This is a genomic window from Methylopila sp. 73B (assembly GCF_000526315.1).
In the GTDB taxonomy this organism is placed as follows: Bacteria; Pseudomonadota; Alphaproteobacteria; order Rhizobiales; family Methylopilaceae; genus Methylopila.
The window spans coordinates 3,102,501-3,158,338 of record NZ_JAFV01000001.1 but is presented as its reverse complement, the minus strand read 5'-3'; the positions used below and the strand labels follow the sequence as shown (position 1 = coordinate 3,158,338).

Annotated in this window: 57 protein-coding genes, 1 tRNA gene and 1 other RNA gene (2 of these 59 cut by a window edge); 44 read left to right on the top strand and 15 right to left on the bottom strand. The window is 69.0% G+C overall.

Annotated elements, in window-relative coordinates; all coding sequences use genetic code 11:
• The 3 genes from phoU to K244_RS0115160 all read left to right on the top strand — a co-directional run.
• On the top strand, positions 1-88 hold the 3' portion of the coding sequence (gene phoU, locus K244_RS0115170) for a phosphate signaling complex protein PhoU (RefSeq protein ID WP_020187129.1). 620 nt of this gene lie to the left of the window's left edge; only the last 88 of its 708 coding nucleotides appear in the window; its start codon lies beyond the left edge, outside the window; it ends in the stop codon at positions 86-88.
• Between the two features lie 16 nt (positions 89-104).
• Positions 105-806, top strand: coding sequence for a phosphate regulon transcriptional regulator PhoB (phoB, locus tag K244_RS0115165; protein WP_020187128.1), 702 nt, complete (start codon positions 105-107; stop codon positions 804-806).
• A 120-nt stretch (positions 807-926) separates the two neighbouring features.
• Positions 927-2,066 (top strand): GNAT family N-acetyltransferase, encoded by a 1,140-nt coding sequence (locus K244_RS0115160; protein ID WP_155931776.1) that lies wholly within the window; start codon positions 927-929, stop codon positions 2,064-2,066.
• On the opposite strand, the gene K244_RS0115155 is transcribed toward K244_RS0115160, so the two are convergent.
• The 3 genes from K244_RS0115155 to nudC all read right to left on the bottom strand — a co-directional run bounded on the left by K244_RS0115155 (position 2,012) and on the right by nudC (position 5,770).
• On the bottom strand, positions 2,012-3,256 hold the full coding sequence (locus tag K244_RS0115155; RefSeq protein ID WP_020187126.1) for a hypothetical protein: 1,245 nt from the start codon (positions 3,254-3,256) through the stop codon (positions 2,012-2,014). The genes K244_RS0115160 and K244_RS0115155 overlap by 55 nt on opposite strands.
• The gene (locus tag K244_RS22080) at positions 3,253-4,680 is read right to left on the bottom strand and encodes a GumC family protein (protein WP_197027181.1); all 1,428 of its coding nucleotides are present in this window, start codon (positions 4,678-4,680) and stop codon (positions 3,253-3,255) included. Before K244_RS22080 ends, K244_RS0115155 begins: the two co-directional genes overlap by 4 nt.
• Positions 4,681-4,819: 139 nt before the next feature.
• Entirely contained in the window at positions 4,820-5,770 is a 951-nt protein-coding gene (gene nudC, locus K244_RS0115145) for an NAD(+) diphosphatase (protein WP_020187124.1), read from the bottom strand.
• 73 nt (positions 5,771-5,843) lie between these two features.
• On the opposite strand from nudC, the gene ffs reads away from it, so the two are divergent.
• From ffs to recR, 4 genes are all read left to right on the top strand, one after another.
• Positions 5,844-5,939, top strand: an RNA gene (gene ffs, locus K244_RS23205) — signal recognition particle sRNA small type.
• An 82-nt stretch (positions 5,940-6,021) separates the two neighbouring features.
• Complete coding sequence (locus tag K244_RS0115140; RefSeq protein ID WP_020187123.1) at positions 6,022-7,818, top strand: DNA polymerase III subunit gamma/tau; 1,797 nt, start codon at positions 6,022-6,024, stop codon at positions 7,816-7,818.
• 15 nt (positions 7,819-7,833) lie between these two features.
• Positions 7,834-8,154, top strand: a complete 321-nt coding sequence (locus K244_RS0115135) for a YbaB/EbfC family nucleoid-associated protein (RefSeq protein ID WP_020187122.1) — start codon at positions 7,834-7,836, stop codon at positions 8,152-8,154.
• Positions 8,155-8,305: 151 nt separating this feature from the next.
• Complete coding sequence (recR, locus tag K244_RS0115130; RefSeq protein ID WP_020187121.1) at positions 8,306-8,911, top strand: recombination mediator RecR; 606 nt, start codon at positions 8,306-8,308, stop codon at positions 8,909-8,911.
• 63 nt (positions 8,912-8,974) lie between these two features.
• Here recR and rimM read toward each other — a convergent pair whose 3' ends face one another.
• The 3 genes from rimM to ffh all read right to left on the bottom strand — a co-directional run bounded on the left by rimM (position 8,975) and on the right by ffh (position 11,694).
• Positions 8,975-9,514 (bottom strand): ribosome maturation factor RimM, encoded by a 540-nt coding sequence (gene rimM / locus K244_RS0115125; protein ID WP_020187120.1) that lies wholly within the window; start codon positions 9,512-9,514, stop codon positions 8,975-8,977.
• A gap of 134 nt (positions 9,515-9,648) precedes the next feature.
• Positions 9,649-9,999, bottom strand: coding sequence for a 30S ribosomal protein S16 (gene rpsP, locus K244_RS0115120; RefSeq protein ID WP_020187119.1), 351 nt, complete (start codon positions 9,997-9,999; stop codon positions 9,649-9,651).
• A gap of 141 nt (positions 10,000-10,140) precedes the next feature.
• Positions 10,141-11,694, bottom strand: a complete 1,554-nt coding sequence (gene ffh / locus K244_RS0115115) for a signal recognition particle protein (protein ID WP_020187118.1) — start codon at positions 11,692-11,694, stop codon at positions 10,141-10,143.
• 446 nt (positions 11,695-12,140) lie between these two features.
• Here ffh and K244_RS23670 point away from each other — a divergent pair, with 446 nt between their 5' ends.
• Both K244_RS23670 and dapF read left to right on the top strand, forming a co-directional pair.
• Positions 12,141-12,308: a hypothetical protein gene (locus K244_RS23670; RefSeq protein ID WP_155931774.1), complete on the top strand. Its 168-nt coding sequence runs from the start codon at positions 12,141-12,143 to the stop codon at positions 12,306-12,308.
• Positions 12,309-12,392: 84 nt separating this feature from the next.
• A complete protein-coding gene (gene dapF, locus K244_RS0115110; protein ID WP_051460141.1) occupies positions 12,393-13,280 on the top strand; it encodes a diaminopimelate epimerase in 888 nt (295 codons plus the stop codon).
• Positions 13,281-13,283: 3 nt separating this feature from the next.
• Here the strand turns inward: dapF and panE are convergent, their stop codons facing one another.
• On the bottom strand, positions 13,284-14,207 hold the full coding sequence (gene panE / locus K244_RS0115105; RefSeq protein ID WP_024816530.1) for a 2-dehydropantoate 2-reductase: 924 nt from the start codon (positions 14,205-14,207) through the stop codon (positions 13,284-13,286).
• Between the two features lie 288 nt (positions 14,208-14,495).
• Here panE and K244_RS0115100 point away from each other — a divergent pair, with 288 nt between their 5' ends.
• The 19 genes from K244_RS0115100 to K244_RS0115010 all read left to right on the top strand — a co-directional run bounded on the left by K244_RS0115100 (position 14,496) and on the right by K244_RS0115010 (position 31,068).
• Positions 14,496-14,966 (top strand): (2Fe-2S)-binding protein, encoded by a 471-nt coding sequence (locus K244_RS0115100; RefSeq protein WP_020187115.1) that lies wholly within the window; start codon positions 14,496-14,498, stop codon positions 14,964-14,966.
• A 4-nt stretch (positions 14,967-14,970) separates the two neighbouring features.
• Positions 14,971-17,193, top strand: coding sequence for a xanthine dehydrogenase family protein molybdopterin-binding subunit (locus K244_RS0115095; protein ID WP_020187114.1), 2,223 nt, complete (start codon positions 14,971-14,973; stop codon positions 17,191-17,193).
• 151 nt (positions 17,194-17,344) lie between these two features.
• Positions 17,345-17,419, top strand: a tRNA-Thr gene (locus K244_RS0115090).
• A gap of 91 nt (positions 17,420-17,510) precedes the next feature.
• Positions 17,511-19,142 (top strand): tyrosine-type recombinase/integrase, encoded by a 1,632-nt coding sequence (locus tag K244_RS22785; RefSeq protein ID WP_020187113.1) that lies wholly within the window; start codon positions 17,511-17,513, stop codon positions 19,140-19,142.
• 116 nt (positions 19,143-19,258) lie between these two features.
• Positions 19,259-20,488 (top strand): phage portal protein, encoded by a 1,230-nt coding sequence (locus tag K244_RS0115080; RefSeq protein WP_020187112.1) that lies wholly within the window; start codon positions 19,259-19,261, stop codon positions 20,486-20,488.
• Positions 20,485-20,814 carry a gene transfer agent family protein gene (locus tag K244_RS0115075; protein ID WP_020187111.1) on the top strand — a complete coding sequence of 110 codons (330 nt, stop codon included), beginning with the start codon at positions 20,485-20,487 and terminating at the stop codon, positions 20,812-20,814. The genes K244_RS0115080 and K244_RS0115075 overlap by 4 nt, the downstream gene beginning before the upstream one ends.
• On the top strand, positions 20,801-21,052 hold the full coding sequence (locus K244_RS0115070) for a hypothetical protein (RefSeq protein WP_020187110.1): 252 nt from the start codon (positions 20,801-20,803) through the stop codon (positions 21,050-21,052). The genes K244_RS0115075 and K244_RS0115070 overlap by 14 nt, the downstream gene beginning before the upstream one ends.
• The gene (locus K244_RS0115065; RefSeq protein ID WP_020187109.1) at positions 21,052-21,552 is read left to right on the top strand and encodes an HK97 family phage prohead protease; all 501 of its coding nucleotides are present in this window, start codon (positions 21,052-21,054) and stop codon (positions 21,550-21,552) included. Before K244_RS0115070 ends, K244_RS0115065 begins: the two co-directional genes overlap by 1 nt.
• A gap of 15 nt (positions 21,553-21,567) precedes the next feature.
• Positions 21,568-22,719, top strand: a complete 1,152-nt coding sequence (locus tag K244_RS0115060; protein ID WP_020187108.1) for a phage major capsid protein — start codon at positions 21,568-21,570, stop codon at positions 22,717-22,719.
• Between the two features lie 2 nt (positions 22,720-22,721).
• A complete protein-coding gene (locus K244_RS0115055) occupies positions 22,722-23,258 on the top strand; it encodes a hypothetical protein (RefSeq protein ID WP_020187107.1) in 537 nt (178 codons plus the stop codon).
• A gap of 513 nt (positions 23,259-23,771) precedes the next feature.
• Positions 23,772-24,161, top strand: coding sequence for a hypothetical protein (locus tag K244_RS0115050; protein ID WP_020187106.1), 390 nt, complete (start codon positions 23,772-23,774; stop codon positions 24,159-24,161).
• A 229-nt stretch (positions 24,162-24,390) separates the two neighbouring features.
• Positions 24,391-24,777 carry a head-tail connector protein gene (locus tag K244_RS0115045; protein WP_245259778.1) on the top strand — a complete coding sequence of 129 codons (387 nt, stop codon included), beginning with the start codon at positions 24,391-24,393 and terminating at the stop codon, positions 24,775-24,777.
• Position 24,778: 1 nt separating this feature from the next.
• Positions 24,779-25,192, top strand: a complete 414-nt coding sequence (locus K244_RS0115040; RefSeq protein WP_020187104.1) for an HK97-gp10 family putative phage morphogenesis protein — start codon at positions 24,779-24,781, stop codon at positions 25,190-25,192.
• Entirely contained in the window at positions 25,189-25,590 is a 402-nt protein-coding gene (locus K244_RS0115035; protein WP_197027180.1) for a DUF3168 domain-containing protein, read from the top strand. Before K244_RS0115040 ends, K244_RS0115035 begins: the two co-directional genes overlap by 4 nt.
• On the top strand, positions 25,587-25,910 hold the full coding sequence (locus tag K244_RS0115030; RefSeq protein WP_020187102.1) for a head-tail adaptor protein: 324 nt from the start codon (positions 25,587-25,589) through the stop codon (positions 25,908-25,910). The genes K244_RS0115035 and K244_RS0115030 overlap by 4 nt, the downstream gene beginning before the upstream one ends.
• Positions 25,907-26,308, top strand: a complete 402-nt coding sequence (locus tag K244_RS0115025; RefSeq protein WP_020187101.1) for a phage terminase small subunit P27 family — start codon at positions 25,907-25,909, stop codon at positions 26,306-26,308. Before K244_RS0115030 ends, K244_RS0115025 begins: the two co-directional genes overlap by 4 nt.
• Positions 26,286-27,887: a terminase TerL endonuclease subunit gene (locus K244_RS0115020; protein WP_020187100.1), complete on the top strand. Its 1,602-nt coding sequence runs from the start codon at positions 26,286-26,288 to the stop codon at positions 27,885-27,887. The genes K244_RS0115025 and K244_RS0115020 overlap by 23 nt, the downstream gene beginning before the upstream one ends.
• A gap of 12 nt (positions 27,888-27,899) precedes the next feature.
• On the top strand, positions 27,900-30,410 hold the full coding sequence (locus K244_RS22780; protein ID WP_020187099.1) for a TIGR02594 family protein: 2,511 nt from the start codon (positions 27,900-27,902) through the stop codon (positions 30,408-30,410).
• A 178-nt stretch (positions 30,411-30,588) separates the two neighbouring features.
• Positions 30,589-31,068 (top strand): hypothetical protein, encoded by a 480-nt coding sequence (locus tag K244_RS0115010; RefSeq protein ID WP_020187098.1) that lies wholly within the window; start codon positions 30,589-30,591, stop codon positions 31,066-31,068.
• A gap of 473 nt (positions 31,069-31,541) precedes the next feature.
• Here K244_RS0115010 and K244_RS0115005 read toward each other — a convergent pair whose 3' ends face one another.
• A complete protein-coding gene (locus K244_RS0115005; protein WP_020187097.1) occupies positions 31,542-31,760 on the bottom strand; it encodes a hypothetical protein in 219 nt (72 codons plus the stop codon).
• A gap of 461 nt (positions 31,761-32,221) precedes the next feature.
• On the opposite strand from K244_RS0115005, the gene K244_RS0115000 reads away from it, so the two are divergent.
• From K244_RS0115000 to poxB, 8 genes are all read left to right on the top strand, one after another.
• Positions 32,222-32,527, top strand: a complete 306-nt coding sequence (locus K244_RS0115000) for a hypothetical protein (RefSeq protein WP_020187096.1) — start codon at positions 32,222-32,224, stop codon at positions 32,525-32,527.
• A 241-nt stretch (positions 32,528-32,768) separates the two neighbouring features.
• Entirely contained in the window at positions 32,769-33,197 is a 429-nt protein-coding gene (locus K244_RS0114995; protein WP_020187095.1) for a hypothetical protein, read from the top strand.
• Between the two features lie 111 nt (positions 33,198-33,308).
• Positions 33,309-33,515 (top strand): hypothetical protein, encoded by a 207-nt coding sequence (locus K244_RS0114990; protein ID WP_020187094.1) that lies wholly within the window; start codon positions 33,309-33,311, stop codon positions 33,513-33,515.
• Positions 33,512-33,838, top strand: coding sequence for a hypothetical protein (locus K244_RS0114985; RefSeq protein ID WP_020187093.1), 327 nt, complete (start codon positions 33,512-33,514; stop codon positions 33,836-33,838). Before K244_RS0114990 ends, K244_RS0114985 begins: the two co-directional genes overlap by 4 nt.
• Positions 33,839-33,912: 74 nt before the next feature.
• Entirely contained in the window at positions 33,913-34,803 is an 891-nt protein-coding gene (locus K244_RS23195; protein ID WP_081761492.1) for an HNH endonuclease, read from the top strand.
• Positions 34,804-35,180: 377 nt separating this feature from the next.
• A complete protein-coding gene (locus K244_RS0114980; protein ID WP_024816529.1) occupies positions 35,181-35,429 on the top strand; it encodes a hypothetical protein in 249 nt (82 codons plus the stop codon).
• Entirely contained in the window at positions 35,426-35,659 is a 234-nt protein-coding gene (locus K244_RS0114975) for a hypothetical protein (protein WP_020187091.1), read from the top strand. Before K244_RS0114980 ends, K244_RS0114975 begins: the two co-directional genes overlap by 4 nt.
• Before the next feature lie 191 nt (positions 35,660-35,850).
• Complete coding sequence (gene poxB / locus K244_RS0114970; protein WP_020187090.1) at positions 35,851-37,575, top strand: ubiquinone-dependent pyruvate dehydrogenase; 1,725 nt, start codon at positions 35,851-35,853, stop codon at positions 37,573-37,575.
• A gap of 8 nt (positions 37,576-37,583) precedes the next feature.
• Here the strand turns inward: poxB and K244_RS0114965 are convergent, their stop codons facing one another.
• The 4 genes from K244_RS0114965 to K244_RS0114950 all read right to left on the bottom strand — a co-directional run bounded on the left by K244_RS0114965 (position 37,584) and on the right by K244_RS0114950 (position 39,718).
• On the bottom strand, positions 37,584-37,808 hold the full coding sequence (locus K244_RS0114965) for a hypothetical protein (protein WP_020187089.1): 225 nt from the start codon (positions 37,806-37,808) through the stop codon (positions 37,584-37,586).
• A 120-nt stretch (positions 37,809-37,928) separates the two neighbouring features.
• A complete protein-coding gene (locus K244_RS0114960) occupies positions 37,929-38,138 on the bottom strand; it encodes a cold-shock protein (protein ID WP_020187088.1) in 210 nt (69 codons plus the stop codon).
• 277 nt (positions 38,139-38,415) lie between these two features.
• Positions 38,416-39,213, bottom strand: a complete 798-nt coding sequence (locus K244_RS0114955) for a cell wall hydrolase (RefSeq protein ID WP_020187087.1) — start codon at positions 39,211-39,213, stop codon at positions 38,416-38,418.
• Positions 39,214-39,319: 106 nt separating this feature from the next.
• On the bottom strand, positions 39,320-39,718 hold the full coding sequence (locus K244_RS0114950; RefSeq protein WP_020187086.1) for a DUF930 domain-containing protein: 399 nt from the start codon (positions 39,716-39,718) through the stop codon (positions 39,320-39,322).
• A 194-nt stretch (positions 39,719-39,912) separates the two neighbouring features.
• Here K244_RS0114950 and K244_RS0114945 point away from each other — a divergent pair, with 194 nt between their 5' ends.
• Positions 39,913-41,160 carry a GGDEF domain-containing protein gene (locus K244_RS0114945; protein ID WP_020187085.1) on the top strand — a complete coding sequence of 416 codons (1,248 nt, stop codon included), beginning with the start codon at positions 39,913-39,915 and terminating at the stop codon, positions 41,158-41,160.
• A 15-nt stretch (positions 41,161-41,175) separates the two neighbouring features.
• Here K244_RS0114945 and ubiG read toward each other — a convergent pair whose 3' ends face one another.
• The gene (gene ubiG, locus K244_RS0114940; RefSeq protein ID WP_020187084.1) at positions 41,176-41,919 is read right to left on the bottom strand and encodes a bifunctional 2-polyprenyl-6-hydroxyphenol methylase/3-demethylubiquinol 3-O-methyltransferase UbiG; all 744 of its coding nucleotides are present in this window, start codon (positions 41,917-41,919) and stop codon (positions 41,176-41,178) included.
• Between the two features lie 117 nt (positions 41,920-42,036).
• On the opposite strand from ubiG, the gene K244_RS0114935 reads away from it, so the two are divergent.
• The 6 genes from K244_RS0114935 (at position 42,037) to K244_RS0114910 (ending at position 50,457) form a co-directional block, all read left to right on the top strand.
• Positions 42,037-43,290: an aspartate kinase gene (locus K244_RS0114935; protein ID WP_024816528.1), complete on the top strand. Its 1,254-nt coding sequence runs from the start codon at positions 42,037-42,039 to the stop codon at positions 43,288-43,290.
• 92 nt (positions 43,291-43,382) lie between these two features.
• The gene (gene ptsP, locus K244_RS0114930) at positions 43,383-45,653 is read left to right on the top strand and encodes a phosphoenolpyruvate--protein phosphotransferase (protein WP_020187082.1); all 2,271 of its coding nucleotides are present in this window, start codon (positions 43,383-43,385) and stop codon (positions 45,651-45,653) included.
• Entirely contained in the window at positions 45,650-46,738 is a 1,089-nt protein-coding gene (gene prfA, locus K244_RS0114925) for a peptide chain release factor 1 (RefSeq protein WP_020187081.1), read from the top strand. The genes ptsP and prfA overlap by 4 nt, the downstream gene beginning before the upstream one ends.
• Complete coding sequence (gene prmC, locus K244_RS0114920) at positions 46,735-47,586, top strand: peptide chain release factor N(5)-glutamine methyltransferase (RefSeq protein WP_020187080.1); 852 nt, start codon at positions 46,735-46,737, stop codon at positions 47,584-47,586. Before prfA ends, prmC begins: the two co-directional genes overlap by 4 nt.
• Positions 47,587-47,957: 371 nt before the next feature.
• Positions 47,958-49,001, top strand: a complete 1,044-nt coding sequence (locus K244_RS24345) for a DUF4167 domain-containing protein (RefSeq protein WP_024816527.1) — start codon at positions 47,958-47,960, stop codon at positions 48,999-49,001.
• Positions 49,002-49,167: 166 nt separating this feature from the next.
• Positions 49,168-50,457, top strand: a complete 1,290-nt coding sequence (locus K244_RS0114910; protein ID WP_020187078.1) for an MFS transporter — start codon at positions 49,168-49,170, stop codon at positions 50,455-50,457.
• A 16-nt stretch (positions 50,458-50,473) separates the two neighbouring features.
• Here the strand turns inward: K244_RS0114910 and K244_RS0114905 are convergent, their stop codons facing one another.
• Positions 50,474-51,250, bottom strand: coding sequence for an MOSC N-terminal beta barrel domain-containing protein (locus K244_RS0114905; RefSeq protein WP_020187077.1), 777 nt, complete (start codon positions 51,248-51,250; stop codon positions 50,474-50,476).
• Between the two features lie 236 nt (positions 51,251-51,486).
• Between K244_RS0114905 and clpB the strand changes: the two genes are divergently transcribed.
• Entirely contained in the window at positions 51,487-54,087 is a 2,601-nt protein-coding gene (clpB, locus tag K244_RS0114900) for an ATP-dependent chaperone ClpB (RefSeq protein WP_020187076.1), read from the top strand.
• A gap of 100 nt (positions 54,088-54,187) precedes the next feature.
• On the opposite strand, the gene K244_RS0114895 is transcribed toward clpB, so the two are convergent.
• Positions 54,188-55,838, bottom strand: partial view of a M23 family metallopeptidase gene (locus K244_RS0114895; protein WP_020187075.1) — the 3' portion only. 320 nt of this gene lie beyond the right edge of the window; the window shows 1,651 of its 1,971 coding nt (coding positions 321-1,971); the start codon falls outside the window, past its right edge; the stop codon is at positions 54,188-54,190.

Below are 55,838 nucleotides of genomic sequence, written 5' to 3'. Positions count from 1 at the left end.
AACGGTCTACTATCTCGTGCACGGCGAAGCCGTGACCGACGAACGACCGAAGGGCGACCTGGCCAGCGCCGCGATCAGCTTCGACTGAGGAAGGCGTGCATCGGATGACCCCCCGCGTGATGATCGTCGAGGACGAGGAGCCGCTGACGCTGCTCCTCACCTACAACCTCGAAGCCGAGGGCTATGCGGTCGAGGCGGTCGCCCGCGGCGACGAGGCCGAGACGCGGCTGCGCGAGCAGGCGCCGGACCTCGTGCTGCTCGACTGGATGCTGCCGGGCCTGTCGGGCATCGAGCTCTGCCGGCGGCTGCGTTCGCGGCCGGAGACCGAGCGGCTGCCGATCATCATGCTCACCGCCCGCGGCGAGGAGGCGGAGCGCATCCGCGGCCTCGCGACTGGGGCGGACGACTACGTCACCAAGCCGTTCTCGGTGCCGGAGCTCGTCGCGCGGGTGCGGGCGCTGCTGCGGCGTGCAAAGCCCGAGCACGTCGCCGACGTGCTGAAGGCGGGCGACATCGAGCTCGACCGCGGCTCGCACCGCGTCCGCCGCCAGACCCGCGAGATCCACCTCGGGCCGACGGAGTTCCGGTTGCTCGAGTTCCTGATGCAGTCGGCGGGCCGCGTCTTCACGCGCGAGCAGCTGCTCGACGGCGTCTGGGGCCGTGACGTCTACATCGACGAGCGCACCGTCGACGTCCATGTCGGCCGGCTGCGCAAGGCCATCAACCGCGGCCGCCAGCAGGACCCGATCCGCACGGTGCGGGGAGCCGGCTATGCGTTCGACGAAAACTTCGCGCGCACGGCGTGAACCGCGTCGCGTTAGGGATAATGATTCGTTGATCTCGCGCGCGGCGCGGCGACGTGTCATTGTTCCAGAAGACGCGTTTAACGGGCAAACGCTGTGCAGACGAACGAGGTCGGCGACCGCATGGCGATGTCTTCAAGGCGGCGGTGGCAGGTTCGCGTCGAGCGCGACTTCGACTTTCATTCCAAGGAATACCGGCGGCTGTTCGAGCGGTCCGCTGCCTCGGGCTTCCAGTCGCCGGCCTGGCTCGACGCGACCTACGCCGCCATCCGGCGCGCGCCGCTGGCCGATCCCTTCATCCTGACCGTGCGCGACGCCGAGACCGCCGCTCTTGTCGCTCTGGCGCCGTTGGTTCTGCGCTATCGGTTCGGGCTTAGGGTCGTCGCCTATGCCGACATCGGCTCGCTCGATTACTGCTGCGTCGTCCAGGCGCCCGAGTTCGAGGCGGGTCTCGACCCCATGCTGCGCTGCGACGTCGACGACGCGCTGAAGGCCGCCGACGCGCTGTTCATCCCGAAGGTGCCCGACGCCGCGCTGCGGAGCTTCGACCGGCTTCTGGCCGCGCGGCGGGTGAAGATGGCCTATTCCGCCCATCCCGTGCCGCTTTTCGGACCGTTCTCGGAGTGGCGCAACGCGACCATGAACGGGACGACCCGGCGGTCGCTCGACAAGAAGCGCCGCAAGCTCGGCCGGATCGGCCGGCTGGAGACCCTCGCCGAGAGCGAGCCCGGCTTCGTCGCCGCCACGATCGAGCAGATCCGCCTCCTGCGCGAACCGCGGTTCGCGGAGACCGGCGTGGCCGATCCGCTCAAGAGCGAGGCGTTCCGAGCCTTCTACGGCTCGCTCAAGGACAGCGGCACCGTCCGCGCCTACCAGATGCGGCTCGACGGCGCGACCATCGCCTGCGGCTTCGCGATGGTGCACGGCGACGCCTGCCACCTGCTGCTGACGGGCTTCGACGTGGGCAACTGGCGGAACTACTCCGTGGGGCTGCTGATGATCGAGGACGCGATCGCGGACTGCGTCGCGCGCGGCGAGCGGGTGTTCGACTTCACCATCGGCGACCACCCCTACAAGGCGGATTTCGGCGCGCAGTCGGCGCCGATTTGGCGGCTCACCCGCGGCCTCTCGTTCAAGGGGCGGCTGATGCTCGCCGCGATGCAGCTGAAGGGCGGCGAGCGCCTCGCCAGGCGTCTCGCGCCGCGGGGCTACCGCGCGCCGAGCCCGCCCGACATGGTGCGCGGCGCGGGCGTCGCGCCGTAGGCCGAACAGCCGAGCAGGAACCACAGCAGGCCGCCGGTCTTGATGGTCACGGCGGAGGTGCTGATCGCCATCAGCAGCGTCAGGTACAGGCAGACGAAGGCCTTGTAGCGCCAGGCGTCCATGCGCTCCGCGGGCGCGCCGAAGACGAGCGCGGCCCAAAGCGCCGCCGCGCCGATCACGCCGACCCGCGACAGGATGTAGGCGTAGCCGCTGTCGTCGAAGTTCTCGGTCGCCGGGCCCATGCCGAAGGCGCCCGCGAGGTCGAGCCGGGACATCAACTGCCCGCTCAACAGAAAGCGGCCGCTGGTGGTGTTGTCCCACGGCACGCCGACCTTGATCGCCGCGTAGCTGAAGATCGCGATGATCGCGAGGAAGGGCGCGACGAACAGCGCTCCGGGCCGCACCACCGGCGCGATGAGGTAGATCGCGAGCACCAGGCCGCAGAGGTAAACGCCGAAGCGGGCGTCGCCGAGCACCAGCGACACGAAGATCAGCGTGGTCTTCCAGATCAGCGCCCACGGCCGCCGGGCGTCCCGTAGCAGCACCCAGCCGAAGACGATCGCGCCGAAGTTGCCGACGGAGACCGGCTCCAGGAACACTGACGAGACGCGGTGCTCGCCGAGGAACGGCAGCAGGGTGCGGCCCTCGAACCGCATGCCCGAGATGAACAGGCCATGCTCCACGCCCTGGGCGGCGGCGGGATCGACGGTGCCCTTGGCCACGAAATAGCCGAGCACGTCGAAGTAGCGGATGTAGACGTCGAGGAACGCCCACTCGAACACCGCGCCGGCCGCCACAGCGACGATCGCCGCCGTGGCGACCTTGTCGCCGGACTCGAGCGAGCCGCGCGTCGAGCCCAGGAAGTAGAAGACCAGCGGGATCATCAGGTCGCGCACGACCTTGGGGTCGTAGTTCGCCCGCAGGGTCATCAGGAAGATCAGGTAGCCGAGTAGCGCGGCCATGATGGCGTAGAACGCCTGCGTCCGGTCCCGGATCAGCGCGAGGGCGACGCCGATCAGCACGAGCTCGGCGCCGATCACCGCGCCGGCGCCGGTGCGCGCGAGGTTCGCGTTGACGAAGGCGAGCCCGAAGTTGAACAGCAGCGTGCCGAGCACGACCGCGCGGGCGATGCGGGCGCCCGCCTCCTCGGCGGGAACGGCGGCCGGCGTCGCGGCGGCCGCGAGGCTCACCGCACGCGCGCCGGAAGCTCCGGCGCCGCGGCGGAGCGAGCGCGGAGCTGATCCCGCAGCCAGGCGAGCGTGCAGCCGACGCCGAGGCCGAGCAGCAGGCCGGCGATGATCATCAGCGGGGCCGGCGGACCGCTCGGCTCCATGGGCCGCGCGGCGCGGCTGATGACGCGGGTGTTCGAGGCGTTCAGGCGGCGCTGCTCGTCGAGTTCGCGCGAGCGGGCGAGGGCGGCCTCGTAGATGCCGCGGTTCGCCTCGACGTCGCGCATCAGGTCGCGCAGCTCGAGCGAGGCGTCGTTGGTCTCGGAGACCTCGGCCTTCAGCGCGGTCATCCGCTGCGTTAGGCTGGTCCGGAAGCCCTTGGCGCGGTCCAGCTCGCCCGTGGTTGCGCGGATGATCGTCGCGATTTCCTCCTCGAACAGGCGGCGGGCCTCGGCGACGCGGGCGGTGGCGGCGCGGCGGTCGGGATGACGCGCGCCGAGCTGCTGGCCGAGATCTGCGTCGGCCTGGCGCTGCGCGGCGTAACGCGTGCGCAGGGTTTCGATCGTGCCGGAGCGCATGGATTCCGGGATCGAGTCGATGTCGGCCTGGCCGCGCTGGACGCGGCGCATCTGCTCGAGCGCGGCCGTGAGTTCGTTGACCCGCGAGTCGGTCGTGGAGAGCTGCGTGGAGAGCTCCGTCAGGCGCTGCTCCACGAGCGGCTTGCCGTCGTTGGTGACGAGGCCCTTCTCGCGACGGAGCGTCTCGTAACGCTGCTCGGCGTCGCGGACGCGGGCCCGCAGCTCGCCGAGGCGGCCTTCGAGTTCGCCGCCCGCGCGGCGGGCGACCGCGACGCGGGCGTTGACGTCCTCCTCGACGTAGACGTCCATCACCGACTGCGCGATGCGCTCCGACAGCGCGGGATCCTTGGTGGTGGCGGTCACCGTGATGATGAAGGAGCCTGGCGCGCGCGCGCCGGTGACCGAGCGCTCCAGTTCGCGCAGGGCGAGTTCACGCGGATCCGACGCGCGCTTGACGCCGGCGAGGCCGAGCAGCGTCTGGCCGAGGCCCGCCGGGCGTTTGCCGAACAGAGGGTTCTCGTCGAGCTTCTCGCGGGCGATGACCTTGTCGAGCACGTCGCGCGAGGTCAGCACGTAGGTCTGGCTTTCGGCTTCGATCGCGCTCGTGTCGGCGGCGCCCGATTGCGCGTTGTCCGCGCCGAGGATCTGGCGGCCGGTGGGATCGACGAGAATGCGGCCGACGGCGGTGTAGCGAGGGGAGGACAGCAGCACGAAGGCGAGCGCAAGCGCGACGCCGACCACGGCGCAGATCGCGATCAGGCCGACGCCGCGTTTCAGCGACGCGAACAGCGCTGCGGGCGCGGCGGCGGGGCGGTCCCCATCCGTCGGTCGCGGCGTCGTCAGTCTCCAGTCCTGGATCGCTGCCACGGCGTCCTCGTGCGGCGTCGGAAACCGGGTCGCGGCTCCGTACATCCCACTGATGGCGCATCGAGGTTAAGAAAATGGGACCCGGCCCCAATTCCAAGCCGCACGCCTTCGGACGAGGTTCGAATTCTTCGTTCGGGCGTCAATTCTGCGCGAAAAGCCGCAGCAAATGATGGGCGATCGCCGCTGGCGGCGGCGCGAACCAGCCGGCGGGATGCCCGCCGGCCAGCATCTGCCGGACATCCTCGCGTGAGAACCAGCGCGCGTCCTCCAACTCCTCGAGGTCCGGCGTGATCTCCTCGGTGAGCGCCTCGGCCACGAGCCCCAGCATCAGCTGGGACGGGAACGGCCAGGGCTGCGACAGCGCGTAGGCGACGCGGCCGACCGTGACGCCAGCCTCCTCCCGCGTCTCGCGGCGCACCGCCGCCTCGATGGTCTCGCCCGGCTCCACGAAGCCCGCGAGGCAGGACCACATGCCAGGCGCGAAGCGGGGCTGTCGGCCGAGCAGGCAGCGGTCGCCGCGCGTCACTAGCATGATGACGACCGGATCGGTGCGGGGGAAGTGCAGCGCGCCGCAGGCCGGGCATTCGCGCTTCCAGCCGCCGCCGCGCATCGCGGTCTTCGCGCCGCAGCTGGCGCAGAAGCCGTGCCGCTCGTGCCAGAGCAGCATGCTCTTGGCGTAGCCGGCGAGCGCCAGCGCGGCTCCCGCCAGACGTCCGTCGGTCGCGACGGCGCGCAGGTCTTCGAGCGCGAGGTCGTCGGCGCGCCCGACGGCGGTCTCCACGCCGTCGTCGAGATGGGCGGCGAACACCGGCCCCGAAGCGTCGCGGCCAAGGAACACCGTGCGTTCCACGGGGCCGAGCGCCTCGGCCAGGGCGCGGTCGAACAGCGGGTCGAGCGTCCCGCCGCCCGCCGCCCGCAGCACCGCGCGGGAGCCGATGAACAGCGCCATGCGCGCGGCGGGGTCCGCTTCCGCCGCCGCCAGAAAGCCCATGTCCTCGCGGGCCTCGCCGCAGCGGTCGAGCGCCAGGCCGGCGTAGCCGAGGTCGGCGGGGGCGTCCGGGGCCTGTCGATGAGAGGGGAGGTCGTTCATGGCGGGCTCTCGGCTTCGGTTCGGGCGCGCGGCGCCCTTGCAAGGCGCGGCCCCGGCGGGCATATAGCGCATGGGAGGTTGGTGATGGACGTGTTCCTCGCCAACCGGGTCAGGTCCGAAAGGAAGCAGCCCCAACGAGACCGATACGGGTCGTCGTCCGACCTCCCACCCTCATCCTTCGAGAAGAGACGAGGCGCTTCGATGACGGCAGGCCGCGACTGTTCCGCCGCCCGCCGCGCCGAGGGCGGCGCATGAGCGCGACCCCCTACCGCGTCCTCGCCCGCAAATACCGTCCCCAGCGCTTCGAGGACCTGATCGGCCAGGAGCCGATGGTCCGAACCCTCACCAACGCCTTCGCCTCCGGCCGCATCGCGCAGGCCTGGATCCTCACGGGCGTGCGCGGCGTCGGCAAGACGACGACCGCTCGCATCCTCGCGCGCGCGCTGAACTACGAGACCGCGGAGGGCGGCGGCGGGCCGACGGTCGACCTGTCCGTCCCCGGCGTGCACTGCGAAGCCATCATGGAGTCGCGCCACGTCGACGTGGTCGAGATGGACGCCGCGAGCCACACCGGCGTCGCCGACGTGCGGCAGATCCTGGAGACCGTGCACTACGCGCCCGTCATGGCGCGCTACAAGGTCTTCATCATCGACGAAGTGCACATGCTCTCGACGAGCGCCTTCAACGCTTTTCTGAAGACCCTCGAGGAGCCGCCGCCGCACGTGAAGTTCGTGTTCGCGACGACGGAGATCCGCAAGGTGCCGGTGACGGTGCTGTCGCGTTGCCAGTCGTTCTCGCTGCGGCGGGTCGCGGCGGACGAGCTGTCGGCGCACCTCAAGCGCATCTGCGACAAGGAGAACGTCGCCGTCGAGGACGAGGCGCTCGCGGTCGTGTCGCGGGCGGCCGAGGGCTCGGTGCGCGACGCGCTCTCGCTGCTCGACCAGGCGATCGCCCACGGCCAGGGCGACGTGCGGGCCGAAGCCGTGCGCGGCATGCTGGGCCTCGCCGACCGCGCCGGCGTGCTCGACCTGTTCGACGCCGTCATGCGCGGCGACACCGCCTCTGCGCTCGACGGGTTTCGCGGGCAGTACGACGTCGGCGCCGACCCGGTCGCGGTGCTGACCGACCTCGCCGAGACGGTCCATCTCGTCACCCGCATCAAGCTCGCGCCCAAGGCCGCCGACGACCCCTCGCTCAGCGAGGCGGAGCGCCTGCGCGGCCGCGACTTCGCCGAGCGGCTGTCGATGCGCGTGCTGTCGCGCGCCTGGCAGATGCTGCTCAAGGGCATTTCCGAAGTGCAGGTCGCGCCTAAGCCGGCGCAGGCCGCCGACATGGTGCTGGTGCGCCTCGCCCATGTGGCCGACCTGCCGACGCCGGAGGAGGCGATCCGCATGCTGGACGGCGCGGGGACGGCGCTGCCCCAGCCCTCGACCCAGCCCTTGGCGCCGCAGCGGGGCGGCCCCCCGATGGGGCCGTCCGGCGGCTCCCGCGGTCCCGAGGCCATGGCGCCCGCGCGCATGAGCTCCGGCGCGGCGGCGGCGCGCGAGATGGCGCCCGAGGCCGCGCAGGCCCCGCCGCGCGCGCAGCAGGCGCAGGTTCAGCCGACCATGCGGCTGTCGCGGTTCGAGGACCTGGTGGCGCTGGCGGCGCGCGAGCGCGAGATCCAGCTGCACGCCGCGCTGCTGCGGCAGGTGCGGGTGGTGCGGTTCGAGGACGGCGTGCTGGAGTTCCAGCCGACGCCGGACGCGACCTCCGACCTCGCCGGCGCGATCTCGAAGAAGCTGCAGGAGTGGACCGGCCAGCGCTGGATGGTGGCGGTCGCCGCCGGCGAAGGCGCGCCCACCATTCACGAGCGCGAGCAGGCGGAGGCCGCGGCCCGGCTGGAGGGCGTGCAGGCCCACCCGCATGTGCGCGCCATCCTGGACCGGATGCCGGGCGCGGTGATCGTGGACGTGCGCGCCCGCAAGCCCGAGCCTGAGACGGCTGACCTTGACGCCGCGGCGGTCGACGCCCTACCTGCGGCGGACGACGACATCGACGATTTCTAAGCGGGAGACGAGCCGTTGCGCGACATCATGGGCATGATGGCCAAGGCCAAGGAGCTCCAGCAGAAGATGCAGGACGCCCAGGCCGAGCTCGAACAGGTGACGGTGCAGGGCGCGGCCGGCGGCGGCCTTGTCCAGCTCACCCTGACGGCGAAGGGCGACCTGCGCGGCCTGAAGATCGACCCCTCGCTGCTGAAGCCCGAGGACGTCGAGATCCTCGAGGACCTGATCGTCGCCGCGCATGCGGACGCCAAGTCGAAGGCGGAAGCCGCGATGCAGGAGAAGATGTCCGGCCTCACCGCGGGCCTGCCGATCCCTCCGGGCATGAAGCTGTTCTGAGCTGCGTCGTCGTCCCGGACGGCCGAAGGCCGAGCCGGGACCGTGCGGAGGCGAGCCTGTAAGGCGGGACCTCGGCGAACGACGATCCCGGCTCTCCGCTGCGCTCCGGCCGGGATGACGCGCGGCGGCCATCGCTTCCGAAAGCGCCTTTATGTCCCGCTCCGCCGCCGGCCCCGAGATCGAACGCCTGATCCAGCTGCTGGCGAAGCTGCCGGGGCTTGGCCCCCGCTCGGCGCGGCGGGCGGCGCTGCATCTGCTGACGCGCAAGGACAAGTTGCTGGAGCCGCTGTCGGACGCGATGCGGGTGGCCTGCCAGCGGGTCGCGACCTGCTCCGTCTGCGCCAACGTCGACACCCAGGATCCATGCGCCATCTGCCGCGACGCGAAGCGCGACAGCACGGTGATCGTGGTCGTCGAGGACGTGTCCGATCTCTGGGCGCTGGAGCGTTCGGGCGCGGTGTCGTCGCGCTACCACGTGCTCGGCGGCACGCTGTCGCCGCTCGACGGGCGGGGGCCCGAGGACCTCAACATCGGAACGCTCGTCGAGCGGGCCATGGCGGAGAAGGTGACGGAGGTGATCCTCGCGGTGAACGCCACTGTCGAGGGCCAGACCACGGCGCACTATGTCACCGACGCCCTGTCCGAGACCGGCGTGCGGGTGACGCGCCTCGCCCACGGCGTGCCGGTGGGCGGCGAGCTCGACTATCTCGACGACGGCACGCTAGCCGCCGCGATCCGCAGCCGCACGACGTTCTGAACGGCGTCAGGTCGGCTCGAGACTCGCAGTTTGTGGGACGTGCGTGCAAGGGCTATCGTCCGCTCAGGCCTGCTCGCCGTCCGTCGGTTCGTCCAGCAGACCGTCCGGCGGATCGGCGACCAGGCGGCCGCCGGCGACGTCCACCACGGGGACGACCGCCTTCGTGAAAGGCACGTAGACCGTGCGCTTCTGGCCCTCGAGACGGACCTCCAGCAGGTCGTCGGCTCCGAAGTTGGTCACGGCGATCACCTCGCCGATCGGAGCGCCGTCCGCGCGCTCCATCTTCAGGCCGATCAGGTCGGCCCAGTAGAACTCGTCCTCCTCGGCAGGAGGCAACTCGTCGCGCGAGATGTAGAGACCGACGCCGTTCAGAGCTTCGGCCTGCTCGCGGCTGTCGATTCCCTTGAAGCGGACGACCAGCATGTCGTCCTTCAGCGGCCGCAGGGTCGAGACCGCGAACACGCGGGTCCCGGCCTCGTCGGTGACGGGCTTGTAGCGCTTGAGCGCGGTCAGCTCCGCGGTGAAGGCCTTGACGCGCACCTCTCCCCGGACGCCGTGGGCGGCGCCGATCACGCCGATCTGGACGAGGCGGGACGGGGGCATGGGATCACCTTGTGCGTCCCGCCGAGGCGGCGAGCGCGCGCGGAGGACGACGGCGAGCGCGCGGGACGCGCTCGCTCATTGCGGAGCCGGTTCGAGCGGCGTCGTTCGGGACGCCGCCGCTCGAACCGCCGAAATTACTCGGCGGCTTCGGCGCCTGACTTGGCGGCGGCGGCCTCGGCGCGCTCCTGGGCCTTCTTGCCCGGGACGCCCTTGGTCAGGTTGCTGCGCGCGTCGCGCTTCAGCAGGCCGGCCTGGTCGAGGAAGCGGTGCACGCGGTCGGTCGGGGTCGCGCCCTTGGCCAGCCACTCCTTCACCTTCTCGGCGTCGAGCACGACCCGCTCGGCGTCCTTGGCCAGCAGCGGGTTGTAGGTGCCGACGCGCTCGATGAAGCGGCCGTCGCGCGGGTAGCGCGAGTCGGCGATCACGATGCGATAGAACGGACGCTTCTTGGCGCCGCCACGAGCGAGACGGATCTTGAGGGCCATTGTCTGTTTTCCTTCCAGTCGGTTCGTCATCTCGGACGGCCGTCAGGCCGAGCCGGGATCGTTCTCAGGGTCTGCGTTCCATCCGGCTGACGATCCCGGCTCTGCGCGGCGTCGCCGCTTCGGCCGGGATGACGCCTGAATTCACTTCTTCTTCCCCAGGCCGGGGAAGCCGCCCAGGCCCGGCAGCTTCGGGCCGCCGCCGAGACCTGGGAAACCGGGGGGGAGGCCGCCGGCGCCGCCGGGAAAGCCGCCGCCGGGGAAGCCCGGGGGCAGGCCCTCGGGCATCTTGCCCTTCTTGAGGTCATCGAGCGCCTCGGGCGGGATGGCGGGCGCGCCGCCGCCGCCGAAGCCGAGCGCCGCGCCGAGGCCGGCGAGGGGCCCGCGGCCCGACTTCCCGGCCTTGCCCATCATCTTCATCATGTCCGCCATCTGGCGGTGCATTTTCAGGAGCTTATTGATCTCCTCGACCTTCGTGCCCGACCCCGCCGCGACGCGCTTCTTGCGCGAGGCCTTCAGCAGGTCGGGGTTGGCGCGCTCGGCCTTGGTCATCGAGTCGATGATCGCGGCCTGGCGCTTGAACATGCCCTCGTCGAGGTTCGCGCCGGCCATCTGCTTCTTCAGATTGGCGACGCCCGGCAGCAGCGACATCACGCCGGACATGCCGCCCATGCGCTGCATCTGCTGCAGCTGGTCCTTCAGGTCGTTCAGGTCGAACTGACCCTTGCGCATCCGCTCGGCGGTCTTCGCCGCCTTCTCGGCGTCGATCTCGGCCGCAGCCTTCTCGACGAGCGCGACCACGTCGCCCATGCCGAGGATGCGGTTGGCGATGCGCTCGGGGTGGAACTCATCCACCGCGTCGAAGCGCTCGCCTGTGCCGACGAGCTTGATCGGCTTGCCGGTGACCGCGCGCATGGAGAGCGCCGCGCCGCCGCGGCCGTCGCCGTCGACGCGGGTCAGCACGATGCCGGTGACGCCGACCGCCTGGTCGAAGGCGCGCGCCGTCGTCACCGCGTCCTGGCCGGTAAGGGCGTCGACGACGAGCAGGACCTCGTGCGGGTTGGTGATCGTCTTGACCTCGACGACCTCGGCCATCAGGGCCTCGTCGAGGGTGGTGCGGCCGGCGGTGTCGAGCAGCACCACGTCGTAGCCGCCGAGACGGCCAGCCTCCATCGCGCGCCGGGCGATCTGCACCGCGGTCTGGCCGGCGACGATCGGGAGCGTCGCGACCTCGGTCTGCTTGCCCAGCGTCGCGAGCTGCTCCATCGCGGCCGGGCGGCGCGTGTCGAGCGAGGCCATCAGCACCTTGCGCTTGTCGCGCTGGGTGAGCCGGCGGGCGATCTTGGCGGTCGAGGTGGTCTTGCCCGAGCCCTGCAGGCCGACCATCAGGATCGGCACGGGGGCCGCGGCCGCGAGGCTGATGCCCTGCGCGTCCGAGCCGAGCATCGCGACCAGCTCGTCATGGACGATCTTGACGACCATCTGGCCGGGCGTGACCGACTTGACGACGTCGACGCCGACCGCGCGCTCCTTCACCCGATCCACGAAGGAGCGGACGACCTCGAGCGCGACGTCGGCCTCGAGCAGCGCCCGGCGCACCTCGCGCATGGCCTCGGCCACGTCCGCCTCGGTCAAGGCGCCGCGTCGGGTCAGGCGGTCGAGAATGCCGCTCAGGCGGTCGGTCAGCGTGTCGAACATCAAGCTCTCTGTGGCGCGTCAATCAAAATTGATTGACCATCCGGCGACGTCGTTGACGTTTTGACATCACCCCGTCCAACGCAAAGCGCGCCCGCGGGCGCATCGCGCTGGCGGACGTTGACCCCCGGAACTCATGGGACGAGGGGCCTTGCGGGACGTCTCTCGGTCAAGACGTGGCGGTTCCATACGGTTCGGGCGGCGGCGCGTCAACCTTCGAGGGGTTGCGAGGGGCGCGACCGTCTGCGACCGCGGCGGAGCGTCGCGCGGCAGGTCGACGTCTGGCGTTTGGCGCGCGTTGGGAGTATTTCCCGATTTGTAGCGCACCGCATTCAGACCGCGCCCCATGGCCAATGTGTGGCCGGGCGTCCTGAATTCATCGATCCGAGGCGACGCAGGTCTCAGCGCTCAACCTGCGACGCACGGCTTAAAGCCCGTCGGAGTGACTGATGACCGCCATTACGACCCGAAATCCCGTCCGCCGTGTTTTCACGTGCTGGCCGTCCCGCATAGGCGCGATCGCGCTGCTGGCGCTTGGCGTCAGTTGCGGCGCGGACGTGTTCGCAGGCTCGACGTCCGCAGCGCTCGCGCAGGCGACGGTCGCTGTCGTGGAATAGCCCTCTCGCGCCCCGGCGCATCGCAGGCCATATAGTGCGCGCCCGATGGTCTCCGCCGTCGAGGAGGTTCTGCGCGCCATGACCATGCCGGACGCCACCACTGCAAGCACGCTGATCGGTCGCCCGTTCGCGAAGATGAACGGTCTCGGCAACGAGATCCTGGTGGTCGACCTGCGCGACGGCGGCTCCGTCACGGCCGCCGTCGCGCGGGCGCTCGCGCAGCGCCCCGAGACCCGGTTCGACCAGCTCATGGCGCTCCATCCCGGCCTGGACGGCGTCGCCGCCTTCATGCGCATCTACAACGCGGACGGCTCGGAGGTTTCGGCCTGCGGCAACGGCACGCGCTGCGTGGCCTGGCTGCTCATGCGCGACGCGGGCGTCCGCGACCTCGTGCTCGAAACCGACGCCGGCCTGCTGCTGTGCTCGGCCGGCGCGGAGCCGGACCAGGTCACCGTCGACATGGGCGCGCCGCGCTTCGGCTGGGCCGACATCCCGCTGGCCGAAGAGTTCGCCGACACCCGGGCGATCGAGCTTCAGCTCGGACCGATCGACGCCCCGCTGCTGCATTCGCCCTCCGTCGCGAACGTCGGCAACCCGCACGCGATCTTTTGGGTCGAGGACCTCTCCGTGGTCGATCTGCGCCGGTCCGGCCCGCTGCTCGAAAACCACCCGCTGTTCCCCGAGCGCGCCAACATCTCGCTCGCCAAGGTGACCTCAAAGAGCGCGATCACGCTCAAGGTCTGGGAGCGCGGCGCGGGGCTCACGCTCGCCTGCGGCACCGCGGCCTGCGCCGCCGCCGTCTCGGCCGCGCGCACCCGCCGCACCGGCCGGGACGTCGTCGTGACGCTGCCCGGAGGCCCGCTGCGCATCGTCTGGCGCGAGGGCGACGACCACATCCTGATGTCCGGCCCCGCGACCCTCGAGCACGAGGGCCGGATCACGGCCGAACTGCTGGACGCGGTCTCGGCCTAAGGATCAGGCGGACTCCATCGCCTTCCGCGCGGCGTAGGCCTGCAGGTGGGCGTAGGCGATCGCGAGCGTGGGCACGGCGACGCCCGCCGCCCGGCCCCGGTCGCGCAGGTCGCCGAGGATGTGGTCATGCTCCGTGCGGCCGCCGCTCTCGACGTCGCGCAGCATCGAGGCGGTCGCGGGCGAGCCCGGCGCGGTCAGCATGCCGAGGCTCTGGGCCACGAACGCCTCGCGCGGGGCGTGGCCATTCGCCGTCGAGACGTTCGCGCACTCGCCGAACAGCGCCCGGACGAGCGCCTCGCCGTCGTCGGCCTGCATGATCGCGCCGACGGGCGCCCGCATCAGGCAGGTGACGCCGGCGAAGGTCGCGAGCATCGTGAACTTCTCCCACATCTGCTGCATGACGTCCGTGCTCAGTTCGGGCGCGAAGCCGCCCTTTTCGAGCTCCGCGTGCAGCGCCGCGGCGCGCGCCTGCTGCTCGGGGAGCCGGGCGCCCAGCACGAAGCCCTGCAGCTTGTTGAGGTGCTTGATCGCGCCGTCGGCGGTCATGGTGACGCCGATCAGCGCCACGCCGCCCAGCACGCGCTCCTTGCCGAACGCCGCGTCGAGCGCGTCGAGGTGGCGGACCCCGTTCAGCAGCGGAAGCACCAGCGTGTCGGGCCCGACGGCCGGCGTGATCGCCTCGATCGCGCTGTCGAGATCGTAGGCCTTGCAGGAGAGCAGCACGGCGTCGAACGGCTCGACGGCCGCGGTGACGGCGACGACGCGCTGGGTCACGTCGCCGTAGGTGCTCGTCACCACGAGGCCGTCGCGCGCCAGCCGCTCGGCGCGGGCGGGACGCACCAGAAAGGTCACGTCGACGCCGGCCGCCGCGAGCCGCGCGCCGAAATAGCCGCCTATGCCGCCGGCCCCGAGAATCAGAATGCGCATGCCGAACACCCCTGGTCGCCGGCCTCGTCCGGCGGGCGGGCCGCATTAGGCCGCAACGCGCGCCGCGCGAAAAGCCAAGGATCGTGCGCCCGGCCATTCATGGCCGTGATGGGTTTGGCCTCGGCAAAAGCCCTTACGCCTTTCGTGCAAGACACTCGGAGGATCGTGCAAGCGGGCAGTCTGGAACCTCTCAAATCAGAAGCGTACCATCCGCTCACTTCGACGCGGCGCCCCGGAGAGGGCGCGGCGATGCCCGCGGGCCGATGGGCCCGCCAGACGAGGTCCAACATGATCAAGCTCAACATCAACGGCGAGGCGCGGTCCGTCGACGTCGACGCCGACACCCCGCTGCTCTGGGTCATCCGCGACGACATCGGGTTGACCGGCACCAAGTTCGGCTGCGGCCAAGCGCTCTGCGGCGCCTGCACCGTGCACATGGACGGCCAGGCCGTCCGCTCCTGCCAGACCATGGCGGGCGACGTCGGCGACGCCAAGATCGTCACCATCGAGGGCCTCGTCGGGGCCGACGCCTCGAAGGAAGGCAAGGCCGTGCAGGCCGCCTGGCGCGCGCTCGACGTGGTCCAGTGCGGCTACTGCCAGTCCGGCCAGATGATGTCGGCCGCGGCGCTCCTCACCGAAAACAAGACGCCGACGGACGACGACATCGACGCCGCCATGAGCGGCAACGTCTGCCGCTGCGCGACCTACCACCGCGTCCGCGCCGCGATCCATGACGCCGCCAAGCGGTTGGAGGCCTGACGCCATGATTCCGCACAGCGAAACGACCGCTCACACCAAGATCCCCGCCGCGAAGCCGCTCGACCTCAGCCGCCGCGGCTTCCTCGCCGTCGCCGGCGGCGCCGGCCTCGGCCTGATGGTCGGCCTCAAGGTCGATCCCGCCGCGGCCCAGGGCGCCGCGGGCGGCGTCGTGCAGTTCAACCCCTTCGTGAAGGTCGCGCCGGACGGCGCGATCACCGTCGTCGTCAAGCACCTCGACATGGGGCAGGGGCCGACCACGGGCCTCGCCACCCTCATCGCCGAGGAGATGGACGCCGACTGGAGCCAGATGCGCACCGAGTTCGCGCCGGCCGACGGCAACCTCTACGCCAACCTCGCCTTCAAGGCGCAGGGCACCGGCGGCTCCACCGCCATGGCGAACTCCTGGGAGCAGTACCGCACCGCGGGCGCGACCGCGCGCGCTGTGCTGGTGAAGGCCGCCGCCGACAAGTGGCAGGTGGCGCAGGGCGAGATCAGCGTCGACAAGGGCGTGCTCACCCACCCCTCCGGCAAGCGCGGGACCTACGGCGAGTTCGCCGAGGCCGCCTCCAAGATCCCGGCCCCGACCGGCATGGCGCAGGAGACGCCCTACAAGGACGCCTCGAAGTTCAAGCTGATCGGCAAGGAGGGCCTCCACCGGATCGACAACGACCCGAAGACCGACGGCACGGCGATCTACACCCAGGACGTCAAGCTGCCCGGCATGCTGGCGGCCGCCGTCGCCCATCCCCCCCGCTTCGGGGGCAAGGTGAAGAGCTTCGACGACGCCGAGGCAAAGAAGGTCAAGGGCGTCGAGCGGGTCGTGCAGATCCCCTCGGGCGTCGTGGTGCTGGCGAAGTCCACCTGGGCGGCCTTCAAGGGCCGCGACGCGCTGAAGGTCGAGTGGGACTTCTCGGCCGCCGAGAACCGCGGCTCCGACGAGCTGCTGGCGATGGCCAAGGACGCGGTGGCGAAGCCCGGCGTCGCGACCGCGACCAACACCGGGGACGCGGAGGGCGCGCTGAAGGGCGCGGCCAAGGTGATCGAGGCGGACTACGCCTTCCCCTATCTGGCGCACGCGCCGATGGAGCCGCTGAACTGCGTCGTCAATCTCAAGAAGGACCGCGCGCATCTGATCTACGCCGCGCAGTTCCAGGCGATCGACCAGCCGACGGTGGCCGCTCTCACCGGCCTTAAGCCGGAACAGGTGACGATCGAGACGGTGTGGGCCGGCGGCAGCTTCGGCCGCCGCGCGGTGCCGGCCGCGGACTACGTGACGGAAGCCGTGATGATCGCCAAGGCGATCGACGGCGCGGTTCCGATCAAGCTGGTCTGGACCCGCGAGGACGACACCAAGGCCGGCTACTACCGGCCGTTCTACGCCCACAAGGTGCGCGCCGCGATCGGCGCGGACGGCATGCCGGTCGCCTGGCATCACCGCGTCGCCGGCCAGTCGATCTTCTCGGGCACCGCGCTCGAGGCCATGGCGGTGAAGGACGGCGTCGACGAGACCTCGGTCGAAGGCGCGTCGAACCTCGCCTACGCCGTGCCGAACCTGAAGGTCGAGCTCACGACCCTGAAGGTCGGCGTGCCGGTGCTGTGGTGGCGGTCGGTCGGCCACACCCACACCGCGCACGTGGTCGAGACCATGATCGACGAGCTGGCGTACGCCGCCGGCAAGGACCCCGTCGAGTACCGGCTCGCGCTGCTCAAGGACAAGCCGCGCCACACCGCGGCGCTGAAGCTTGCGGCGGAGAAGTCCGGCTGGGGCGCCAAGCTCGAGAAGGGCAAGGGCCGCGGCGTTTCGGTGCACGAGAGCTTCAACACCATGGTCGCCCAGGTGGTGGACGTCTCGATCCAGAAGGACGGCTCGATCAAGGTCGACCGCGTGGTGGCGGCCGTGGACTGCGGCGTGGTGATCAATCCCGACGTGGTGCGGGCGCAGATCGAGGGCGGCGTGGGCTTCGGCCTCGGCGCGGCGCTGCGCAACGCCATCACGCTGAAGAACGGCGAGGTCGAGCAGGCAAACTTCGACACCTACGAGCCGCTCCGGATCGAGGACATGCCGAAGGTCGAGGTCTACACGGTCAAGTCCGAGCAGAAGCCGTCGGGCGTCGGCGAGCCCGGCGTGCCGCCGCTCGCGCCGGCGCTCGCCAACGCGATCTTCTCCGCCACCGGCGAGCGTGTCCGCGACCTGCCCCTCGGCGACCGCAAGTTCAAGAGCGCCTGACGCCGATCTCCGCGGGCCGGCCGCCCCTCCTGGCCGGCCCGCGGGCTTTTTTCCGACGCGGCGATTTAAGTCGTCGCCACGCGCTTGCGCCGGTCCGACCCTTGTGGCAGGTTCCGCGCGCCTAAAGCCGGCCGCTTCGCCGGCCCTCGGCGCTGCGGTAGCTCAGTGGTAGAGCACTCCCTTGGTAAGGGAGAGGTCGAGAGTTCAATCCTCTCTCGCAGCACCAGATTTTTGCCAAGAAGCCCTTCAGCCCCTTGATCCTCTAACAGAAGCCGACCAGACTCGCTTACAAAGCGGGTTACAAAACGGGTCGGACGATGGCGCGCAGGGCCGGGCTCAAAAATTTCCAGACGCTCGACGGGCGGCACTACACGCGGCTCGCGATCCCCGCGCCCTTGCGCCCCTATCTCGATGGCAAGAGCGAACTGCGCCACGCCCATGGCGACAGCTTCACGGTCGCGGAGCGCAACCACAATGCCGTCATCGCCCGCTTCCTCGACAAGCTCGATTGGGCGAGGGCGAAGCACGCCGCCGACCACGCACCTGCGAAGGCCGTGATGCGCGACCGCCCCATGTCGCTCGGCGAGTTCGCGCGCGGTCACTACGCGTCGCAGCTCCAGCTAGACGCAGTGATGCGAGACCACCTTCCCGCCTTCGCACGCATCGGCATCGATGACACATACGTTTCGTCGCTGCGTGAGATCAGGGCCGGCACCGCGTCCGACGAGCAGATCGAGGCGACGATCGGCGACATCATCGGTGCTTACCGCCAACGTGGTCACGCCAATCTGGCTTATGGCTCGCCGGGCTACCGATCGGCCGCCCGTGACCTCGCTGGCGTCGAGTATGAGGCGCTTTCGCGAATGGCCGAACGCGACGACGGCGATCCCGAGGCAGAGCCAACGCACCGTCTTCTCACGGAAGCTGAACCGGCCGCTGCCCTTCAACCGAAGGGCGACGCCGTGTCGATCCTCGGGCTGCTCGCGGGCTATCTGAAGGAGCTGGCGAAGTCGGGCGGTGGAGCCGAAGCCGGCAAGCGCTGGACGCCCGGCTTCAAAAACTTCGTCCGCTTCCTCGGGCACGATGACGCCCGCCTCATCAGCAAACAGAACGTCCTCGACTGGAAGGACGAGCTTCTCGAAGAGCTGTCGCCGAAGACCGTGCGCGACACGAACATCGCGGCGCTGCGGGCCGTGCTGACGTGGGCGATCGACAATAGGAAGCTGCCCGAGGGCACGACCAATCCAGCGGCCGGCATCAAGATTCGCGTTACGAAGAAGACCCTCGACAGGCCGAAGGGCTTCACCCTCGACGAGGCTCACGCGATCCTGAAGGCAGCTCGCGCCTATCAGCCGGCGCATTCCGACAACCCCGCGACCCGCGAGAGCGAGCACGTCACGGCGGCGAAGCGCTGGACGCCGTGGCTTTGCGCCTTCTCAGGCGCGCGCATCTCGGAGATGACGCAGCTTCGGACGCAGGACATCATGACCGAAGATGGCGTCACCTTCATGCGCATCACGCCGGACGCAGGGTCGGTCAAGACGGGCAAATTTCGCGACGTGCCCCTGCACCGGCAGCTCGTCGAGTTGGGCTTCCTCGACTTCGTGAAGCGCGCCGAGCCGGGCCCGCTCTTCTTCAACGGCAAGACTGCACGCCGTGGCACGCGACACGCCTCAAAATACGCCGCGCAACGCATGGCGATGTGGATCAGGGAAGTCGTGCCGTCGATCCCCATGGAAGTTCAGCCGAACCATGGATGGCGGCACCGCTTCAAGAGCGTGTCGTTCGGCCTCGACGTGAACAGCCGCGTAATTGACGCCATCGAAGGACACGCCGCCAAAACGGCTGGCGATAATTATGGCGACGTCGACATCTCGGCGAAGGCGAAGGTGATAGCAAAGTTTCCACACTATGACCTTTCGCACTGCATAGGTGGAGATGCGCGCTAGCAAAAACGAGACGGAAGAACGCAAATTTTGCCGCTCTGGCAGCAAATAAATCAGGCGCCAACCGAGTTGTGCTTTGATAAAATAATGGGGTAGTCAATCAAGGCCCCATTGAGCGCTTGTCGAAGTCGAAATCCCATAGGCGCAGAGAGCGCCCCGTCGAGCGGAAGTCTGCGCCGAGCATCCTCAATCTCTGGGGGCTCGACCAGTTCCTCGCCGCGAACACGATCGCCGGCCCTGTCATCACGCCCGAGACGGCGATGCAGTGCACGGCCGTCGCCTGCGCCGTCTCGCTGATCGCCGACACGGTCGGGAACTTGCCTGCCAAGCTCTACGTCCGCGATGACAAGGGCGGGAAGCTGCCCGACTCCGACCATCCTGCCTATGGGCTTGTCCACGACGACGCGTCGGCGGACGTCTCGGCTTCGGCCCTGCGCACCCAGCTCACCACCGACGCCCTGCTGCACGGCAACGGCTACGCCTTCGCGAACCGCCTTGAAGACGGCCGCGTCTATGACTTCACGCGCCTCGATCCCCGCGCCGTCACCGTCCATCAGGACGCTCTGTCGGGCGAAGTCAGCTATCGCCTGTCGTCCGGCTCGGCGCACCGCATCCTCGCGCGCGACGAAGTCCTGCACATCCCGGCCTTCAGCCTCGACGGCATCAAGGGCACGTCGCCGGTCCATCTCGCCCGCGAGGCCATCGCGCTCAGCTTGATCATGGAGCAGCACGCCAGCCGTCTGTTCGCGGCCGGCGGGCGTCCCTCGGGCATCCTGACGACCCCGGAAGACCTTGGCGACGACGGCGTGAAGAATATCGCCGAAAGCTGGCACGCCGCCCATGGCGGGCAGCAGTCCGGCAAGACGGCGATCCTCGAGAAGGGCATGGCGTTCCAGCCGCTCGCCTTCAACAGCGTCGACAGCCAGTTCCTTGAGGTGCGCACGCACCAGCTCGACGAGATCGCGCGGGCCTTCCGCGTGCCGCCGAGCATGCTTTTCAACCTCGGGCGCGCCACCTGGGGGAACACCGAGCAGATGGGCGCGCTGTTCCTTCAGCTCACCCTTCTGCCGTGGCTTCGGACGTGGCAGGACGCCTACCGCCGGCTGCTGCTGAGCGAAGACGAACGCCGCACCCATCTCGTCGAGTTCGTCATTGACGACCTGCTGCGCGCCGACGCCGCCACCCGTGCGACGGCCTATGCGCAGTATCGCGCCATGGGCGCGATGACGAAGAACGAGGTCCGCGCGGGCCTGAACCTCCCGGCGCTCGACGGCGGCGACGACCTCGACAATCCGAACATCACCACGGCCCCGGCCGCCCAATCGGCACCGGAGGCCGAAGCCGCGTGATCCCGTTCCGCGCCACCCTCGACGTCGAGCGCGCCTTCGTGCTCACGCCGCACGCCATCGGTGAACTTGAGAAGGCGACAGGCGTCGGGATCGGCTCGCTGATCCATCGCGTGCCGACCGGCCACTTCGCCCATGCGGAGATCGTCGAGACGCTGCGCCTCGGGCTCATTGGCGCGGGCACGCCGGCCGAAGACGCCGCGAGCATCGTCGCCGGCTTCGTGGCGACCAAGCCGCTCGTCGCCGCCTTCCTCATCGCGGCCGACCTCCTCGCCGCCCTCTACAGCGGGCCGGCTTCCGAACAGGACACGACCAATGCACTCGACTGACGGCGCGTTCTTGCGCCTGTGCCGCGTCATCTCGACTGAAGCCTTCGAGCGCCACGCCATCACCACGCTGCGGCGGGCGATCGTCGCCACGCTGCTCGCCGACGCCGAGCGGGCGCTTTCTGCGGGCGACAAGGATGTCGAGCTGCCGGCAGACGACATTGACGATACGCGGTGGGCACCGTGGCAGCGCCACGCCCTGATGCTGTTGCAGACGCGTGCGACCGAGACGGTGCACTGATGGAACGGCTTGAGATCAAGGCCGCCCTGTCGGTCGACGAGGCCGGCACGATCACCGGCGTCGCATGGCCCTTCAATGCGGGGCCGGACCAGCTCGGCGACCTCATCACGCCCGGCGCGTTCAACGTCGCCGCCGACATGCCGCTGCTGTTCGCCCACGATCCCGAAGACCTCATCGGCCTTTGGACCGAAGTCAAAGAGACGCCCGAAGGGCTGCTCGTCGCCGGCCAGCTCGACGTAAAGACGCGCAGCCGCGCCCGAGCTGTTCGGGGCCTGATCACGTCCGGCCAGATCGGCGGACTTTCCATCGGCTACCGCACGACCGCCTCCACGCCGCGCGCCGGCAAGGGCCGCGTGATCAGCGCGCTCGACCTCGTCGAGATCAGCGTCGTGAAGAACCCCGCTCATCCTCGCGCACGGATCACCGGCGCGAAGTCCGCTTCGTCCGCTCTCGCGATCGCCGAAGCTCTCCACAAGGCCGCTTCGGCCTATCGCACCTGAAAGGAACTGCCTGAAATGTCTTTCCACGATCGCGCCATCCTCGGCGACATCGAACACAAGAGCGCCGACGATGACGCGACCGACGTCGTCGCGAGGGGGCTCGAAGATTTCCGCAACGCGATCGACGACCGTCTGAAGGCCGTTGAGACCAAGTCCGGCGAAGCCACGGCGCTCATCGGTCGCCTCGACAAGCTCGAAGCCAAGCTGAACCGCCCGGCGATCCTCACTGGCGACGTCGAGACGAAGTCTGTCGAACGCAAGGCGCTGAACAGCTATCTGCGCACCGGCGACGCGACTGAGCTGAAGACCCTCGGACTCACCGGCGCGAACCCCACCGGCGGCGTCTTCGTTCCGCCCGACGTCCGCACCGAGATTATCGAGAAGATCGCCGAGCACTCGCCCGCGCGTCGCTTCGCGTCCGTGGTCAACATGACCGGCGGCCTGCTTCAGTTCCCGCGCCTCGTGAACGAAGTCGAGCCGGGCATGGTCGCTGGCGAGACGGGCACGAAGCCCGAGAGCGAGCCGAGCTTCGAGCAGATCGACGTCAAGGCTTTCGAGATGGCCGTGATCGTGCCGGTCACTCAGATCATGCTCGAAGATGCCAACTTCAACATGGATGCGTGGCTGTCGGCGCACATCTACCGGCGCTTCGGCGAGAAGGAAGCTCGTCAGTTTGTGGTCGGCAACGGCACGACTGAGGCCGAAGGCTTCCTGACGAGCTCGGAATTGCGCACCTTCACGACGTCGGCGACGACGCTGAAGGGCGACGATCTGATCGACACCTTTTACGACATCAAATCCGCCTATGCCGCGCGCGGCGTCTGGCTGATGAACCGTCAGACGATGGCGACCGTCCGCAAGCTGAAGGACAGCAACGGCGCTTACGTTTGGCAGCCGGGCCTTTCGGCCGGACAGCCGGCCAGCATCATGGGCGCGCCCGTGGTCGAGGCCGTAGACATGCCGAACATCGCGCCGGGCGCGACGCCGATTGCCTTCGGCGATTTCTCGTCGGGCTACCTGATCGCCGACCGCGTCGAAATTCAGCCGCACCGCGACGACGTCACCGGCTACGCGAACGGCATCGTCAAGCTCGGCGCTCGTCGTCGTGTCGGAGGCCGCGTTGTGCTCGGCGAGGCGATCACCAAGCTGAAGATCAAGGCGAGCTGATCATGACGCTCGCGGCGCGCGATATCACGGTTGAGATCGGGGGCGGTTCCATCCGCCTGCGGCCGACCCTGCGCGCCGCGACGCGCCTTGAGCGCGAGCATGGGCTTCAGAAGCTCGGCGCACTGCTCGCTCAGGGCAGCATCTCGGCGACGGCGGCGATCCTTGCCGAGCACGTCGACACCGTCCCGGCCGTCACCGTTCACGACGCCATGCGCCTTGCGCCCGACCTGCTGCTGCATCTCACGCAGCTTGCGGACCTCGGCGAGCAGCCCACGGGCAAGGGCAAGCCGACCGGCAAGCCCATCGCCCTCGTCGACCTCCACCACCAGCTTTTCGGCCTCGGCACGGGCGTTCTCGGCTGGACGCCGGCCGAAACCTATGCGGCTTCGCCCGCCGAAATCCTCGCCGCCTACAACGTCCGCCGCAAGCTGCTGGCGACGCTGTTCGGCGGCGCGACCGACAACACCGACGCTGCCGCCGATCTTCCCACCCCGGAAGAGCGCAAGGCCGGCATCGAAGCTTTGAGGGCGCTAGCATGACGACGCCCTCTCACGTCCTACCGGGGGCGCTCCATGACGGCTCCGCGACCGGCCGAACACCGAAAAGCATCCTCCGTGCCCCCGACGCTCAGAAGCGGTTGAAAGCGGTCAAGGATGCGCGGTCGCACCCCTATTCCTGCGAGGCGTTCTGATGCCCTCGCGTCCGCCCCGCATCTGCGTCTGTGGCCGTGTCGTCGCGGCCGGCACCGTCTGCGCCTGTCAGCGTGCCCGTAAGGCGCAGCACGACCGCGCACGGCCGAACGCCAATGCCCGAGGCTATGGCACGAAGTGGCGCACCGAGAGCGTCGCCTTCCTCGCTGCGCACCCCGTCTGCACACGCTGCGGAGCGCCCTCCACCGTCGTCAACCACAAGACCCCGCACCGCATGAGCGCCGCCCGCACGGCTCCCGAGCTGGCGACGGCTCAGAAGCTCTTCTGGCGTCGCTCCAACTGGGAACCCGTCTGCGCGCCTTGCCACAACGGGCCGATCCAATCCGAAGAAAGGTCTATGTCGTGATCCTCACGCACGAAGGCATCACCCAACCCGTCGAGGAGTGGGCGCTCGATTACGGCATCCCGTCTGAGACGATCAGGAAGCGCATCGGTCGCGGCTGGCCTGTCGCTGAAGCGATCGAGATCCCCGTGCTCACCCACGGTCGACCTAGCCAACGCTATCGCTTCGACGGGCGATCCCTCACCGTCGCCGAGTGGGCGAAGCTTAGCGGCCTCTCGGCTTTCACCCTGCGCTCGCGCCTGCGTCTCGGCTGGACGATCGGCCGTGCCGTCACCGAGCGCCCCCAACTCACCGGCAAGGGGCCGAGGAAGAGCGGCGGGGGGTATCAAGCAACTTCGGCCGTCTCGATAGAAGACCGGCGCCCCCGTCACGCGCAAGATTGCGCCTAAATAGAGTTTTTAGTTGGCTGTTAGGATCGATAAGGCGAATAGCCAATCTCGCAGGAAGAACGCTGCAATCGCATCGACTGCGATAAATAAAAATCCCCGAAGTCCGATCAATAATGGGCTGAAAATTGAACACATGAGAACGATAGTGGCTGAAATCAAAAGTCCATTGATCCCAAACTGCAGCAAGCCAGGATGACGTAGATCGCTCCCAACAAACATAAGCCAGAACATGAAAACTGGCAAAAGGTGTAGGGCGAGGAGCGTCCAGAAAGCGCGCTTCTTCCACATCGTGTCGATCAAATTCGCGGTGCTCACGGAGATAGAGAACTACCGAATGCTTGTTTCAGTTGAAGACGTAAAGCAATCCCTCGGCATCGAAGACGCCGCCGACGACGCGCTGCTGACGCGCAAGATCGAGGCGGCCGAGGCGTGGGTTTCGTCCTATATCGGCGCGACCCTTAGCGCCTCTTCGCCCGCGCCGGTGCTCGAAGCCGTGCGCCACGTCGCCGAACATCTCTTCGAGGGCGGCGAGCCGACCTTCCGCAGCGCCGCGACGAGCCCGATCCCGGCCGTGGTCCGCGACCTCCTGCGCCCCTATCGGACGTGGTTTTTCTGACATGGCGAGCATCGATCAGCAGCTCGCGAAGCTGGAAAAGCGGCTCAATTCGATCCCGAAGGAGCTGAAAACCGGCCTTCAACCGACCCTCGACAAGGCCGCCGCCGAAGTCGCGGCGTCCGCCAAGACGCTCGCGCCCGGCGACGACGGCACCCTCGCCAGCACGATCCGCGTCGAGCCCGGCCGCCATGAGCTGTCCCGCGCGATCGTGGCCGGCGGCGCGGCGACCACGAAGCCCGTCGAGGATGGGCAGGACGGGTCTTACGACTACGCCTTCGCGCAGGAGCTTGGCACGCAGCACCAGCAGCCGAACAAGTTCCTGCTGCCGGCGATGCGCATCCGTTTCCAGCGCAACCGCCGCCGCATCACCCGCGAGGCGGGCAAGATCATCCGCGCCCTGTGGGGCCGCCCGTGAGCGCCGAGCTTGCCCTTCAACGGCACGTCGTCGCCGCGCTCAGGGCCGCGCCCGGCGTGACCTCGCTCGTGCCGGCGACGAACATCGCCGACGAGCACGGCCGTCCCGAACGCTTCCCCGCGATCCGCCTCGGCGAGAGCGCCAGCTTCCCGGCCGACCTCGACGAGAGCTTCCACGACCTCGTCAGCTTCGACGTCGTGGTTTGGAGCGCGAGCACCGGCACCGGCGAGGCCAAGTTGATCGCCGCCGCCATCCGCGCGGCGCTGCCCGTTGGCGTCTGGCGCGTGCCGGGCCTGCGGCGCTGCCGCGCCAAGATCGCCGGCCAGCATGTCACCCGTGACGCCGCGAAGGACACCGTGCGGGCCGTCGTCGCCTTCGACGTGGTGGCGCAGTCATGAGGGCGGGCGCGCTGCGCGAGCGGCTGACGATCCAGTGCCTCGCGGGCGTCGTCACGAACGACCTCGGCGAGACCGCCGAGCAGTGGGAGACCGTGAAGGCGATGCGCGGGCAGCTCGTCGAGCAGACCGCCAGCGAGAGCGTCGAGGCGTCCGGCGTCGCCGCCGTCACGTCGCTTGTCTTCCGCATGCGCTTCCTGCCCGGCCTGACGGTGGCGCACCGCATCGTTCATGAGGGGCGGACGCTCGACGTCGTCGAGATCAAAGAGCTTGGCCGTCGTGGCGGGCATGAGGTGCGCTGCACCGTGCGGGGCCTGTCGTGAGGGGGCCGAAGCCCGCGCTTCGGCAGGACGCCGCAGCGGTCGCCGACGTGCCGCGTGCGCCGACCTGGCTGACGAAGGACGCGAAGGCGGAATGGCGGCGCATCATGCCGCTGCTCGTTGAGCGCCGCATTCTCACCGACGCCGACATGGGCTCCGTCGAGAACTATTGCCTCGCGATCGGACAGGTTCGGATTGCTCAGCGCACGATCGACGCCGACGGCCTGACGACGACGACCGCGACCGGCTTGCGTGCGCACCCGGCCGTGAAGATCCAGTCCGACGCCATGACGCGCGCCCGGCTGCTCGCCGCTGAGCTAGGCCTTACGCCCGTGTCCCGCTCGCGCCCCTCCATCCGAGAAGATCAAACCGCCGCCGATGACGCCGACTTGGGTCTTTGACGGCTCGCCGATCGCCGACCCGTTCGGCTACGGCGAGCGGGCCGTGCGGTTCTTGCGAGCGCTCCGGCATCCGAAGAGCCGCGCGCCGGGCCGCGCCTTCGCGCTCGACCCGTGGCAGGAACGTATCGTGCGGCGGGTCTATGGGCCGCGTCACGAAGACGGCTCGCGCGTGGTGAAGACCGTCGTTCTTCTGCTGCCGCGCGGCAACCGCAAGACGTCGATCGCTGCGGCGCTGGCGCTTCTGCATGCGATCGGCCCTGAGCGCGTGCCGGGCGGCGAAGTCATCTCGGCAGCGGCCGACCGCAAGCAAGCGCGGCTCGCGTTCACCGAAGCCTGCGGCATCATCCGGTCGCACGACTCGACGTCGCGCGCGACCCGCATCGTCGATAGCCGCAACCGGCTGACGCACAAGCGGGACGCTTCGTTCCTCGAAAGCATCTCGGCTGACGCCGGCACCCAGCACGGTCGCACGCCGGTCTTCGTGCTCGCCGACGAACTTCATGCTTGGCCTAAGCGCGACCTATGGGACGTGCTTCGCTCGGGCCTGCCGAAGGCGCCGGGCTCGCTGCTCGTCGTCGCCACGACCGCCGGGCGGGGGCATGAGAACGTCGCACACGACATTGTCGATTATGCTCGGAAGGTCGCGCGTGGTGACATTGACGACCCCGCGACGCTTCCGATCCTGTTCGAGGCGTCGGCCGACGACGACTGGCGCGACGAAGCCGTGTGGCGTGCGGTCAATCCCGGCCTGTCGTGCTCGCCGCCTTATCCCGACATTGAGGGGCTGCGCCAGCTCGCTCGCGAGGCCGAGAACCGTCCCGGCGACCGCGAGGCGTTCCGTCAGCTTCACTTGAATGTTTGGCTCGACCATTCGGCCGCGCCGTTCGTCGAGATGGCGATCTACGATCGTGGCGCGACCCCGATCACCGACGCCGACCTCGACCAGTGGGCGCGCGACCGCGCTCCGTGCTGGCTCGGCGTCGACCTGTCGACCAATCAGGATTTGACGGCCGTCGTCGCGGCGTTCCGCGACGGGCCGGACGGTTACGCCGTCGTGCCGTTCTTCTTTTGCCCGAGGGACAGCTTGCGCGCCCGCGCCGAGCAGGATCGCGTTCCCTATGTCGATTGGGCTCGCGAGGGCTTCATCGAGGCCACGCCGGGCAACGCGGTCGATTATCGCCGCGTCGAGGCGCGCATTCGCGAGCTTTGCGACCGCTTCAACGTCCGTGAGATCGCCTTCGACCCTTGGCGTGCCGGCCGCATGATGACCGACCTCGCCGAGGATGGCTTGCCGGCCGTCGAGATGCGGCAGGGAGCCGTCAGCATGGTCCCGGCCGTAAAGGAGTTGGAACGCGCTGTCATCGCGGGCCGCTTCCGGCATGGGGCGCACCCTGTCCTTCGCTGGAACTTCGCGAACATCGCCGTGAAGGCCGACCACACCGGCAGCATCCTTTTCGACAAGGAGAAAAGCCGAGAGCGGATCGACGGCGCGCAGGCTGCTGCGATGGCTGTCGGTCGCGCGTTCGCGGCTGTCGAAACCTCATCCCCCTACCGCCGCCGCGGTCTCTACGTGATCTAAGGAAATCAAGAATTGGCTACGGAAGAACAGCGCCTTCTCGTCCTCGTAGACGCGCGCATTGACGGCCTCGAAAAGCAGCTCAAGAAGGCCGCCGTTACGTCGCAGCGGGGCTTCCGCGAAGTAGGCGACCACGCCGCCAACGCCCGCAAGCGGATCGAGGGCGACACCCGCGCCGCCGCCGAGAACGCGAACAGGGCGCTGGCGACGATCGGAGCGAAGGGCATCGACTTCGGCAAGGGCTTCGCGGCCGGCGCGCTGGCGGGCGGGCTCGCCGCCGTCACGGCCGCCGCCAAGACCGCGATCAGCAGTGTCGCCGAGCTGAAGCGCGAAGCCGAAAAGGCCGGCGTCGGCACGGCCGCGTTCCAAGAGCTGTCCTTCGCTGCCCGGCAGTCCGGCGTCAGTATCGACGCGCTCACGGACGGGCTGAAGGAGCTGAACATCCGAGGCGACGAATTCGCCCTCAACGGCGGGGGCTCCGGTGCGGAGGCTTTCAAGCGTCTCAGATACACGTCCGAAGAGTTGGGGCGGAAGCTAAAGGACCCGGCGGCGCTGTTCGTCGAGATCATCGGCCGGATCAAACAGCTCGACACCGCATCACGCATCCGCGTTTCCGACGAGATTTTCGGCGGCACCGGCGGCGAACAGTTCGTGCGCTTCCTCGATCAGGGCGCGGCCGGCATCACGCGCCTGCGCGAGGAAGCCCGCGCGACTGGCGTCGTCATCAAGGATGACGTGGTCGATAAGGCCGTGGAGCTGGACCGGAAGTTTCAGAAGCTCGTCGACATCGTCAGCGGCAACTTCAAGAGCGGCGTCGTCGAGATCGCCGGCTACATCGAGGATTGGGCCTCGGGCGTCGGCAGCTTCATCAGCATGCTCGAAGGCGGGCTCGCGTCGATCGGCAACAGCGTCGTCTTCCGCAAGCTGAACGATTGGTTCGGCGGCGACCCGGCCGCCGCCGGCCTCACCATGATCCCCCAGGGCGAAGGCGCGGACGTCGGCAGGGCTGTCGGCTCGCGCTTCGCGACCGCCATCGGCGCGCTCGATAAGCTCGGCAAGTCTGCCCGCGAGGCGTCGGGCAAGCTCGACGACATCACGCTGCCGCCGCAGGGCATGCCTGTCGGATCGGCCTCGGGCTCGATCTATGAGACCGCCAAGCGCTACAGCGGACTGACGGAGCGAGCGAACGACGGCGAAATCCGATCGCTGCTCAGCAAGACCGGACAGACCTTCTCTGGAGAGCTGCGCGAGTGGTGCGCCGACTTCGTGAACGCGATCCTCGCCGAGCGCGGGATCAAGGGCACCGGCTCGCGCGCCGCCCGCTCGTTCCTGTCCTACGGCGAGGAGACGACCAAGCCGCAGGCGGGCGACATCGTCATCCTGAAGCGCGGCTCGGGCGGACAGGGCCACGTCGGCTTCTTCGAGGGCTATGACGATCGGGGCCGCGTGAAGGTGCTCGGCGGCAACCAGTCCGAGGGCGTCAACACGCAGGCTTATGACGCCGACCGCGTGCTCGGCTTCCGCCGCCAGCCGCAGGCCGGCGACGACGTCACGGTGCGACTGAACACCGAGAAGACCGCCCGCACGCAGGCCGAACAGGCTGCCGATCGGCAGGCCGAAGCCGTGAAGCGCGTGACGGAGGCGCTCGGGCTCGAAGCCGACCAGCTCGGCAAGACCGAGCAGGAACAGAAGACGCTTCAGGCGTTGCAACAGGCGGGCGTCGACCTGCACTCGAAGGAGGGACAGGCCATCGCCGCCAAGGTCGCCGAGCTTTACCGGCTCAAGGCGGCTCAGGACCTCGTCGACAAAAAGCGCGAGGCGGGCGAGCAGCGCCTTCAGGAGCTCACCCGCACCCGGCGCGAGCTGGAGGGCATCGGCTTGAACGCCACGCAGGGGCTCGTCGCCGACCTTACGGCTGGCGTCTCGGCGGCGGACGCGTTCGGCAGCGCGTTGAAGCGCGTCGCCGATCAGCTTCTAGAGATGATCGTGCAACGCCTCTTCCAGAACGCGTTCGCCATGCCTCAAGGCCAGACCGGCGCTGGCGGCGGCTTCCTCGGCTTTCTTTCCAACCTGCTGACGTTCTCCGATGGCGGCTTCACCGGCGACGGCGGCAAATATGAGCCGGCCGGCATCGTGCATCGCGGCGAGTATGTCGTCTCGAAGGAGGCGACGCGGCGCATCGGCGTCGACAACCTCGAACGCCTGCACCGTAGCGCGAAGGGCTACGCCGATGGCGGCATCGTCGGCGCGCCGTCCTTCGTCCCGGCTGCGCTGCCGGCGTTACCCACTCCGATCATGCCGAGGCCGATAGCGCCCGCCGGCGCTGCTGCGCCGACCTCCAACGTCATCACCATGGCGCCGAGCATCACGGTCAACGCCAGCGGCGGCACGCTGGAGGAGAACGACGACCTCGCCAAGCGGATCGGCGCGGAAGTCGAAGGCCAGATGCGCGGTCTTGTAAATTCGGAACTGCTGAAGTCCCTGCGGCCGGGCGGTCTTCTGGACACGGCGCGCCGTCGCTACTGACCGACGACGCCCTCAGGAGCCCGTTCGCGGGCGTGTAGTGCCGGGGCTCCCCGTGGACCTTGGCACCCTATCAAGGCCGCTGGCGGGCTCGCCTGCGGCGCAGAAGAATATACGACACCGCCATATTCACGCCCTCATCCTCCGTTTAAATGGACTACCGTTAAATAGAGGGTACCCCGTGACGACCGCCAGCCGCCCCCGCTCCACTGTCTCTCTGCACGCCAGCCGCATCGCGCAGATCAATCACCTCGCCGAAGTTCACGGCGTCTCGAACGCCGAGCTGATCGCCCGCTGGATCAACGCCGAGTTCGCCGCCGACGTGACGCTCGACCACACGCCCGGCTTCCGCCTCGCCCGCGCGGAGGGTGGCGCGCTGCGTCTGCTCGCTGGCGAGGACGAGACGCACGTCGTCGACTTCAGCGACGCCTCGAAGGCGCGCGCGCTGGCGATGATTATTCAGAACGTGCGCGACCGCGCCGACGACGGCGGGCACCGCCTTGCCGTCGAGGGCGGGCACACGTTCACCGTCGTTCGGAAGGGGCGAGGCTTCATCGTTCAAGTGAAGTCGCCCGACCGCGAGACGAAATTCACGATGACGACCGACCTCGCGACCGACATCGTCCGGCAGTTCCGCGCCGCGCTCGGCGAGGTGCACTGACCAAAAGGAAAGCCCTCGATCGCGCCAACGATCGAGGGCTCAGCAGTTCTCTCTTGCCCCTCAATCATACCACGATCCACGCGCCGAGCGCAGGCGAAACTGTGCTTGCGACGACGCTCGCGCCGGTGCGCGCACCGTCGAAAGTTCGGAAATTCGTAAATCGGCGGCACCGTTCGGACCTATTCCGCGACGGACGCTTTGCCCGTGATCGTCTTGGGACTCCGCTGCCGGCTCAGGAGGGCGCTCAGGACGTCGCTTCAGTAATAATAGATGTCGTCACCTCCATAGACGCCCTCTTAGCCTCCCTCGACACCCCCACGCTCACCACCACCAAGCCCAAGCGCACCAAGTCCCCGCAGCACTACAGCGACATCTTCCAAGGCCCGAGCCTCCGCAAAGACCCTACCACCGGCGCGCCCCGTGTCGTCCGCCATCGCACCCCCGCCCCGTGGGACGAGATCACCGAGGGCGAGCTACTGGACTGGCTGTATGCCGGCGCGCAGGCGCTCGGGACGCTCTGCGACTTCAGCCTGAACCTTCACCCTGACGTCGCCGCCAAGGCGCTCCATCAGCCCTCGGCGCTCGACTGGCTGCGCCGGCGCGTGGCGCACCACCTGAAGCGTGAGTTCGGGCAGACGATCCCCTTCGTCGTCGTGATCGAGGAAACGCAGGATGGCCGCCCGCATCTCCACGGGCTGCTGACGCTCCCGACCGACAAGCGGACCCGTGCGCGGGCGCGCAGGGCGCTCAGGAAGGCGGGCGGCGGCGGCATGCCGAAGATGGCGCAGGTTCGCCCCGACCCTGACGCCGGCTGGATCGCCTACGTCGCGAAGGACGTGCGCCTTGCCCGTCCCGGCCTGCGAGCGCTTCGCGATCGGTGCCGCGTGCTCCGAAGCCTCGGCTATCAGGGGAAGGCGATCAGCTACACCCAAGACGTCGGGCGCGAGGCCAAGCGTCTCTATGAGGCGTGGCGCAGCAATTACGCCCCGTCCCGGCGTGGACGAATTAACGAAAGCCAGAAAGGACGAAATAAAGATAAGTCTTTAGTGACTTACTTGCTGTCATCTACGTGTTTCTACGTAACCAAAATACGGTTGACGTCTTCAACGAACGGACTGATCAAAGCGTCATCACTCATCGGGGAACTACCGCAGTGCCTGACCTCTTCATTGATGACGCCGTCTATGACCAGCTTGTGGACGCCCTCGCCCCGCCGAGCTGGCAGAGCGCCGCGCGCGCCCTCGCTGGTGCCGGCGTGGAGCCCCGCCCGGAGCTGCTTGCAGCCGTGGTCGCCGCCGGCCTTGAGCCGTGCCCTGTCACCGGCGACTTCGACCGCGACGCGATCATGCGGGCGCTCGGCGAGGTGGGCGAAGTGTGGCCCGAGTCGATCCTTCCTGACGTCACCCGCGCCACGATCGAGCACCTGCGCCTGCAGGACGCCGCCTTGGCGGCTGCGTGACTCAGGGAGGGCCGAGGGCGGGCGTTCGGGACCTTCGGGCTCCCAACTGCCGGCCCGGCTGAAGCGGGCGCTGGCGAGTCCCTGAGGGCCTGCAAGAAAATCGGCTGACCCATCTTGCGCTCCACGCGTTGCATCTCATATACGTTGCATGAAATGCAACGACTGAGGAAACGAGATGGCCAAATCGTCGACTGAGCGAGCGCGTGAGCGCCGCGCTCGGCTGAAACAGACTAGGGCGACGATGCCCGACGCGGCGACCGACTACATCATCGGCGACTTCACCGCCTTCACGATGTCCGACGACGTGATCGACCTCGAAGAGCGGGGGCTATTCGACGCTCCCGGCCCGGCGTGGGCGAGGGCCGAAGAACTGCTTGCCGAAATCGGCGTGACGATCGGATGGCGAAGCGATTGGAAGGACGCAGAGCGCGCCGTCGAGAACTTGGCGGAGGCCGCCAGCTTGATCGCGGCCGTCGTCAACGCCTTCAAATGGCAGGAGATCAACGCCGCCATCGAGCGGCTGAAGGATGCGGACCTCACGGACCCGGCGGCGAAAGCGACCGCCCTCCGAGAGGCCGTGAAGCTCGACGCCATCAAGCGCGGGCTGACCAAGAGGACGCGCCGCGACTTCGAGGCGACGTCAGTCAAGGGCGAAGTCGGCTTGGACTGAGTCCCCACGAGAAACGACGCCGACCTTTCGGCCGGCGTCGTCCTGAAGCCTAGCAGACCTCAACCAGCCGCGAGCGTTGGCGCGCTGCGGCCAGCACCACGAGACTAAACGATGAGCTTTGAAATCTCGATCGAAACGAGCACCAAGCCTTCGGGCGGCGTCATCACCCATTTCGGAACGTATGAGGTGAGCGACGGCATGATCACGGTCCGCGAAAAGAGCACGGGCCGCACGAAGATGACGCAGCTCGGCGGAACGCCTGCGGAGACGCTTGCGAAGATGCTGCTGAGGGAAATCGTGCAGGAGGCTAGGGCGTGACCGCTCTCCCGCCCGCTGGCTTTCTGGCGGTTCTGACGCCCTCGCTGCGGCGTCAGAACCTTAAGGCGAGCGCGAAGCTCTTGGCCGTCGACCTCGCGCGTGCCGACGCGAAGATCATCCTCGATCCCGCGAACCGTGTGTGGCGGAATGAACGCACTGCGGCTTTGCAGAGGCGTCGCCGGCTTTGGGCCATGGCCGATCAATTCGGCGAACGGATCGGCCAGCCGCCTAAGAAGCTGTCGCCCGCCATGCTGCAGCTTGTGCGGGCTGCGCGCGATCAATATCGAAGCGATAGCTACGGAGTGCAGCCCGAGGCTGCCTAACGACGACAGACGCCCGCCTTGAAGGCGGGCGTTCCTGTATTCTCTGCCCCACGATCTCGCGAGCTAGGCAGCACATGTCGCACGGTCCTACACGTTATCCGTCGTTCGGCGCGTGCATCTATTGTGGAAAGGATGACGTCGAACTTACCGACGAGCACGTCATGCCCTTCGCGCTTGGCGGCGCGCACATTCTGGAAAGAGCAAGTTGTCGCGATTGCGCCAAGATGACTTCTCGTTTTGAGACAGCCGTGCTGCGGGGCATGTGGGGCGACGCTCGCGAGGCGTTCAATGCACCTAGCCGCCATAAAAAGAGGCGTAAGGGCTACATCGAAATGCCAGACCCTGACGATCCCTCATTGGTTCGTCAGATACCGAGCGCGCAGCATCCGGGACCTATGGTATTTTACAGGATCTCGCGGGCTGGAATACTGATAGGTGCGCCTGTGACACTCGACACTTCCGCATCATGGGAATTAGTTGTTATAGATGACAATCTACGTCTTAAAGCTTTAGAAAAATTATATCCAGGAAAGTTAACCTTTAAATTCCGACATTCACCTTATGAATTCGGAAGAATGATTGCGAAAATCGGCTACTGTCAAGTCTTGACGTCTCTTACACCAAACGATTTTCATCCATTTTGCCTGCCCTACATCATGGGCACAAAGCATAACGTTTCTTATATTGTTGGAGGTTCGACGGATGCTCAACAAGCTAATGATAAAAGCGGTTACGATTTATCGACGTTTGCATTCGGAACAATAGACCATCTATATTTATTAGCCAGCGTTAGATTGTTATCTAATACTCACGCACCCCAATATCATGTTGTTGTCGGTGATGTTATCGGGCGGGACGCTGTTGTAGCGGTAACTGAGAAGATTGGCCCCGCATCGGTTGAAGTTACGAAATTTGGGGCGTCAGCTAATCCCGAGCATTGGCAACCGTTAGTCTGGCCGCTCTAAGGCCTCAAGGAGGGGGTCGGATCGGCGATGCCGACGCCCCGCGCGGATATCACTTCCGCGGCGAGTGGCGACTTACAAAGATCGCCACTTACAAACTAACAAAACCCGTCCAGTCATACAACTAAGCCATTGAGATTACACAAACACATTTTGAAGTTGTGAATTCAATCCTCTCTCGCAGCACCAGCAAATCCCTTAATCATTCAACGGCTCCACGGCCCGGTTCTGGACCGGACGCTGTCCGACGCACGCTGGCGCAAGACTGGCCTGCGCGCTTCGCAAAGGCGAGTTGCGATGATCGCCGGAACGTCCATGCCTGGATACCGTTGTGACCCAGCAGCCCGTGAATGGTCGCGCTCTGCCGAGAGGAACGCACCATGTTCTCCACCTTCTACAAAATGGCGCTGCTCACCGCGGAGTGTCAGGAAGTGATCGGCCTGCGCGTGCTCAAGGTCGCGCGCGGCGGAACGGACGCCGTGGACGAAACCGCGCTGATGCTGTCCGAGAAGCTCGCCGCTGCGGGACGCAGCGGTTCGGCCCTGATGGCGGGAGGCTCCTTCAGCCAGATGATCGACGACTACCGCGCCATCGTGCAGGCGAACGCCCTTCGCCTGACGACGTTATGAAGAGCCTCGTCGCCCAGCCGCAGGACGATCTCGCGGCCTTCCGGGAGACGCTGGTCGAACGTCGCCGGCGCCATGTCCGGCGCTACGCCAAACTCGGCCTCCCCGGACTGCCCATCGCCGCCATGACGCGGCTAACGGAGATCCAGGCGGCGATCGACGCGGTGGATCGGGCGCAGGCCAACGAGCAGGCCGACGCGCCGCTGGGCCAGATCAACGCCGACGACGACTGAACGCGCCGGACGCCTCCCAAGACAGCCCGGCGGACGATGTCTGACCTGACGGGCCGACAGGCGATCGCTGCGAGACGCTCCGGTGTCGTACGGCGACCGGGCTCCGTCGCCCCGCGCAAGGCTGCCCTGAGGGAACCGTCGCGCTGCGGCGCGCCTATCCCCACGAGCCGTCAGACCGAAGGACGCCGCCCGTGAGCCAGACCATCGCCGACCTGCTTGTCGCAACGCTCGCCAACGCGGGCGTGAAGCGAATCTGGGGCGTGACGGGCGACAGCCTGAACGCCATGAACGACAGCCTGCGGCGGCTGAAGACCATCGAGTGGATGCACGTCCGCCACGAGGAGGTCGCGGCCTTCGCGGCCGGCGCGGAGGCCGCCGTCACCGGCGAGCTCGCGGTCTGCGCCGGCAGCTGCGGCCCGGGCAACCTCCACCTGATCAACGGCCTTTACGACTGCCAGCGCAACCACGCGCCGGTGCTCGCGATTGCGGCGCACATTCCCTCCAGCGAGATCGGGCTGGAGTACTTCCAGGAGACGCGGCCGACCGAGCTCTTCCGCGAGTGCAGCGTGTTCTGCGAGATGGTGCAGGACCCGCGCCAGATGCCGGAAATTCTGCACCGGGCGCTGCGCACGGCGATCGGCCGCAAGGGCGTTGCGGTGCTGGTGATTCCCGGCGACATCGCGCTGAAGCCGGCGCCGGACGCCGCGCGCGCCGACTGGCCGCGGCTGTCGGAGCCCCGGCTGCTGCCGAACCTCGCCGACGTCGACGCGCTCGCGGATCTGCTGAACGGCTCCGACAAGGTGACGCTGCTTTGCGGCGCCGGCTGCGCGGGCGCGCATGACGAGGTGGTGGGCCTCGCGGACGCGCTCGGCGCGCCGATCGTCCACGCGCTGCGGGGCAAGGAGCACGTCGAATGGGCGAACCCCTTCGACGTCGGCATGACCGGGTTGATCGGCTTCTCGTCCGGCTACCACGCCATGATGGACTGCGACACGCTGCTGATGCTCGGCAGCGACTTTCCCTACCGCAACTTCTATCCGCCGAAGGCGAAGATCGTGCAGGTCGACAGCGACCCCGGCGCCCTGGGCCGGCGGGCGCAGCTCGCGCTCGGCGTCGTGGGCGACGTGAAGGCTACCATCGGCGAGCTGCTGCCCCGTCTTGGGAGCGGCCGCAGCCGCGCGTTTCTGTACCAGGCGCTCAAGCATTACGCCGACGCGCGGAAGGGGCTGGACGATCTCGCGGAGCCCGCGGGCAAGGGCAAGCCCCTGCACCCGCAGTACGTGGCGAAGGTCATCGACCGGCTCGCCGCGGACGACGCCGTCTTCACCGTGGACGTCGGCACGCCGACGGTCTGGGCCGCGCGCTATCTCACGATGAACGGGAAGCGGCGGATCGTCGGTTCGTTCCGCCACGGCTCGATGGCGAACGCCATGCCGCAGGCGCTCGGCGCGCAGGCGGCGCACCCCGCCCGGCAGGTGATCTCGCTGTCCGGCGACGGCGGCTTCGCGATGCTGATGGGGGACGTACTCTCGGCGCGGCAGCTCAAGCTGCCGATCAAGATCGTCGTCTTCAACAACGGCTCGCTCGGCTTCGTCGAGATGGAGATGAAGGCGGCGGGCTACCTCGACACCAACGTCGCGCTGGACAATCCGGACTTCGCCGCGCTGGCCGAGAGCGCCGGGCTGAAGGGATTTCGCGTGACGTCGTCCGAGGAGCTCGAGGGCGCGCTGTCGGCGGCCTTCGCGCACGACGGGCCCGCGCTCGTGGACGTGGCCGTCGCGCGGCAGGAGCTGTCGATCCCGCCGAAAATCGAGCTGGAGCAGGCGAAGGGCTTCAGCCTTTATATGCTGAAAGCGATCATCAACGGCCGCGGCGACGAGGTCCTGGAACTCGCCTCCACCAATCTGTTCCGTTAGCCGGAAGCTCAGGCCGCGGAGGCCGCGCGCTTGCGGGTCTTCTTCACGACCGGCGGGGGCGCGGCGGCCTGCTCGGCGGCGTCCCGCTCCATCCGCGCCAGGCGCAGACGTTCGGTCTTGGCGTCCTGCTGCGCGCGATCGCGGTCGATGATCTCGCGCGCCGCGCGGGTGGTGGCGTCGCCCTTCATCTCGGCTTTCGACGCCTTGAACAGCGTCTCCTTGGTGACCTGCATGGCCGCCCTCCTAAGAACCTCTGAAAACAAAAAAGGCCGGGCGTGACGCCCGACCTTTCAACGCTTGGCCGTCACGGGCCGCGCCAGTACATCCGTGGTCGCGGACCGAAGCGACGTAAATCACGCGGCCTGAAGGTTCTCGGCAGCGCTCTTGCCCGAGCGGTTGTCGCGAACGACTTCGAAGCTGAGCTTCTGCCCCTCGACGATCGTGTGCAGACCAGCGCGCTCGACGGCCGAAATGTGAACGAACACATCCGTTGCGCCGTCGTCCGGCTGAATGAATCCGTAGCCCTTCTGGACGTTGAAAAACTTCACGGTGCCAGTCGCCATAACGATCTCCTTTTTCGTTGGCGTGAATCATCGCGTCTCGAAACGAGCGAAACGCACGTACCATCGATTTTGAGAGGAAGATCGTGCAGGCGCAGAAAGCGCAAAACAAAATTCAACGAACAAGATCGATGGCGAAAACATAGCCCTTTAGCGAGGAAAGCGCAAGGCAATGCGAATTGCTTGGCGCGGCGCGCTGAAAACAGAGCGCGGTGAGGACGAGGCGGGCGTTGTTCTGCGCCACATCCGAGCCTCGAGCGCGCGCGCGAACGCCGTGGCGTCAGCGCGCCGCGACTGGCTCGGCGAAGGCCGCTGCGGCCGCCGCCGGCGTCGGGGCGAAGGCGGGCGGCGGATCGAACGCGGGGAAGGCGGGCGCCGCCGCGATCTCGGTGCGGGCGGGAGCCGCCGCGCGGACCACATGGGTCTCGACGCGGATCGGCGCCTCGGGGCGAGCGGCGGTCTCGACGCGGGCCGGGGTCTCCGCCGGCTCGTCCCGCGAGATCAGCGCCGCGACCACGATCGGCTTCGCTTCGGCGGTCGGATCCGCCTTGGCGTAGGCGAGCGCAAGGCTGCGCGAACGGGCGTTCTCGCGGGCCTGGGCGATGCTGTCGACGCTGCGCTTCTCGTAGAAGGCGTTGCCGCCGGCCACGAGCACGTAGCGCATGTTGGGGTAGGGGAACCTGAGGCCGGCGGTGTGGAAGAACATCGCGCCGCGGACGCCCGGATGGCGCTTGCCGGCGGCGACCTGCTCGGCCACGCGTCGGGCGCGCTCGGCGCCGCTGTCGTCCATGCTGCGGGTCATGACGCCGGGGGCGAACTGGCCCTTCTGGCCGACGACGTCGCAGTAGCTGGCGCCGTACTTTCCCGACTTGAGGCGGTTCTGGACCACCGTGCCGACGGCGAGCATGCCCTCGTCGCTGCCCCGATGGGATTCGAAATACATGGCTCGCGCGAGGCAGTCCCGTTCGCCTCCGTTGAGGCTCACTTTCACGATCTGCGGCTTCGGGTGCTGCGCGCAGCCGACCGCGCCAAAGGCAGCGGCGGCGACGACGCCAGCGCGGAATGCGCGCTTCGTCATGCCGGGTGGTCCCCCCTCAAATGCAGGCCCGCCAGAGGCGGGGCCCACGACCCTTGATGACCGTTAAAGGACGCCGGGATGGTTATCAATCCGTTAACGGCCGGCGTCACTGCGGAACGAGCTGGTGGTCCTCCCATTCCGAACGCGGGATTTCGGCCCCGAGTGTGAAGCTCAGCGACAGCACGTCGAGGCCGTCCGGCGTGGTGCGGCAGACATAAGACAAGCGGTACCAGGCGTTTCCGCTGCGCACCGCGGCCCCCGGCGCATGCACCACGTCGCCCTTCACCTCGCTGTCCTTGAAGGCGTAGGCGACCAGCTCGTCGGGACGCATCGCGCGGTCGGCGCGGCTGATCTCACCCATCGCGCGGGCGTTGCAGCGCTGCTCGATCCGCGTGTCGAGATCGAGCGCGAGCATCTGGTCGGCGACCGATTTCGCCGCGTGCGCGGCGCCGGGAAGAGCCAACGCGCCGACGAGGCCGGCGGCGAAGCGGAACGAACATGTCATGCGGCGACTCTCGGCGGCGGAAGAACACAAGGCGCGCGGCCAGCGATCGAAGCTGAGCGCGGCGTCTAGCACGCGGGCCGTTGATCGGGCGATCCCCTTTTCACGAGGCGCGGACTTGCGCCGCGGCCGCGTTCGGCCAATGAAAAACGCGGCGGTCGTCTCCGCCGTCCCCACGCCCGAGATCCCCTGCGCACATGAACGGCGTTCTGCTCCTGTCGCTTCAGGCCCTGGTGTACTTCGCGGTCATGGCCGCGCTGCTCCGGGCCCGGTTCGCCTACGGCGTCGGCCTGTTCGTCTGCGCGCTCGGGGTGATGCACTTCCTCGAGACCTATCTCGCGGCCGTGTTCTTCATCGAGCTGCCGTTCGGCCTGCTCTCGCCCGGCTCGACCGTGCTGTTCTCCGGCAAGCTGATGATGTTCCTGCTGCTCTACATCCGCGAGGACGCGGAGACGGCGCGGCAGCCGATCTACGGACTGATGATCGGCAACCTGCTGCTGGTGGCGCTGGCGTTGATCCTGCGGCAGCACGAGACGCTGGCGCCGCTGCCCGGCTACCAGGCCGACCTGCGTTTTATCGACCAGATCGGCGTGCTCATGATCTGGGGCACCCTGCTGCTGTTCGTCGACATCATCGCGCTGATCCTGGTGTTCGAACGGCTGATGCGGCTGTTCCGGCGTCAGGCCTTCCCGGCGCTTCTCGTCAGTTCGGCGCTGGTCCTGACCTTCGACCAGCTCGCGTTCTTCCCGGTGCTGCACTGGGTCACGGGCATCCCCTTCAGCGCGCTCGGCGGCGGCTGGGCCGCGAAGATGGGGGCGGCCGCGGTCTACAGCGTCTTCATCGCGATCTACCTGCGCTATGTGGAGCCGACCGAGCGTCCGGCCTTCGCGCGCCGCCGGATCTGGGACGTGTTCGACGCCCTGACCTACCGCACGCGCTACGAGGACCTGCTGGCGCGCGCCGCGGTCGATCCGCTGACCGGCGCCGCCACCCGAAGCGCCTTCGAGGACCTGCGGCGCAAGCGGCTGGAGCGCCGCCGGATCGACCCCTGGCCGGTGAGCCTTGCGATGGTGGACGTCGACCATTTCAAGCAGGCGAACGACCGGTTCGGCCATGAAGCCGGCGACGAGATCCTCGCCGCCGTTGGACGGGCGCTGATCGGCGCGGTGCGGGCGGGAGACCGCGTGTTCCGCTACGGCGGCGAAGAGTTCGTCGTCGTGGCCGAACGGCTCGACGCCGCCGCCGCCGCGGCGCTCGGCGAGCGGCTGCGCGCCGCCGTCGCCGACGCCTTCGTCGGGACGCCCGACCGCCGCGTGACGATCAGCGTGGGCGTCGCGACCTCGACGCCGGGCGTCGGAGACCTGATGGCGACGCTGCGGAAGGCGGACGCGCGGCTTTACGAGGCCAAGCGCGCGGGCCGCGACACCGTGGTCGCCGGGGCCTGAGCGGGCGCGTCCGGTTCAGCTTTTGCCGGCGGCGAGCGTGTAGTTCACCAGCGTGTCGTCGCTCACGCCCCAGCTGTTCTTGAGCGGGTTAAACTTGATGCCGCGCAGGTCCGTGGGCTCCAGTCCGGCCGCCCGGGCCGCCGCCGAGAGCTCGTCGGGCGTGACGAACTTCTCGTAGGAATGCGTGCCCCGCGGCAGCCAGCGCAGCACGTATTCGGCGGCGACGATCGCCAGGGCGTGGGCGAGGGGGGTGCGGTTCAGCGTCGAGAACAGCGCGAGGCCGCCGGGGCGAACAAGGTCCGCGAGCGCCGCGACGAAGGCGGGCACGTCGTTCACGTGCTCGATCACCTCGGAGGCCACCACGACGTCGAAGCTCTCGCCGTTGGCCAGAAGTTCTTCGGCGGCGGCCGCCCGGTAGGCGATCGCAAGGCCCTGTTCGGCGGCGTGGGCCGCGGCCACGGGGATCAGCTCGGGCGCCGGATCGACCCCGGTCACCTCGGCGCCGAGGCGCGCGAGCGGCTCCGCCAGCACGCCCGCGCCGCAACCGACGTCGAGCAGCCGCAAACCCTCGAGCGGCCGTACGGCGGAGGCGTCGCGGCGGAAGCGGGCGCAGATGGCGTCCCGGAAGATGGCGACGCGGGCGGGGTTGAATTTGTGCAAGGGCTTCATCGGCCCGTCGAGGTCCCACCAGCGCTGGGCCAGCGCGTCGAAGCGCGCCACCTCGTCGCGGTCGAGGCTTGCGGCGTGGGGCGTCGTCATCGGGCGTCGTCTCCGGCGTTGTGTCGGCTCGGGGTCGCGGCTATCTATACGCGCCTTTTTCGTCGGCGGACCCAGCCCCCGCCGCCTCCGACCGTTTTTCCGAGACTGATCAGTTCGATGGCCCGCATAGTGATGAAGTTTGGCGGCACGTCCGTCGCGACCGTCGATCGCATCCGCAACGTCGGCGCTCACGTGAAGCGCGAGGTCGACGCCGGCAACGAGGTGGCGGTCGTGGTCTCGGCCATGGCCGGCGCGACCAATCAGCTCGTGGCCTGGACCCGCGAAGCCTCGGCGATCCACGACGCCCGCGAGTACGACGCGATCGTTGCGTCCGGCGAACAGGTGACCTCGGGCCTGCTGGCGATCGTGCTGCAGGACATGGGCGTTCCGGCGCGCTCGTTCCAGGGCTGGCAGATCCCGCTGCGCACCGACGGGACCCATGGCTCGGCCCGCATCGACTCGATCGACGGCTCGGCGCTGATCTCGCGCATGACGGACGGTCAGGTGCCGGTGATCGCGGGCTTCCAGGGCATCGCGCCGGACAACCGGATCGCGACTCTCGGCCGCGGCGGGTCGGACACCAGCGCGGTCGCGGTGGCCGCCGCTGTGGGCGCCGATCGCTGCGACATCTACACCGACGTCGACGGGGTCTACACCACCGACCCCCGCATCGTGCCGAAGGCGCAGCGCATGGAGCGCATCGCCTTCGAGGAGATGCTGGAAATGGCCTCGCTCGGGGCCAAGGTTCTTCAGGTGCGCTCGGTCGAGATGGCCATGGTGCACAAGGTCCGGGTGTTCGTGCGCTCGAGCTTCGACGCGCCGGACGCGCCGCAGGTCGGCCCGAACGGCCTGCCCCCCGGAACGCTTATCTGCGACGAGGACGAGATCGTGGAACAACAGGTCGTCACCGGCATCGCCTATTCCAAAGACGAGGCCCAGATCACGCTCCGCCGGGTGGAGGACAAGCCGGGCGTCGCCGCGGGCGTGTTCGGACCGCTCGCCGAGGCTGCGATCAACGTGGACATGATCGTCCAGAACATCTCCGAGGACGGCCGAACCACCGACATCACCTTCACCCTGCCGACCGGGGACCAGGAGCGGACGCTCCAGATCCTCGAGTCCAAGAAGGCCGAGATCGGGTTCAGCGAGCTCAACACCAACGCCGACGTGTGCAAGGTGTCGGTCATCGGCATCGGCATGCGCAGCCACGCGGGCGTCGCCGCGCAGGCGTTCGAGGCGCTCGCGAAGCGCGGCGTCAACATCCGTGCGATAACGACCTCGGAGATCAAGATCTCTGTGCTGATCGACGCGGCCTACGCCGAGCTTGCCGTTCGAACGCTCCATTCGGTATACGGGCTCGACAAGGCCTGACGCGCCGACGCCGTCGGGCCTCCAGCAACCACACGACTCAAGCTGCGCGGGGGCGTTGAAGGGCGCAAAGCCCCCCACCCGGAGAGCGGAAGATGCGAGGCGCGTATGGCGGCCCGCGCGTGCTTTTGCGCCGGCTGCGGGAGGTCATGGCGGACCCGGTCACGGCGCAGGAGCGTCTTGACCGGATCGTGGTGCTGATCGCCGCCAACATGGTGGCCGAGGTCTGCTCGGTCTACGTGCTACGGTCGGATAACGATCTCGAGCTGTTCGCCACCGAAGGCCTGAACCGGGATGCGGTCCACCGCACCACCATGCGCAAGGGCGAGGGCCTCGTGGGCCTCGTCGCGGACGAGGCCGAGTCGGTCAACCTGTCCGACGCCCAGGCGCATCCCTCGTTCTCCTACAAGCCGGAGACGGGCGAGGAGATCTACCACTCCTTCATGGGCGTCCCGATCCTGCGCTCGGGCAACACGCTCGGCGTGCTCGTCGTCCAGAACAAGGCCCATCGCACCTACTCCGACGAGGAGGTGGAGGCGCTCCAGACCACCGCGATGGTCATCGCCGAGATGGTGGCGAGCGGCGAGCTGTCCGGTCCCGGCGGGGCCGAGACGGTCGGCCGCAGGCCGGCGCACTCGGCGGGCGTCTCGCTGTCCGACGGCATCGGTCTCGGCCACGTGGTTCTGCACGAGCCGAAGATCGTCGTGAAGAACTTCATCGCCGAGGACGTGAACAAGGAGCTGAAGCGCCTCGACGAGGGCCTCGTGCGGCTGCGCGCGTCGATCGACGTGCTGCTGGACGACGGCGACGTCGCCCGCGCCGGCGAGCACCGCGACGTGCTCGAGACCTTCCGCATGTTCGCCCACGACCGCGGCTGGGGGAAGCGCCTGCACGAGGCGGTGATGACGGGCCTCACCGCCGAGGCCGCCGTCGAGCGGGTCCAGTCCGACACCCGCGCGCGCATGCAGCGGCAGACCGACCCCTATCTGCGCGAACGGCTGCACGACCTCGACGACCTCGCGCACCGCCTGCTGCGCGAGCTGGCGTCGCCGGACCACGCCTCCCGGCCGCGGGAGGAGCTGCCGGAGAACGCCATCGTGGTCGCCCGTTCCATGGGCCCGGCGGCGCTGCTGGAGTATGACCGGACGCGGCTGCGCGGCCTCGTGCTCGAGGAGGGCTCCGGCTCGAGCCATGTGGCGATCGTCGCCCGGGCGCTCGGGATCGCGGCCATCGGCCAGCTCGAGAACGCGACCGGCCTCGCCGAGGCGGGCGACCCGATCATTGTCGACGGCTTTTCCGGCGAGGTGCACGTTCGCCCGACGCCCGACGTCGAGCGCGCCTACGCCGACAAGGTCCGCTTCCGCGCCCGCAAGCAGGAGCAGTACCGCGCGCTCCGCGACCGTCCGTTCCGCACGCGGGACGGCGTCGAGGTGGCGCTGTTGCTGAACGCCGGCCTGCTGGTCGACCTGCCGCACATCCCCGAGACCAACGCCGCGGGCATCGGCCTGTTCCGCACCGAGCTGCAGTTCATGGTCGCGCCCTCGCTGCCGAAGACGGCCGCGCAGGAAGCGCTCTACCGCGCAGTTCTCGACGCCGCCGGCGAAAAGCCGGTCACCTTCCGCACGCTCGACGTCGGCGGCGACAAGGTCCTCCCCTACATGCGCCTGGAGCCGGAGGAGAACCCGGCGCTCGGCTGGCGCGCGATCCGGCTCGGCCTCGACCGCCCGGCGCTGCTGCGCACCCAGATCCGCGCGCTGCTGCGCGCGGCGGGCGGGCGCGATCTGAAGATCATGTTCCCGATGGTGTCCTGCGTCTCGGAGTTCGACGAGGCGAAGGCGATCGTCGAGCGGGAGCAGGTCCGCCTCGCGGCGCACGGCTTCGAGGCGCCCGCGAAGGTGCGTCTCGGCGTCATGGTCGAGGTGCCGTCGCTGCTGTTCCAGCTGGAGGAGATCGTCCGCCGTGTCGATTTCCTCTCGGTCGGCTCCAACGACCTGATGCAGTTCCTGTTCGCGGTCGACCGCGGCAACGCCAAGGTTTCCGCCCGCTTCGATCCGCTCGACGTCGCGTTCCTGAGGGCGCTCGCGCGGGTGACGGCGGTCGCGGGCGCCGCCGGCAAGCCGGTGACGCTGTGCGGCGAGATCGCCGCCCGGCCGCTCGAGGCCATGGCGCTGGTCGCCATCGGCTACCGCTCGATGTCGGTCTCGCCGGCCGCGATCGGCCCGGTGAAGGCCATGCTGCTGGACCTCGACGCCGGCGACGTCGCGAACTTCGTGCGCCCGCGCCTCGAGCGGTTCGACGGCGGGCATTCGCTGCGCGCGGAGCTCGGCGATTACGCGCGGTCCCGGGGGCTTCAGATCGAGCCGTGAGCGTCGAACTCCCCAGAGACAAGCTTGAGGCTCTCGTCGAGCGCTTCGCGGCGGTCGACCATGCGCTCGGGCAGACGACCGAGGGCGCCGAACTCGCGCGGCTCGGCCGCGAGCGCGCCGAGCTCGAACCCGTGGTCGAGGCGATCCGCGCCCTGCGCGCGACTGAAGACGAGATCCAGGACCTCGAACATCTCGTCGCGGACGGCGGGACGGACGCCGAGATGCGCGACCTCGCCCGCGCCGAACTCGACGAGGCCCGTGGTCGCCGGGACGACGCGGCCGAGGCGCTTCAGATCGAGCTGCTGCCGAAGGACGAGGCGGACGCGCGCGGCGTCATCCTCGAGGTGCGGGCCGGCACCGGCGGCGACGAGGCGGCGCTGTTCGCCGGCGACCTGTTCCGCATGTACCAGCGCTACGCCGACGCCTGCGGCTGGAAGGTCGAGGTGCTGTCGACCAGCGAAGGCGCCATGGGCGGGTACAAGGAGATCGTGGCCGAGATCGCCGGCAGGGGCGTGTTCGGGCGCATGAAGTACGAATCCGGCGTCCACCGCGTGCAGCGCGTGCCGGCGACCGAAGGCTCCGGCCGCATCCACACCTCCGCCGCCACCGTCGCGGTGCTGCCGGAGGCGGAGGAGGTCGACGTCGCGCTCGACGACTCGGAGCTACGGTTCGACGTCTACCGGGCGCAGGGCGCGGGCGGCCAGCACGTCAACAAGACCGAGTCGGCGGTGCGCGTGACGCATCTGCCCACCGGCATCGCGGTCGCCGTGCAGGACGAGCGCTCGCAGCACCGCAACCGCGCCCGCGCCATCGCGCTGCTGCGCGCCAAGCTCTACGACATCGAGCGCGAGCGGGTGGACGGCGCGCGCGCCGACGCCCGCCGGGTCCAGGTCGGCTCCGGCGACCGGTCCGAGCGCATCCGCACCTACAATTTTCCGCAGGGCCGCGTCACCGACCACCGCATCAACCTCACGCTCTACAAGCTCGACGCCGTGATGGAGGGAACCGCCCTCGGCGAGCTGATCGACGCCCTGTCGGCCGAGCAGCGCGCCCGGCTTCTGGCCTCGGAGGACGCGGCGGCGTGACGCTGGGCGAGGCCGCGCGCGCCGCCGCGTCGCGGTTCGCCGCGGCCGGGATCGACACGCCCGAGGCCGACGCCCGGGCGCTCGCCCGCGAGGCTTTCGGCCTCGACGCCGCGCGACTGATCGCCAGAGCCAGCGATGCGGCGGACGTCCACGCCCTCGCGCGGCTGGAAGGCCTGATTCGGAGGCGTCTCGGCGGCGAGCCCGTCGACCGCATCCTCGGCCGCCGCGAGTTCTGGGGGCTCGACTTCACGCTCGCGCCCGAGACCCTCGCCCCCCGCGGCGACACCGAGACGATTGTGCAGGCGGCGCTCGACGCCGTCGGCGGGCGCGATCGGCCGATCGCGGTTCTCGACCTCGGGGTCGGCTCGGGCTGCATCCTGCTGGCGCTGCTGTCCGAACTTCCGCGCGCCACCGGGCTGGGCGTCGACCGCTCGTTCGGCGCCGCCCGCGCCGCGCGCGCCAACGCCGAACGCCTCGGCCTGGGGGCGCGCGCGCGCGTCGTCGTCGGCGACTGGGCGACGGCGCTCGGGAGCCGCTTCGATCTCGTCGTCTCGAATCCGCCCTACATCGCAAGCGCCGACATGGCCGGGCTCGACCGCGAGGTGCGGGAGCACGATCCCGCCCGCGCGCTCGACGGCGGCGCCGACGGCCTCGACGCCTACCGCGCCATCGTCGCGGACCTGCCCGCGCGCCTCAACACGGGCGGAGCCGCCGTGCTTGAGCTCGGCGCCGGCCAGGAAACCGACGTGGCGCGCCTCGCCAGCCAAGCCGGCCTGCGGGTCGACGGCGCCGCGCGGATCGATCTCGGCGGCGTCCCGAGGGCGCTGGTCCTTGGGGCGGCGACGTAAGCGGTAAAAACCCCTTGGAAAGCGAAGGTCGAGCCGCTATCTTACCTATCGGAATCGTCTGACGCCCGCCTAGTTCGCGAGAACGGGGCATGAGAGCGACGGACGGATAATTTCGAAACCGCGTCCGCACGGATCTACCGGCGACCGGACTCGAAAGATCGACGCACCGCTTCGATCGCGCCTGATCGCCGCGCAGGGCTTCGGCTTTGCAGCGGACGCCGGGTTGCTTTGCGCGCCAGCTTCGGCAGGCGGCGCAGGGCGGCCGGGTTGGACGCCCCGCCTCGGCGGGAGTATCAGCGCGCGCCCGGATCCGGTCTCGGTCCCCGGCCTTGACGGGCCCTCAATCCAGAACGAGTGCTGATTTGAACGCCATGAGGCAAGGACAAGCGAAGCGCCTCCGCGGGCGCAACCGCGGCGGCGGCGGTGGTGGAGGCGGCGGTGGCGGCGGCGGAGGCGGCAAGGGCCCGAACCCGCTGACCCGCAGCTACGAGTCGAACGGTCCCGACGTAAAAATCCGCGGCACCGCGGGCACCATCGCGGACAAGTACGTTCAGCTGTCGCGCGACGCGACGTCCTCGGGCGATCCGGTCGCCGCCGAGAACTACATGCAGCACGCCGAGCACTATTACCGGCTGCTGGCGGCGGCGCAGGCGCAGTATCAGCCCCACCAGACCTTCGTGCGCGCCGACGCCGACGACTTCGCCGACCCGGACGAGGACGACGACAGCCTCGAGGGCGGCGACCCGAACGGTTACGCTCAGCCGAACGGCCAAAACAACAGCCAGCCGTCCTATGGCGCGGAGCGCCAGGGCGGCGGACAGCGCCATCAGAACGGCCGGCCCCAGGGCGGCGGCCAGAACTATGGCGGCGGCCAGAATCCTTACGCCAACTCCAACGCCGGCGGCGGCCAGAACGCTCAGAGCGGCGGTCCGAACGCCTCTGGTCCGAACGCCGGGGGCCAGAACGTCGCCGGACAGGGCGGCTTCGGCGACCAGCCGCGTCGGTTCGACCGCAACGACCGGCGTGACCGCAAGGACCAGCAGCCGCGCGCCCTGCGTCCCGAAGCGGCGGACGACGAGCCGGCGGCCAACGCGCTTCCGGCCTTCATCACCGGCGGCGCGCCGCAGCCGGCCCCGGCGCCCGCTCCGGCCCCGGTCGCGGCGGCTCCCGCTCCCACGCCTCCCGCCTTCGTGGGCGAGCCCGAAGCGCCGAAGGCGGCCGGGGTCGCGGAGGCTCCGCTCGCCGCGGCGCCCGTCGACGAGGCGATCTCGACCGACGAGCAGGGCGAGGGCCGGGCGCCGGCCCGCGGCCGCCGCCGTCGCTACGGGCGTTACGGCCGCGGCGCGGCCGGCGAGGACGGCGCGCCGGCGATGGCCGGCGACGCTCCCCCGCCGTCGGACGTCGCCACCGACTGACGGTTCGAGACCCACGTTTGAAAAGGGCCGGAGCGGCGACGCTCCGGCCCTTTTTGTCGCAGGTGCAAAGGTCGATCTTGGCGACCATGCCGTGCGCGCCATCTCGGCCACCACGCGGCGTTGATCGAGGATCAACGGGGCGCTTCCTGCTCCGGAAAACGTCGCCATGAACACGATCGCCGCGCTCACCACGCTCAACTTCCTCCTGGCCGACGTCCGGGACGGGCTCGGTCCCTATCTCGCGATCTTCCTGCAGGGTCAGGGCTGGTCGGCGATCGACATCGGCTACGTCCTGACCATCGGCGGCCTCGCCGGCATGATCGCGACGACGCCCATGGGCGCCTTCGTCGACGCCACCCGGCGTAAGCGCATGGTCACGCTGATCGCCGCGCTCGCGGTGACCGCCGCTTGCCTCGCGATCCTATATTTCCCGAGCTTTCCCGTCGTCTCGATCAGCCAGGTCCTCACCGGGGTCGTGGGCGCCGTGATCCCGCCCGCGATCGCCGCGATGACGCTGGGGATCGTCGGACCGAAGGAATTCTCTCACCAGATCGGCCGCAACGAAGCGGCCAACCACGGCGGCAACGTCGTCGCGGCGGTGGCCTGCGCGGGCTTCTCCTACCTCGTCGGCATCCAGGCGGTGTTCTTCGTGATGATCACGATGGCGGTCGGGTCGATCGCGGCGACGCTCGCGATCAAGGAGAGCGCGATCGACCACGACGTCGCCCGAGGCCTCGACAAGAGCGCGAAACATGACGGCGCGTCGGGATTCTCGGTCCTGCTCAAGACGCCGGCGCTCCTGATCTTCGGCCTCATCCTGATGCTCTTCCATTTCGGCAACGCGCCGATGCTGCCGTTGGTCGGTCAGCGCATCGAAGCGCTCGGCCTCGGCAACGCCGTGTTCTGGACCAGCGTCGCCATCATCGTCGCCCAGGCGGTGATGGTGCCGATGGCGCTGTTCGCCGCGCGGATCGCGGAGCGCTACGGCTACGCGCCACTGCTGCTCGCAGCCCTCGTCGCGCTGCCGATCCGCGGGATCGTGGCCGCCTCTGTGACCGACGCCTGGATCGCGATCCCCGTGCAGATGCTCGACGGAGTGGGCGCCGGCATCCTCAGCGTGGTGACGCCCGCGCTCGTCGCCCGCATGTTGCGCGGCACCGGCCGGTTCAACGTCGGTCTCGGCGCGGTGATGACGGTGCAGGGGATCGGCGCGAGCCTCAGCACCACAGCCGCGGGCTATCTCGTGCAAGACGGCCGGGCGTGGTTGTCCGCGCTCGGAATCGAGACAGGCTTCACCGGCTACGGCGTCGCCTTCCTCGGCCACGGCGCTGTGGCGCTGGTCGCGCTCGCGGTCTTCCTCGCCACCATGCGGCTGATGCCGCTCGAGCCCGAGTCGGGGCACGTCCGCGGGGGCGCCGCGAGCGGACCCGGCGCGCCGACGCCCGCTCCGGCGTAAGCGGGCCGCGCCGGTCTTAAGCCGCAGCGAGCGCGATCGGCGCGCCCACCTCCAGCCGGCCCGGCGTCGTCACCTCCACGTAGACGCCGCAGTCGGCGTGGCCGAAGCTCTTCATCAGTGTGACCGGTATCTTGAGGTCGCGTTCGGCGGTCGCCGGGTTCACGTTGGTCGCGGCGCAACGCGCCGTGCGTTTGACCACCGTCATGCGCACCTCTCCGGAGACCAGCTCGCGTCCGGCCCAGTCGAGCTCCTCCCACGCGTCGAAACCCTTGATCTCCAGGTTGCCCCGGAAGCGGAGCGGATCGACCGCCGCACCCACCATCGCGCCGACGGCCGTCACGCTCGCGTGGTTGATCAGCGAGAGAAAGCCCTTCGCCGTGTCGGAGAACGTGTGGCCGCCCGGCGCGGGAAGCACCGCGAGCGGACCGTTCAGCTCGCCGTCCATGAACTCGGTGAACCAGGCGGCCGTCGCGGCGCGGCCATCCTCGGACGACAGGTCGGCCGTCAGCGCCGTGTCCTCGCCGCGCCGCACGGTGAGGGTCGAGGTGGCGAGATCGAACGCGGTCGCAAGTCCCGCAAGCCGCGCGTTCTTCATGAGACAGAGGAAGCGCTGTTTTGGAATGAAGGCCGGCGCCGCCGGATCGAAGCCGGACGGGCCGTTCTCGATGGCGAAGCTCCGGTCGCCCGCGATCGGCTGGCCGGGAAGCACGTCGATCGCCTCGAGGTCGTCGGGCGACAGGCCCTTCACGGGGTAGCGCCGCAGCGCCGCGATCCGGCCGATGGTTGGAGGCATTCGAGACGATCCTGATGCTGATCAAGGAAAAGCGCGCCAAGACCGCTACCATCCCCTTTTGTTGCCAAATGGCAACACCCATATCGGTCTTGGACGCAGCCGCTCAAGCGGGGCGTTCCGTCCGCCGGACCGGCGGAGACGATTGAGGCGTCGGCGGACACCGAACGGGTTTCCCGCCGCGGAGGCTTGGCGACAGGCAGCGGAGCGATCCGGCGCGCTCACCAGAGGAGGGATTGATGAATCCAGAAATCTACACCGAACGGGTGCGCGGATTCCTGCAGGCCGCGCAGGCCGCCGCGACCGGCGCTGGCCACCAGCAGCTTCTTCCGGAGCATGTGCTGAAGGTGCTGCTCGACGATCCGGAAGGCCTTGCCTCCGGCCTAATCGATCGCGCCGGCGGCCGCTCGGCGGACGCGCGCGCATCGCTCGAGGCGGCCCTGCGCAAGGTGCCCAAGGTCGGGGGCGCCGGAGCCGGCAACCTCTATCTCGCGCCCGCGACCGCGCGGATCTTCACCAGCGCCGAGGAGATGGCGAAGAAGGCTGGGGACCAGTTCGTCACGGCCGAACGGCTGCTCACGGCCTTCGCCGTCGAGAAGGACACCGAGGCCGGCAAGGCGCTCGCCGCCGCGGGCGTGACGCCGCAGGCGCTCAACAAGGCGATCGAGGAGCTGCGAAAGGGTCGCACCGCGGATTCGGCGACGGCGGAGAACGCCTACGACGCGCTCAAGAAGTACGCCCGCGATCTCACCCAGGCGGCGCGCGACGGCAAGCTCGACCCGGTCATCGGCCGCGACGAGGAGATCCGCCGCACCATCCAGGTTCTCTCGCGGCGGACCAAGAACAACCCCGTGCTGATCGGCGAGCCCGGCGTCGGCAAGACCGCGATCGTCGAGGGCCTCGCGCTCCGCATCGTCAACGGCGACGTGCCGGAATCGCTCAAGGACAAGAAGCTGCTGGCGCTCGACCTCGGGTCGCTCATCGCCGGCGCGAAGTACCGCGGCGAGTTCGAGGAGCGACTGAAGGCCGTGCTGTCCGAAGTGCAGTCGGCGGCGGGCGGCATCGTCCTGTTCATCGACGAGATGCACACGCTCGTCGGCGCCGGCAAGGCGGACGGCGCGATGGACGCGTCGAACCTGCTGAAGCCCGCGCTCGCCCGCGGCGAGCTGCACTGCGTCGGCGCGACCACGCTCGACGAGTACCGCAAGCACGTCGAGAAGGACGCCGCGCTCGCCCGCCGGTTCCAGCCCGTGTTCGTCTCTCAGCCGACGGTAGAAGACACGATCTCGATCCTGCGCGGCATCAAGGAGAAGTACGAGCTGCACCACGGCGTGCGCATCGCGGACTCGGCGCTCGTCGCCGCGGCCACGCTCTCGGATCGCTACATCACCGACCGCTTCCTGCCCGACAAGGCGATCGACCTGGTCGACGAGGCGTCCGCGCGGTTGCGCATGCAGGTCGATTCCAAGCCCGAGGCGCTCGACGAGCTCGACCGCCGCATCATCCAGCTGAAGATCGAGCGCGAGGCGCTGAAGAAGGAGACCGACGAGGCCTCCCGGGACCGGCTCGTGAGGCTTGAGGCCGAGCTCGCCGGCCTTCAGGAGGAGGCCGACGCGCTGACCACGCGCTGGCGGAACGAGAAGGACAAGCTCGGCCGCGCCCAGACGCTCAAGGAGAACCTGGACAAGGCGCGGACGGAGCTGGAGCAGGCGCAGCGGCAGGGCGATCTCGCCCGCGCCGGGGAGCTCGCCTACGGCGTCATCCCGAAGCTCGAGCGCGAGCTGAAGGAGACGGAGGAGGCGGGCGCGGTCGCCGGCGACCTCGTGAAGGAGGTGGTGACGCCCGATTCGATCGCGCAGATCGTCTCGCGCTGGACCGGCGTGCCGGTCGACAAGATGCTCGAGGGCGAACGCGCCAAGCTGCTGCGGATGGAGGACGAACTCGCCAAGCGCGTCGTCGGCCAGGCCGAGGCGGTGCAGGCGGTCTCGACCGCCGTGCGGCGCGCCCGCGCCGGCCTGCAGGACCCGAACCGGCCAATCGGCTCGTTCATGTTCTTGGGGCCCACGGGCGTCGGCAAGACCGAGCTGACCAAGGCGCTGGCGTCGTTCCTGTTCGACGACGACAACGCGATGGTGCGCATCGACATGTCGGAATACATGGAGAAGCACGCCGTCAGCCGTCTGATCGGCGCGCCTCCGGGCTACGTCGGCTACGAGGAGGGCGGGGCGCTGACCGAGGCGGTGCGGCGACGGCCCTATCAGGTCGTGCTGTTCGACGAGGTCGAGAAGGCGCATCCGGACGTGTTCAACATCCTGCTGCAGGTGCTGGACGACGGGCGCCTCACTGACGGTCAGGGACGCACGGTCGACTTCCGCAACACGCTGCTGATCATGACCTCGAACCTCGGGTCTGAGTATCTGGTCAGCCAGCCCGAGGGCGAGGACACAGAAGCGGTCCGGGACGAGGTCATGGCGGTGGTGCGCGCGCACTTCCGGCCCGAGTTCCTCAACCGGGTGGACGACATCGTGCTGTTCCATCGGCTGAAGCGCGAGCAGATGGGCGCGATCGTCGACATCCAGCTGGTCCGGCTGCGCAAGCTGCTGGACGGCCGCAAGATCACGCTCGACCTCGACCAGGCGGCGCGCGACTGGCTCGCGAACAAGGGCTACGACCCGGCCTACGGGGCGCGGCCGCTGAAGCGGGTGATCCAGAAGTACCTGCAGGACCCGCTGGCCGAGCTCATCCTCGCCGGCGAGGTGCGCGACGGCGAACGGATCGCGGTGTCGGCGAGCGGCTCCGGCCTCATCGTCGGCCCCCGCGTGGTCGCCGCGGCGGCCTGATCACGCAAACGGCGGCGGCCGGGAGACCAACCCGGCCGTCGCCCTTCGTGTCTCCCAAAGTAGGCCGGGACGCGCCCGGTTCACGGGCGTGCGCGCGGCCTCAGCCGCCCTCGACGTCGCCGCTGGGCTTGCCGGCGGCCGCGGAGTTGCGGCCCAGCATGCCGTCGACGCGTTCGCGTTCGCGCTCGAAGGCGGCGAGCAGCCGGCCGTCGAGCTCGCGGCCGCGCGGCAGCTTCACCTTCATCGGATTGACGAAGCGGCCGTTGACCAGAACCTCGTAATGCAGGTGGGCGCCGGTCGAGAGGCCGGAAGAGCCGACGTAGCCGATCACCTGGCCCTGCCGCACCGCGGTCCCGGGGTTCACCCCGCGGGCGATGCCGGACATGTGATTGTAGGTGGTCTCGTAGCCGTTGGTGTGCACCAGCTTGACCTGACGGCCGTAGCCGTTGGTCCAGCCCGCCTTCTCCACCGTGCCGTTGCCGGAGGCCACGATCGGCGTGCCGACCGGGGCGGACCAGTCCACGCCCGTGTGCATCTTGGAGTAGCCGAGCACGGGGTGGCGCCGGAAGCCGAAGCCGGAGCGCATGACGCCGCCGTTCATCGGCTTGCGCATCAGGAACTTGCGGGCGGACTTGCCGCCCTCGTCGTAATAGTCGGCGAGGCCGTCGTCCTCGGTCTCGAAACGATAGAACCGGCGCTGCTCGCCCGCGAGGCTGAGCGCCATGTAGGTGACCTCCGGCGCGCCCGCCTGCTCCTCGTCGGCGTCGTAGAACACCTCGAACGAATCGCTCGGGCCGACCGGCCGGTTGAAGTCCACGTCGTAGGAGACGATGCGGACCATCTCGTCCACGATCTCCTTCGGCACCTCATTCTTGAGCGCCGCTTCGTAGAGGCCGTTGTAGAGCCGCATCCGGCCGGGGGTGCCGGGCCGTTCGACCTCGTCCGCGATCTCTTCCGCGGTAGGCTCGTCGGCGAGGTCGGAGGCGTCGGCGACCGCGACGTAGTCGCCCTGGTCCGACAGCGCGACCGAGCCCAGATGCTCGCCGCTCCCGTCGAACAGGCTGACCCGCACGGGCTGGAGCCGGTTGAGGCCGGGGGCGGCGGACCGGCCCATCAGCACCTTGAGCTTCTGCCCCGCCTTCACCGAGGCGACGCCGTAGCCGTCGCGGCCCGCGAATCGCTGCGCGATGGCGCGGGCGTCGTCGAGCGCGGCGCCGCCGTCGCGCACCAGCGCGGTTTCCAGCGAGCCGTCGACCGCGATCGGGACCGCCCGCTCGCCGGGGCCGGTCGCGACGTCGACGTCGAGCGTCGGCGCGGATTTCGCGACCAGGGTCACGTTGGCGGCGATGGGGCGGGGATCGAACGGGCTCGCGATCGAGGACACCGCCTCGGGGGCGTAGGCCAGCCGGCTCTGGGCGCCGGGCGTCAGCTCGAGCGTGGGCGCGAAACGTGAGGCGAGCTCCAGCGCGGCGGCCTCGCGCACGCGGGCCCGCACCTCGATCGGCGGGATGGTCGGCCCTTCGTCGACCGCGATCGAGGTCGACGCGAGGTCCTTCACCGTGAAGGACAGATCGCCCTCGGAATCGGTCGGCTGGGTCGCCCGGTCCTGGGGCGCTTCGGCCAGCACCTTGAGCGGGTCGAAGGTCGGAACCCTGGACGCGAACTCCGTCGGCTGCTGGGCGAGGCTGGAGGAGACCTTCACAAACTGGCGCATCTTCACGACCTCGCGGTCGCCGTGCCGGGTCGTGGTG

Coding starts and splice junctions, on each gene's coding strand:
- K244_RS0115160 (WP_155931776.1), top strand. CDS start 927: ATGGCGATGTCTTCAAGGCGGCGGTGGCAGGTTCGCGTCGAGCGCGAC.
- K244_RS23195 (WP_081761492.1), top strand. CDS start 33,913: ATGTCGCACGGTCCTACACGTTATCCGTCGTTCGGCGCGTGCATCTAT.
- K244_RS0115095 (WP_020187114.1), top strand. CDS start 14,971: ATGATTCCGCACAGCGAAACGACCGCTCACACCAAGATCCCCGCCGCG.
- K244_RS0115055 (WP_020187107.1), top strand. CDS start 22,722: ATGACGCTCGCGGCGCGCGATATCACGGTTGAGATCGGGGGCGGTTCC.
- K244_RS0115030 (WP_020187102.1), top strand. CDS start 25,587: ATGAGGGCGGGCGCGCTGCGCGAGCGGCTGACGATCCAGTGCCTCGCG.
- ptsP (WP_020187082.1), top strand. CDS start 43,383: ATGCGAGGCGCGTATGGCGGCCCGCGCGTGCTTTTGCGCCGGCTGCGG.
- K244_RS0114955 (WP_020187087.1), bottom strand. CDS start 39,213: ATGACGAAGCGCGCATTCCGCGCTGGCGTCGTCGCCGCCGCTGCCTTT.
- K244_RS0114990 (WP_020187094.1), top strand. CDS start 33,309: ATGAGCTTTGAAATCTCGATCGAAACGAGCACCAAGCCTTCGGGCGGC.
- K244_RS0114910 (WP_020187078.1), top strand. CDS start 49,168: ATGAACACGATCGCCGCGCTCACCACGCTCAACTTCCTCCTGGCCGAC.
- ffh (WP_020187118.1), bottom strand. CDS start 11,694: ATGTTCGACACGCTGACCGACCGCCTGAGCGGCATTCTCGACCGCCTG.
- K244_RS0114950 (WP_020187086.1), bottom strand. CDS start 39,718: ATGACATGTTCGTTCCGCTTCGCCGCCGGCCTCGTCGGCGCGTTGGCT.
- panE (WP_024816530.1), bottom strand. CDS start 14,207: ATGCGCATTCTGATTCTCGGGGCCGGCGGCATAGGCGGCTATTTCGGC.
- K244_RS0114995 (WP_020187095.1), top strand. CDS start 32,769: ATGCCCGACGCGGCGACCGACTACATCATCGGCGACTTCACCGCCTTC.
- dapF (WP_051460141.1), top strand. CDS start 12,393: ATGCCGGACGCCACCACTGCAAGCACGCTGATCGGTCGCCCGTTCGCG.
- K244_RS0115100 (WP_020187115.1), top strand. CDS start 14,496: ATGATCAAGCTCAACATCAACGGCGAGGCGCGGTCCGTCGACGTCGAC.
- ubiG (WP_020187084.1), bottom strand. CDS start 41,919: ATGACGACGCCCCACGCCGCAAGCCTCGACCGCGACGAGGTGGCGCGC.
- phoB (WP_020187128.1), top strand. CDS start 105: ATGACCCCCCGCGTGATGATCGTCGAGGACGAGGAGCCGCTGACGCTG.
- K244_RS0114965 (WP_020187089.1), bottom strand. CDS start 37,808: ATGCAGGTCACCAAGGAGACGCTGTTCAAGGCGTCGAAAGCCGAGATG.
- K244_RS0115070 (WP_020187110.1), top strand. CDS start 20,801: ATGCACTCGACTGACGGCGCGTTCTTGCGCCTGTGCCGCGTCATCTCG.
- K244_RS0115020 (WP_020187100.1), top strand. CDS start 26,286: ATGACGCCGACTTGGGTCTTTGACGGCTCGCCGATCGCCGACCCGTTC.
- rpsP (WP_020187119.1), bottom strand. CDS start 9,999: ATGGCCCTCAAGATCCGTCTCGCTCGTGGCGGCGCCAAGAAGCGTCCG.
- clpB (WP_020187076.1), top strand. CDS start 51,487: ATGAATCCAGAAATCTACACCGAACGGGTGCGCGGATTCCTGCAGGCC.
- K244_RS0115060 (WP_020187108.1), top strand. CDS start 21,568: ATGTCTTTCCACGATCGCGCCATCCTCGGCGACATCGAACACAAGAGC.
- rimM (WP_020187120.1), bottom strand. CDS start 9,514: ATGCCCCCGTCCCGCCTCGTCCAGATCGGCGTGATCGGCGCCGCCCAC.
- K244_RS0114980 (WP_024816529.1), top strand. CDS start 35,181: ATGTTCTCCACCTTCTACAAAATGGCGCTGCTCACCGCGGAGTGTCAG.
- K244_RS24345 (WP_024816527.1), top strand. CDS start 47,958: ATGAGGCAAGGACAAGCGAAGCGCCTCCGCGGGCGCAACCGCGGCGGC.
- K244_RS0114945 (WP_020187085.1), top strand. CDS start 39,913: ATGAACGGCGTTCTGCTCCTGTCGCTTCAGGCCCTGGTGTACTTCGCG.
- K244_RS0114905 (WP_020187077.1), bottom strand. CDS start 51,250: ATGCCTCCAACCATCGGCCGGATCGCGGCGCTGCGGCGCTACCCCGTG.
- recR (WP_020187121.1), top strand. CDS start 8,306: ATGTCCCGCTCCGCCGCCGGCCCCGAGATCGAACGCCTGATCCAGCTG.
- K244_RS0115045 (WP_245259778.1), top strand. CDS start 24,391: ATGAAAACTGGCAAAAGGTGTAGGGCGAGGAGCGTCCAGAAAGCGCGC.
- nudC (WP_020187124.1), bottom strand. CDS start 5,770: ATGAACGACCTCCCCTCTCATCGACAGGCCCCGGACGCCCCCGCCGAC.
- K244_RS0115140 (WP_020187123.1), top strand. CDS start 6,022: ATGAGCGCGACCCCCTACCGCGTCCTCGCCCGCAAATACCGTCCCCAG.
- K244_RS22785 (WP_020187113.1), top strand. CDS start 17,511: ATGGCGCGCAGGGCCGGGCTCAAAAATTTCCAGACGCTCGACGGGCGG.
- K244_RS0114975 (WP_020187091.1), top strand. CDS start 35,426: ATGAAGAGCCTCGTCGCCCAGCCGCAGGACGATCTCGCGGCCTTCCGG.
- K244_RS0114935 (WP_024816528.1), top strand. CDS start 42,037: ATGGCCCGCATAGTGATGAAGTTTGGCGGCACGTCCGTCGCGACCGTC.
- K244_RS23670 (WP_155931774.1), top strand. CDS start 12,141: ATGACCGCCATTACGACCCGAAATCCCGTCCGCCGTGTTTTCACGTGC.
- K244_RS0114960 (WP_020187088.1), bottom strand. CDS start 38,138: ATGGCGACTGGCACCGTGAAGTTTTTCAACGTCCAGAAGGGCTACGGA.
- K244_RS0115040 (WP_020187104.1), top strand. CDS start 24,779: ATGGCGAGCATCGATCAGCAGCTCGCGAAGCTGGAAAAGCGGCTCAAT.
- K244_RS0115065 (WP_020187109.1), top strand. CDS start 21,052: ATGGAACGGCTTGAGATCAAGGCCGCCCTGTCGGTCGACGAGGCCGGC.